This window comes from Fodinibius salsisoli, from assembly GCF_026229185.1.
GTDB classification, from domain to species: Bacteria; Bacteroidota; Rhodothermia; order Balneolales; family Balneolaceae; genus Fodinibius; species Fodinibius salsisoli.
Genome location: NZ_JAGGJA010000006.1, coordinates 57,672 through 115,342 on the forward strand (window position 1 = coordinate 57,672; position 57,671 = coordinate 115,342).

General features: G+C 44.6%; 57 protein-coding genes (1 of these 57 only partly in view). 17 read left to right on the forward strand and 40 right to left on the reverse strand.

What is annotated here, in order from left to right; genetic code table 11:
- The first annotated feature begins 32 nt into the window (after window positions 1-32).
- Both J6I44_RS10010 and J6I44_RS10015 read left to right on the forward strand, forming a co-directional pair.
- The gene (locus J6I44_RS10010) at window positions 33-356 is read left to right on the forward strand and encodes an antibiotic biosynthesis monooxygenase family protein (RefSeq protein ID WP_265765955.1); all 324 of its coding nucleotides are present in this window, start codon (window positions 33-35) and stop codon (window positions 354-356) included.
- A gap of 9 nt (window positions 357-365) precedes the next feature.
- Window positions 366-785 carry an EVE domain-containing protein gene (locus tag J6I44_RS10015; protein ID WP_265765956.1) on the forward strand — a complete coding sequence of 140 codons (420 nt, stop codon included), beginning with the start codon at window positions 366-368 and terminating at the stop codon, window positions 783-785.
- A gap of 102 nt (window positions 786-887) precedes the next feature.
- Here J6I44_RS10015 and J6I44_RS10020 read toward each other — a convergent pair whose 3' ends face one another.
- The gene (locus J6I44_RS10020; protein WP_265765957.1) at window positions 888-2,249 is read right to left on the reverse strand and encodes a hypothetical protein; all 1,362 of its coding nucleotides are present in this window, start codon (window positions 2,247-2,249) and stop codon (window positions 888-890) included.
- Window positions 2,250-2,590: 341 nt separating this feature from the next.
- On the opposite strand from J6I44_RS10020, the gene purK reads away from it, so the two are divergent.
- The 3 genes from purK to J6I44_RS10035 all read left to right on the forward strand — a co-directional run bounded on the left by purK (window position 2,591) and on the right by J6I44_RS10035 (window position 4,792).
- Complete coding sequence (purK, locus tag J6I44_RS10025) at window positions 2,591-3,757, forward strand: 5-(carboxyamino)imidazole ribonucleotide synthase (protein WP_265765958.1); 1,167 nt, start codon at window positions 2,591-2,593, stop codon at window positions 3,755-3,757.
- A 78-nt stretch (window positions 3,758-3,835) separates the two neighbouring features.
- The gene (gene purE, locus J6I44_RS10030) at window positions 3,836-4,330 is read left to right on the forward strand and encodes a 5-(carboxyamino)imidazole ribonucleotide mutase (RefSeq protein ID WP_286670516.1); all 495 of its coding nucleotides are present in this window, start codon (window positions 3,836-3,838) and stop codon (window positions 4,328-4,330) included.
- 30 nt (window positions 4,331-4,360) lie between these two features.
- Window positions 4,361-4,792 carry a hypothetical protein gene (locus tag J6I44_RS10035; RefSeq protein ID WP_265765959.1) on the forward strand — a complete coding sequence of 144 codons (432 nt, stop codon included), beginning with the start codon at window positions 4,361-4,363 and terminating at the stop codon, window positions 4,790-4,792.
- Here the strand turns inward: J6I44_RS10035 and J6I44_RS10040 are convergent, their stop codons facing one another.
- The 27 genes from J6I44_RS10040 to J6I44_RS10170 form a co-directional block, all read right to left on the reverse strand.
- Entirely contained in the window at window positions 4,793-5,782 is a 990-nt protein-coding gene (locus J6I44_RS10040; protein WP_265765960.1) for a hypothetical protein, read from the reverse strand. It abuts the gene before it with no gap.
- 86 nt (window positions 5,783-5,868) lie between these two features.
- A complete protein-coding gene (locus J6I44_RS10045) occupies window positions 5,869-6,327 on the reverse strand; it encodes a hypothetical protein (protein WP_265765961.1) in 459 nt (152 codons plus the stop codon).
- A gap of 92 nt (window positions 6,328-6,419) precedes the next feature.
- Window positions 6,420-7,712 (reverse strand): adenosylmethionine--8-amino-7-oxononanoate transaminase, encoded by a 1,293-nt coding sequence (bioA, locus tag J6I44_RS10050; protein ID WP_350356691.1) that lies wholly within the window; start codon window positions 7,710-7,712, stop codon window positions 6,420-6,422.
- Between the two features lie 12 nt (window positions 7,713-7,724).
- Entirely contained in the window at window positions 7,725-8,348 is a 624-nt protein-coding gene (bioD, locus tag J6I44_RS10055; RefSeq protein ID WP_265765963.1) for a dethiobiotin synthase, read from the reverse strand.
- Window positions 8,349-8,400: 52 nt separating this feature from the next.
- Window positions 8,401-9,207, reverse strand: coding sequence for a methyltransferase domain-containing protein (locus J6I44_RS10060; protein ID WP_265765964.1), 807 nt, complete (start codon window positions 9,205-9,207; stop codon window positions 8,401-8,403).
- A gap of 12 nt (window positions 9,208-9,219) precedes the next feature.
- Window positions 9,220-9,918, reverse strand: coding sequence for an alpha/beta fold hydrolase (locus J6I44_RS10065; RefSeq protein WP_265765965.1), 699 nt, complete (start codon window positions 9,916-9,918; stop codon window positions 9,220-9,222).
- Window positions 9,911-11,086 (reverse strand): aminotransferase class I/II-fold pyridoxal phosphate-dependent enzyme, encoded by a 1,176-nt coding sequence (locus tag J6I44_RS10070; RefSeq protein ID WP_265765966.1) that lies wholly within the window; start codon window positions 11,084-11,086, stop codon window positions 9,911-9,913. The genes J6I44_RS10065 and J6I44_RS10070 overlap by 8 nt, the downstream gene beginning before the upstream one ends.
- The gene (locus J6I44_RS10075; RefSeq protein ID WP_265765968.1) at window positions 11,087-12,211 is read right to left on the reverse strand and encodes a DUF4837 family protein; all 1,125 of its coding nucleotides are present in this window, start codon (window positions 12,209-12,211) and stop codon (window positions 11,087-11,089) included.
- A gap of 119 nt (window positions 12,212-12,330) precedes the next feature.
- Entirely contained in the window at window positions 12,331-13,143 is an 813-nt protein-coding gene (trpA, locus tag J6I44_RS10080) for a tryptophan synthase subunit alpha (RefSeq protein ID WP_265765969.1), read from the reverse strand.
- A 34-nt stretch (window positions 13,144-13,177) separates the two neighbouring features.
- Window positions 13,178-14,362 (reverse strand): tryptophan synthase subunit beta, encoded by a 1,185-nt coding sequence (gene trpB / locus J6I44_RS10085; RefSeq protein ID WP_265765970.1) that lies wholly within the window; start codon window positions 14,360-14,362, stop codon window positions 13,178-13,180.
- A 75-nt stretch (window positions 14,363-14,437) separates the two neighbouring features.
- Window positions 14,438-15,112: a phosphoribosylanthranilate isomerase gene (locus tag J6I44_RS10090; RefSeq protein WP_265765971.1), complete on the reverse strand. Its 675-nt coding sequence runs from the start codon at window positions 15,110-15,112 to the stop codon at window positions 14,438-14,440.
- Between the two features lie 6 nt (window positions 15,113-15,118).
- The gene (trpC, locus tag J6I44_RS10095) at window positions 15,119-15,928 is read right to left on the reverse strand and encodes an indole-3-glycerol phosphate synthase TrpC (protein ID WP_265765972.1); all 810 of its coding nucleotides are present in this window, start codon (window positions 15,926-15,928) and stop codon (window positions 15,119-15,121) included.
- Window positions 15,929-15,932: 4 nt separating this feature from the next.
- A complete protein-coding gene (gene trpD, locus J6I44_RS10100) occupies window positions 15,933-16,967 on the reverse strand; it encodes an anthranilate phosphoribosyltransferase (RefSeq protein ID WP_265765973.1) in 1,035 nt (344 codons plus the stop codon).
- Between the two features lie 43 nt (window positions 16,968-17,010).
- Window positions 17,011-17,598 (reverse strand): anthranilate synthase component II, encoded by a 588-nt coding sequence (locus J6I44_RS10105; protein WP_265765974.1) that lies wholly within the window; start codon window positions 17,596-17,598, stop codon window positions 17,011-17,013.
- Window positions 17,599-17,611: 13 nt separating this feature from the next.
- Window positions 17,612-18,604: a tryptophan--tRNA ligase gene (trpS, locus tag J6I44_RS10110; RefSeq protein ID WP_265765975.1), complete on the reverse strand. Its 993-nt coding sequence runs from the start codon at window positions 18,602-18,604 to the stop codon at window positions 17,612-17,614.
- 247 nt (window positions 18,605-18,851) lie between these two features.
- Entirely contained in the window at window positions 18,852-20,315 is a 1,464-nt protein-coding gene (gene trpE, locus J6I44_RS10115) for an anthranilate synthase component I (RefSeq protein WP_265765976.1), read from the reverse strand.
- A gap of 276 nt (window positions 20,316-20,591) precedes the next feature.
- Window positions 20,592-21,422 carry a CDP-diacylglycerol--serine O-phosphatidyltransferase gene (pssA, locus tag J6I44_RS10120; protein WP_265765977.1) on the reverse strand — a complete coding sequence of 277 codons (831 nt, stop codon included), beginning with the start codon at window positions 21,420-21,422 and terminating at the stop codon, window positions 20,592-20,594.
- Between the two features lies 1 nt (window position 21,423).
- A complete protein-coding gene (locus J6I44_RS10125; protein WP_265765978.1) occupies window positions 21,424-22,074 on the reverse strand; it encodes a phosphatidylserine decarboxylase family protein in 651 nt (216 codons plus the stop codon).
- An 11-nt stretch (window positions 22,075-22,085) separates the two neighbouring features.
- Window positions 22,086-23,426, reverse strand: a complete 1,341-nt coding sequence (rseP, locus tag J6I44_RS10130) for an RIP metalloprotease RseP (RefSeq protein ID WP_265765979.1) — start codon at window positions 23,424-23,426, stop codon at window positions 22,086-22,088.
- Between the two features lie 18 nt (window positions 23,427-23,444).
- A complete protein-coding gene (locus tag J6I44_RS10135; protein ID WP_265765980.1) occupies window positions 23,445-24,593 on the reverse strand; it encodes a 1-deoxy-D-xylulose-5-phosphate reductoisomerase in 1,149 nt (382 codons plus the stop codon).
- A 102-nt stretch (window positions 24,594-24,695) separates the two neighbouring features.
- Entirely contained in the window at window positions 24,696-25,595 is a 900-nt protein-coding gene (locus tag J6I44_RS10140; protein WP_265765981.1) for a histone deacetylase family protein, read from the reverse strand.
- Window positions 25,596-25,618: 23 nt separating this feature from the next.
- The gene (pgeF, locus tag J6I44_RS10145; RefSeq protein ID WP_265765982.1) at window positions 25,619-26,383 is read right to left on the reverse strand and encodes a peptidoglycan editing factor PgeF; all 765 of its coding nucleotides are present in this window, start codon (window positions 26,381-26,383) and stop codon (window positions 25,619-25,621) included.
- Window positions 26,364-27,224, reverse strand: coding sequence for a shikimate dehydrogenase (gene aroE / locus J6I44_RS10150; RefSeq protein WP_265765983.1), 861 nt, complete (start codon window positions 27,222-27,224; stop codon window positions 26,364-26,366). Before aroE ends, pgeF begins: the two co-directional genes overlap by 20 nt.
- Window positions 27,225-27,300: 76 nt before the next feature.
- Window positions 27,301-27,804, reverse strand: coding sequence for an SRPBCC family protein (locus J6I44_RS10155; protein ID WP_265765984.1), 504 nt, complete (start codon window positions 27,802-27,804; stop codon window positions 27,301-27,303).
- A gap of 488 nt (window positions 27,805-28,292) precedes the next feature.
- Entirely contained in the window at window positions 28,293-29,522 is a 1,230-nt protein-coding gene (locus J6I44_RS10160) for an exo-alpha-sialidase (protein ID WP_265765985.1), read from the reverse strand.
- Window positions 29,523-29,881: 359 nt separating this feature from the next.
- Complete coding sequence (tmk, locus tag J6I44_RS10165; protein WP_265765986.1) at window positions 29,882-30,493, reverse strand: dTMP kinase; 612 nt, start codon at window positions 30,491-30,493, stop codon at window positions 29,882-29,884.
- 246 nt (window positions 30,494-30,739) lie between these two features.
- Entirely contained in the window at window positions 30,740-31,459 is a 720-nt protein-coding gene (locus J6I44_RS10170) for a PspC domain-containing protein (RefSeq protein WP_265765987.1), read from the reverse strand.
- A gap of 219 nt (window positions 31,460-31,678) precedes the next feature.
- Here J6I44_RS10170 and can point away from each other — a divergent pair, with 219 nt between their 5' ends.
- From can to J6I44_RS10185, 3 genes are read left to right on the forward strand one after another with little or no spacing between them, the layout of a single operon-like run.
- Window positions 31,679-32,299, forward strand: a complete 621-nt coding sequence (can, locus tag J6I44_RS10175) for a carbonate dehydratase (protein ID WP_265765988.1) — start codon at window positions 31,679-31,681, stop codon at window positions 32,297-32,299.
- A 7-nt stretch (window positions 32,300-32,306) separates the two neighbouring features.
- The gene (locus J6I44_RS10180; protein ID WP_265765989.1) at window positions 32,307-32,774 is read left to right on the forward strand and encodes a TspO/MBR family protein; all 468 of its coding nucleotides are present in this window, start codon (window positions 32,307-32,309) and stop codon (window positions 32,772-32,774) included.
- Window positions 32,775-32,786: 12 nt separating this feature from the next.
- Entirely contained in the window at window positions 32,787-33,959 is a 1,173-nt protein-coding gene (locus J6I44_RS10185) for a lycopene cyclase family protein (protein ID WP_265765990.1), read from the forward strand.
- A gap of 1 nt (window position 33,960) precedes the next feature.
- On the opposite strand, the gene J6I44_RS10190 is transcribed toward J6I44_RS10185, so the two are convergent.
- Together J6I44_RS10190 and J6I44_RS10195 are read right to left on the reverse strand one after the other, a co-directional pair.
- Window positions 33,961-35,016, reverse strand: coding sequence for an AI-2E family transporter (locus tag J6I44_RS10190; protein ID WP_265765991.1), 1,056 nt, complete (start codon window positions 35,014-35,016; stop codon window positions 33,961-33,963).
- A 105-nt stretch (window positions 35,017-35,121) separates the two neighbouring features.
- Complete coding sequence (locus tag J6I44_RS10195) at window positions 35,122-35,829, reverse strand: PIG-L family deacetylase (protein ID WP_265765992.1); 708 nt, start codon at window positions 35,827-35,829, stop codon at window positions 35,122-35,124.
- Between the two features lie 270 nt (window positions 35,830-36,099).
- Here J6I44_RS10195 and J6I44_RS10200 point away from each other — a divergent pair, with 270 nt between their 5' ends.
- The 4 genes from J6I44_RS10200 (at window position 36,100) to J6I44_RS10215 (ending at window position 40,743) form a co-directional block, all read left to right on the forward strand.
- Window positions 36,100-36,627 carry an ankyrin repeat domain-containing protein gene (locus J6I44_RS10200; RefSeq protein ID WP_265765993.1) on the forward strand — a complete coding sequence of 176 codons (528 nt, stop codon included), beginning with the start codon at window positions 36,100-36,102 and terminating at the stop codon, window positions 36,625-36,627.
- 47 nt (window positions 36,628-36,674) lie between these two features.
- Window positions 36,675-38,927 carry a tetratricopeptide repeat protein gene (locus J6I44_RS10205; RefSeq protein WP_265765995.1) on the forward strand — a complete coding sequence of 751 codons (2,253 nt, stop codon included), beginning with the start codon at window positions 36,675-36,677 and terminating at the stop codon, window positions 38,925-38,927.
- A gap of 199 nt (window positions 38,928-39,126) precedes the next feature.
- The gene (locus J6I44_RS20855; RefSeq protein ID WP_265765996.1) at window positions 39,127-39,633 is read left to right on the forward strand and encodes a DUF2059 domain-containing protein; all 507 of its coding nucleotides are present in this window, start codon (window positions 39,127-39,129) and stop codon (window positions 39,631-39,633) included.
- Between the two features lie 276 nt (window positions 39,634-39,909).
- Entirely contained in the window at window positions 39,910-40,743 is an 834-nt protein-coding gene (locus J6I44_RS10215; protein WP_265765997.1) for an ABC transporter ATP-binding protein, read from the forward strand.
- An 88-nt stretch (window positions 40,744-40,831) separates the two neighbouring features.
- Here the strand turns inward: J6I44_RS10215 and J6I44_RS10220 are convergent, their stop codons facing one another.
- From J6I44_RS10220 to J6I44_RS10240, 5 genes are all read right to left on the reverse strand, one after another.
- Window positions 40,832-41,569 carry an ABC transporter ATP-binding protein gene (locus tag J6I44_RS10220; RefSeq protein ID WP_265765998.1) on the reverse strand — a complete coding sequence of 246 codons (738 nt, stop codon included), beginning with the start codon at window positions 41,567-41,569 and terminating at the stop codon, window positions 40,832-40,834.
- Between the two features lie 50 nt (window positions 41,570-41,619).
- Complete coding sequence (locus J6I44_RS10225) at window positions 41,620-42,972, reverse strand: TolC family protein (RefSeq protein WP_265765999.1); 1,353 nt, start codon at window positions 42,970-42,972, stop codon at window positions 41,620-41,622.
- A 315-nt stretch (window positions 42,973-43,287) separates the two neighbouring features.
- Entirely contained in the window at window positions 43,288-43,686 is a 399-nt protein-coding gene (locus J6I44_RS10230) for a hypothetical protein (protein ID WP_265766000.1), read from the reverse strand.
- Between the two features lie 8 nt (window positions 43,687-43,694).
- Window positions 43,695-44,135: a phage holin family protein gene (locus J6I44_RS10235; RefSeq protein WP_265766001.1), complete on the reverse strand. Its 441-nt coding sequence runs from the start codon at window positions 44,133-44,135 to the stop codon at window positions 43,695-43,697.
- 5 nt (window positions 44,136-44,140) lie between these two features.
- The gene (locus J6I44_RS10240; protein ID WP_265766002.1) at window positions 44,141-44,353 is read right to left on the reverse strand and encodes a hypothetical protein; all 213 of its coding nucleotides are present in this window, start codon (window positions 44,351-44,353) and stop codon (window positions 44,141-44,143) included.
- Between the two features lie 404 nt (window positions 44,354-44,757).
- Here J6I44_RS10240 and bshB1 point away from each other — a divergent pair, with 404 nt between their 5' ends.
- Window positions 44,758-45,501 (forward strand): bacillithiol biosynthesis deacetylase BshB1, encoded by a 744-nt coding sequence (gene bshB1, locus J6I44_RS10245; RefSeq protein ID WP_265766003.1) that lies wholly within the window; start codon window positions 44,758-44,760, stop codon window positions 45,499-45,501.
- Window positions 45,502-45,575: 74 nt separating this feature from the next.
- Here bshB1 and J6I44_RS10250 read toward each other — a convergent pair whose 3' ends face one another.
- The 4 genes from J6I44_RS10250 to atpD all read right to left on the reverse strand — a co-directional run bounded on the left by J6I44_RS10250 (window position 45,576) and on the right by atpD (window position 51,047).
- Window positions 45,576-46,400 (reverse strand): inositol monophosphatase family protein, encoded by an 825-nt coding sequence (locus J6I44_RS10250; RefSeq protein WP_265766004.1) that lies wholly within the window; start codon window positions 46,398-46,400, stop codon window positions 45,576-45,578.
- A gap of 399 nt (window positions 46,401-46,799) precedes the next feature.
- Window positions 46,800-48,842: a DNA primase gene (gene dnaG, locus J6I44_RS10255; RefSeq protein WP_265766005.1), complete on the reverse strand. Its 2,043-nt coding sequence runs from the start codon at window positions 48,840-48,842 to the stop codon at window positions 46,800-46,802.
- A 273-nt stretch (window positions 48,843-49,115) separates the two neighbouring features.
- The gene (gene atpC / locus J6I44_RS10260; protein ID WP_265766006.1) at window positions 49,116-49,535 is read right to left on the reverse strand and encodes an ATP synthase F1 subunit epsilon; all 420 of its coding nucleotides are present in this window, start codon (window positions 49,533-49,535) and stop codon (window positions 49,116-49,118) included.
- Between the two features lie 9 nt (window positions 49,536-49,544).
- Window positions 49,545-51,047, reverse strand: a complete 1,503-nt coding sequence (gene atpD / locus J6I44_RS10265; RefSeq protein WP_265766007.1) for a F0F1 ATP synthase subunit beta — start codon at window positions 51,045-51,047, stop codon at window positions 49,545-49,547.
- Window positions 51,048-51,504: 457 nt separating this feature from the next.
- Here atpD and J6I44_RS10270 point away from each other — a divergent pair, with 457 nt between their 5' ends.
- From J6I44_RS10270 to rsmB, 3 genes are all read left to right on the forward strand, one after another.
- The gene (locus tag J6I44_RS10270; RefSeq protein WP_265766008.1) at window positions 51,505-52,353 is read left to right on the forward strand and encodes an SAM-dependent methyltransferase; all 849 of its coding nucleotides are present in this window, start codon (window positions 51,505-51,507) and stop codon (window positions 52,351-52,353) included.
- Window positions 52,354-52,395: 42 nt separating this feature from the next.
- Entirely contained in the window at window positions 52,396-53,730 is a 1,335-nt protein-coding gene (locus tag J6I44_RS10275) for an APC family permease (RefSeq protein WP_265766009.1), read from the forward strand.
- 205 nt (window positions 53,731-53,935) lie between these two features.
- Window positions 53,936-55,255 (forward strand): 16S rRNA (cytosine(967)-C(5))-methyltransferase RsmB, encoded by a 1,320-nt coding sequence (gene rsmB / locus J6I44_RS10280; RefSeq protein WP_265766010.1) that lies wholly within the window; start codon window positions 53,936-53,938, stop codon window positions 55,253-55,255.
- Between the two features lie 549 nt (window positions 55,256-55,804).
- Here the strand turns inward: rsmB and J6I44_RS10285 are convergent.
- On the reverse strand, window positions 55,805-56,767 hold the full coding sequence (locus tag J6I44_RS10285; protein ID WP_286670517.1) for an integron integrase: 963 nt from the start codon (window positions 56,765-56,767) through the stop codon (window positions 55,805-55,807).
- Between the two features lie 605 nt (window positions 56,768-57,372).
- On the opposite strand from J6I44_RS10285, the gene J6I44_RS10290 reads away from it, so the two are divergent.
- Window positions 57,373-57,671, forward strand: the 5' end (the start) of a protein-coding gene (locus J6I44_RS10290) for a TolB family protein (RefSeq protein ID WP_265766011.1). Its footprint extends 754 nt past the window's final position; only the first 299 of its 1,053 coding nucleotides appear in the window; it begins with the start codon at window positions 57,373-57,375; its stop codon lies beyond the right edge, outside the window.

The following is a 57,671-nucleotide window of genomic DNA, read 5'->3' on the forward strand; positions in this document are numbered from 1 at the left end:
TGATAAATTAACTTAAAATTTATTCAATCTCCATGACTACAATTAACCGAAATGAAGATATCTTCACCTTAATTAATGTTTTTCAGGTCGACCCGACTAACCAGCAAGAACTTGTTGATCTGCTCATTGAAGCTACCGACGAGACCATGAGTAATCTGCCTGGTTTTATCTCAGCAAACATTCATCAAAGTTTGGATGGGGAACGGGTGGTCAATTATGCCCAATGGGAAAGCAAAGAGCATTTTGAACAAATGTTGTCTGACTCTGATGCTATTCCTCATATGAAAGAGGCAGAACAACTTGTAAATAGCTTTGAACCCATTCAAACGAAAGTCGTTGATTCTATATCAATTTAATTACTCACTATGAAATATTGGATCATTGTCGCTTCTAAAGACCATGTGCAAGCCGCACAAGAAGGGGGATTTTGTCAGGCCTGCCATGGAAGGAAGTGGCCATTAGCAAAAATGAATACTGGTGATGGAATTCTCTTTTATTCTTCCAAACAGAAGTTTAGGTCCAGTATCTCTTGTCAAAAGTTTACAGCAATTGGTTTCGTTAAGGAGAAGGTAATATATCAACGAAATATAAACGCTAATTTTAAACCTTTTCGGAGGGACGTAGATTTTTGGAATTGTAAAGAAGCAAAAATACATTCCCTCCTTGAGGAATTGCATTTCATAGATAATGTTGATAAATGGGGATATAAGTTAATGAGCGGATTTCTGGAAATAGACGAACATGATTTTGTACTCATCAAAAGTAAAATGCTAACTAAACATTGAATCTGGCCAGCTTAAGCGTTCATTAAGTAGAACCCCATGGAATGCCCCCTTCGGACCGCGATGGCAAGCCCGGTTTTGCAAGGCTCCTCGGCTGTTCTTTTTTCAAAAATTTAAAGGAGTTTCATATCCAATCTGTAAGGCCGAATAGTCCATGGTTCTATTGCCCCAATTGATATTATTTGTAAACCGCAATACCACCTTGCTTTCTTTAGATTCATTGGACGGAAAATAAAATATACTGCCTCTAAATGAAGTTAAATTATACCAATCGCTATTTACGAAATGTTTATTTTCATTCAGTTTTCTTCTAACAAAACGGCTTGTTAGCTCCACGCCAAAATTATTGAGCCGCTTGCTACTAATAGCAACCTCACCATAGATAGAATGGAATATTCCGGTTGTTTTGGTATCATTTATGACGACATTACTTGAGTTGTACCGGTATCCTGTATTTATTTCAAACGAATTAGAGGGGCGCCAATCCCAACGCAATAACTTCAGGGCTATACCTGTTGAAAAATTACTACGTCTGAAAAGCTTAGTCTGGTTCACCGTATCCGTAGCGGCCAATGCGAGAGTATCAAATTTGCTATCAAGCCGATTAAACTGAAAGTAAGGCTCTATAGCATAAAACATGTACATAAATTGATCCGGAATATTAAGCCGATGTAAATAAAATTGGCTACTTGCCTCAAATTGCAATAACTCGTTCGGTTCATTGCCCAACAGGGCCAATAAATCAGAATAGACCTGCAGGTTAATAAATGAGTTGACCCCATTATCCGCATAGAGTCTCTTCTGACTCATTGCTGAGTCTTGCTTCAATGTTAACACTTGATTATTGGGGAAATAGTTAAACCGGCGTTCGGCATCAAATGAAACTGCATTCTTCAACAAGATAAAACTTCCATCCTGTGGATTTATAAGCTTGTCATCAAATCTGTTTTCTATAGTAAGCAGTGGTATGGGAGCATCTTTGTTATAATATGTACTACCATCTTCGGCATAAACTTTTATAAATTCGATGAATCCTTCATTTATTTGGACTTTTACACTATCCAAATAAACAACATTAGCTGTATCCGACTCTTCATTAACCTTCAAGGTTTCACTACTCGATATCCGTAAGGAATCACTTTTCAGCGTATCATTGAATGATCCAACTCTTTTTGCCAGTTCCTCTATATTACGGTCCAGCTTTTTGACCGTAGAATGTTTATCAAACACAAAAGCAAGCTCCTTCATCCTGATCCTTCCAATTTCCGTTTTACCGCTTTCTTCATTCAGTAATTTACGTAGGCGAACAAGGGTCTCATTGTCTTCCTGATTTTCCTTGTCCTGCGGAATTTTTTCCTTCTCAACAGCAAATTCAGTTGTATCAGGTTTTGATTCTTGCTGTGTATTTTGTCCCAAAGACAAACTAATAAAACAAAAAATAAATGCGATAAGATATAGTAATTTCATAGGTTATAACCATTTATATTTTTTATACAGACAGCCCTAATCCCTGGTACTTTACATACTTTATTTGTCTTAGTATTTAGAATAAATTAAATCTCCTCAGCCAATTTTAAATAAAATATCAATTATAAAATAAAATTTATTCAAGATAATTAACTGAAAAGAAAGAAATAACCCGTTGCCACTTCTCCCTATCAACAGGATGCCTCCCAAAAATTCATTAACAATCTTACTATTTGGTTCTTTTTAAATGTTGCTGTATAAAAACACATAGCAATTATGCGATTTTGGAAACTTCTTTCCGTATTATTGGCCTCACAATTGATAATTAAGATATCAGAACCGTGGCTCAAAAAAACAACCCTCTATCTGCTAACTATAAACTTGGTTTTTTAGGAGCTGGTCAGCTGGCTCGTATGTCGGGCTTGCAAGCTTTTCGATACGGTATACAAATAGGTGTCTTTTCGGATCGCGAAGAAAATGAACCTGTCCAATTTATGACGCCCTTTTCACAGACGGGCTCATTCGAATCTGCTGAAGACCTTACCTCTTTTGCTGAAACATGCGATGTACTAACGCTGGAAAATGAATTTATTGATTCTGAGGTTCTGGCCAAGGCGCAGGAAAACAGCGGTACACCGATCTTTCCATCACCCAAAAGTTTCTCGCTGATCGAAAACAAGCTGATCGAAAAACAGACCTTTGAATCGGCCGGGATAGAAGTTACGCCCTATGGACTGATTGAAGATGAAGCCGACATTAAAGCGTTTGGTGATGACCATGGCTGGCCTTATCTACTTAAGTCCTCTAAGGGTGGATATGACGGCTTTGGTAATGAAACCGTCGCCGATTTGGAGGAAGCTAAAGAAGCCTTTGATAAACTGGGCGGCAATAAAGGGCACGATATTATTGCCGAAGCTTTTGTGGATTTTACCCATGAGCTGGCCGTTCAGGTGGCTCGTAATGAGACTGGGCACGTGGTCTACCCCTGCTGCGAGACCGTGCAGGAAAATCATATTTGTGTAGCGCTTAAAACACCAGCACCGGTAGCCGAATCCATAAGAAAAGAGGCGCAAGAAATAGCCGTAAAAGCAACTGAAACGATTGATGGCAAAGGTATTTTTGCCTTTGAATTTTTCCTCACTCCGGATGGAAGCCTGCTGCTGAATGAGTCGGCTCCGCGACCACATAATTCAGGACACTATACCATTGAAGGCTGTGTAACGTCTCAGTTCGAAAATCATGTGCGGGCCGTGCTCGGGCTACCGCTGGGCTCACCGGAACTTCGCAAACCGGCCGTAGCTCTAATTAACCTCCTGGGCACCGATGAGCGTGATGCTCAAGTGGATGAGGCCTTGAATGCTTTGCGTGCTTCTGACGGCCACCTCCATGTGTATGGCAAACTGGATAGCCGACCGGGACGAAAAATGGCTCACTATACACTACTGGGTGAGGATATGGAGCAAACCTATGGAAAAGCGCAAGAACTAACCCGCGAGGTTCAGATTTAGCTCTCAAGAATTCTGAATTCTGAATCCAGAATTCTATATTCCGGTTAACCATCATTAATTTTGAGTCTTAATTTTATTATGAGTAATAATCATTCCCCCAAAGTTGGTGTCATCATGGGCAGTGACAGTGACTGGCCCACCATGAGAAAAGCCTGCGAAATCCTGGAGAAATTCAATATCCCATACGAAAAAAAAGTAGTTTCAGCTCACCGGACACCGGCTATGATGGCCGAATATGGTGAAGAAGCCCGGCAAAGAGGAATTCAAGTCATTATTGCAGGAGCGGGCGGGGCAGCCCACCTGCCAGGTATGACCGCAGCCTATACTACCCTGCCGGTTATTGGGGTGCCCGTAAAGACCAGTACCCTCAGTGGATTGGATAGCCTCTATTCTATTGTACAAATGCCCACCGGTGTTCCTGTGGCAACCGTTGCCATTGGTAAAGCGGGTAATGCGGGCTTATTGGCTGCGCGAATTCTCAGTACCACTGATCAAAAATTAGCTGATAAGCTCACTGATTATCATAACGAGATGGCAGAAGCTTCTAAAAAGAAAACCGAGAATTTGACATAGGTTATGCCCTTTTCCGAGCAGGATTTTATAATGAGACAGATTCAATATCTGACTCAACTGCTACAGCAAATTATCTTCAAAAAGAAGAACAATCAGCATAAAGAAGCCCAACAGCAGCTGCAGAATGCCTTTCAAAGGCTTACAAAAGAACATCCTAAACAGTTTAATGAACTGACACTTCAGGAAACGCTGCAGCTATTTATGAAGGATGGGAAGTTTGCTTCCGAGCTGGCACTGGCCGTAGCGGATCTTCTGGTGGAAGAGGGCGAACTATTAGAAAAACAATCGTTTAGCAAATCACAAAAAAGCTATTCACAAGCTCTTTTGCTGTATAAGAAAGCCAAACAGGATCAGTCTGCAGCTGTACCGTTGGATATCCATCAAAAGATAAACCGTTTGGAAAACGTAATGTCTTCCAATCAAACGAAAGATATTAATCGTATCTTATCCCCGGATAAGTAATTACAGTTGGCATCCCCAACCTGAATGAGTTACTCGATTAGCTTGCGGACCAAAAGCCGGGGCTTTGAAAAGGACCTCTACTCCTTCCCAATTGCCGGAATCATCATCCCAGAATGGTAGCGTAGCACAATCAGTATTTTCTTGTTCAACCGATAGATCTGCTTGCCCGGCACTGTATCTTTGATATCCCGTTAATAAATGTTCAGCGGTACTTTGGATACCATCCATATCATAAATAGTGATCGTAACTACTGTTTGTAGGAAATTCGTCAACCGGTCATAGGTTTCTTCTGCAATAGTGCGGCTTATTTCTGCTATGGAATTATCCGGCTGCTCCAATTGTAAGAGGCCACCTGAATCAATATGAGAAAGGTGCAAATTCTCTGGAGAAGCAAGCAAATACTCCGTTTTTCCCTGAAGTGCCGAAACTACTTTCGGTGTTCCATTGTCACAGGTGGAGAGCACCGTCAGGTCAAATTTGCCGTTATCCTCAAGAAATAAACCCAAGCCAGCAGAAAAATGCTCGATATCAAAGTTTACTTGGGGGCGGGATTGGAAATAGCCCTTATATTTCCGGCTGGGGATTTCATGTCCATAGTACAGGAAAACGCTCTTTGAGGTGGTACTGCTCCGAAACTGATGATAGAACGCGGCTTCTTTCTCAAAGTGCCGTTGATTGTTCTCAGGGGAGTATTTCTTACTTTTTATGTGCTTCCCGTTCTTAAAATAGAGAAACCGACGATCTTTCTTGGGAAATAACCAAAGAAACCGCTCCTCCGGCTGCTGGTGAAAGATAAATACTTCCCCTTGCTTTGCCTGCCTGGCTACCGAAATAGCTTCCTCCAGCTGCTGTTGGTCAGCCTGCAAACGCTTACCCTCCTGATCGTGGTAAAGGTAATTCCCATCCCCATGAATTACATAGATAAGGCTGTAATCAACTTCCGATGCATCTGTACCCAAAGCTGATTCGGGGGACCTCGACTTATCCATCGTCTTGCATCCCCAGACGGTAAAGAAAACAATTACTGCAATTAAACAGCGCAGAATGATAGTATTCAATAATTTTGAACCGGAAGTTACAGTAGTAACAGCAAGATGATAATCAGTACAAGCAAGGTTGCACTGAGGCTAAACGTGATCGTATCGGCCTGCTCAAGATCTTGCTGCACATAATTGGCAAAATTATTCAGGTTATTATTTGCCACTCGTTTATACCCCTTTAAACCCTGAAGTTCATTCTTCTTCTCCTGTATGCTCTTCTTGAGTGCAGCCACCGCTTTTTGGTCCTTTTGAGATACAATACCCATACTCACCGCTTCATCAAGGGCCGTAATGATGTTATCAAAAGAGTCATTCATAATTTCCCTTTTTAGATCAGGATCTTCAACCTTTTCAACCTTTTGAACCATATTATTGACATACCCTTTAAAAAGATCCAATGCTTCGTCACGATCAGGCAAATCCGGGGTAGCTACAGCAGGTTGTGCAATAAATAGCAACGAAAGAAAAACGGTAGCAATTTTTAATAGCTTCATAATAGTTGCGGTAATAATTAGGGTGATGAGGTTTTGAATATCATGACAACCTTCATCAGTATTTCAATTTCCTATTCCTAACTAACAATTTTTTATATATCAATCAATTTAATAATTCCCTGGTACATCGTTTCAAGCTGTGCCCTGGTGGTGCAGTATGGGGGCATCAAATAGATGGTGTTTCCAAGGGGACGTAGCAGTAACCCTTCATCAACACATCTTTCCTTAATGCGATTAGCCACAGGATTTAAATAACCGTCCTCACCGGTATTAATAATATCAACCGCAGCTATGGTCCCCATCACTCTATGATTCTTAAGCTTAGGGTGATCGCGCAGCTTGTGCAGTTCTTCCTGGTGCCACTGCTCCATCTGGGAAAATATAGGCTCATTTTCATGCATGAGCTTGAGGGTAGCCAGTCCTGCTGCACAGCCGATTGGGTTTGCAGTATAACTGTGTCCGTGCCAAAATGTTTTCCGTGGATCGGAACTGTTGAAAGCCTCATATATTTTATCAGAGCAAACGGTGGCAGAAAGGGGTAAAAATCCCCCCGTCAGTCCTTTGGCAAGAGCGATAAGATCGGGTTCTACCTGGGCTCTTCGGCTGGCAAACCAATCCCCGGTTCGCCCAAAGCCGGTCATCACCTCGTCAAAAATAAGGAGCGTATCAAATTGGCGGTTTACCCAATGGAGCTTCTGCAAAAAGTCTTCGCGGCACATCCGCATGCCTCCTGCTCCCTGAACCAACGGTTCTATCATGATGCCTGCGTACTCCTCCGGATTGGCATCCAGAAGTTTCTCCAGTTTGGCAATGACTTGGTCCTCCCGCTCTGCCACGGTTGTATCCCCAATCCAGGTATCCGGATAGGGTACAAATTCCACATCAAACAGCAGATCTTTGAAAATCTCATTAAAAGGAGAACTTCCCCCGGCCGACATCGCTCCAAAGGTGCCCCCGTGGAACGCCCCTTCAAAACAGATAAACTTTGTTCGTTTTTGGCCTTTATTCTGCCAGTACTGGTAGGCCATTTTCATAGCAATTTCCACGGCCGTGGAGCCATCATCCGAATAAAAAATTCGGTTGAGATCTCCGGGAAGTTCATCCGTTAACTTTTCAGCCAGTTGCTCAGCAGGATCGTGGGTAAAGTTAGCAAAAATAACCTGCTCAAGTTCTTTGGCTTGATCAGCAATGGCCCCAGCTATTTCTGGATGCCCATGACCGTGAATATTAACCCACCAACTGGAAATACAATCCATAATTCGGCGGCCATCTTCAAGCTCCAACCACAGCCCCTCCCCCTTTTTGACTTTAAGAGGGGTTGGCGCTTCCTGCAAGATGGTAAAGGGATACCATATGTTAGGGTGAAACTTAGACATATTGGGCATTATTTAATTTTGTTAGAATTGTTCCCGGAACAAACGGTTCAAGCAATTTGCATTCAGCTGTTCCTGGTGTTCAATTTCAGCTAAAATATCGACCTCTCCATACGCCTTAATTGCATCATAGTTGCTTTCATTTTTGGGGCCATTCATCACCACACCCAGGATGGGGATTGAGCGACTTCGCAAGGCCTCCAGGGATAAAAAAGTGTGATTTAACGTTCCCAACTCGCTTCGAGCCACTAAAACCACGGGTATGTGCAGTTTTTCTATCAGATCAATGATCATAGTGTCATCATTTATAGGGACCATCAGTCCTCCTGCTCCCTCTACAACCAGATGTTCTTTTTTATAGGCGGGTAGGTGGAGCCCATCAAGACTAATTTGAACATCATCAATAGCCGCAGCAGCATGCGGCGACATTGGGGTTTGCAGGCGATATCGTTCTGGTAATATATCACAGTCTTCACCTGTCACTCTTTTGAGAAACTCAGAGTCGGTTTCTTCTTCGAGCCCGGCCTGTATCGGCTTCCAATAAGAGGCCTTTAAACCTTCTGTAAAAATTGCCGATACTACGGTTTTACCAATACCGGTATCCGTTCCGGTTACAAATATCTGATGGGGCCATTCTCTATTCGACATCGAAATAGATTCGTTTATTTATGACAATTTATGCTTAACAAAAGAATAAGCTCTAAAAATCTTTTTTCACGGCAAGAAAAACGACATGATAATCCACTTTTACAGGTCCTTCGGACTGGGAGTCCCAGTGATCGATAAGTAACGACAGTTCGCTCGGAGAAAGTGCTCTGCCCTCTTTCTGTGTTGAAGCTCCTATATTCTTAAGACTTCTGAAAAAGTCTAAGGCACTACTAAAGGTTTCCGTTACCGTATCTTCATAGTAATCAACCTGCGATGGCTCAACCGACATTTTTATGACTACCTCTTCCACATCTGGCAATGTATTACCGGTATAAGGCAAACCCAACTCACGGCAATATTTCTTCCAACGCGGAAAACTTTCATTGCCTGGAAAAGAGATGAGTAACAATCCCCCGGCTTTGGTTGCACGCAACCATTTACCCAAGGTTAGAGCAGGATCATCAAACCATTGGGCGGTAAATCCACTTACCGTTAATGCATAATGGGGATCCTCGTGAGGCGGGTATTCTGCATCCATCTGGGAGAATCTAAGATGTGGGGTGTCTGGAAATTTTTGGCGGCAGCATTCTATCATCTTCTGCGATAAATCCGTTACTTCGATCTCGCGGTTGGAATATAATTCAGCCAGTCCCTCGGTAACAAAACCCGTGCCGCAACCCAGCTCAATAATAGGCCCCTCAGGAATAATGGCTTTCCATGGTTCCAGTGAAGCTATAAGTCGGTCTGCTATCTGACGTTGAAGGTTGGCATTCTTATCGTAGGATGAAGAAGCCTTACCAAAATGATGCTGGATTTCCTGTTTCTTGGAGGTCGTTAGCTTACCTTGATCTTCTGTCATCAAAATATATCTTTACAACTGGTCTACTTTATTCTTTAACAACTCAATTTCAGGATAGATAAATTCCAAACATTGGGTGTGATGTGTGATAGGAATTGCATGACCAGCTTTCTTTATTTCAAAATAACGCGCATTTTGGGGAAGCTGATTAAAAAGCTCCCGCCCCTTACTCTTGGGCACAATATGATCATCAGACCCATGGATGATACATATTTTATTGACATTTTTCAGCTGCTTTGCTGCCACAAAAGATTCATCCAGCCATTCTAAGTCTTCGGACAATAACTGATGATTCAATTCACCAATTTCATCGTTCTCAACTTCTTGCGGAGCATAGCAGTCGGCATAGAAATTACTTAAAACCTTCTCCGGATAAGCCTCAAATTGCTTCCTCATCTGCTTTAAGATCGTACGAGATCGTCGTTTATATTGTGCAGCGACCGGGTGGAATTGAAGGAAACCTCCCAGGATGACCAACAAATTTGCCCTTTCAAGAAGTGTTTCATCTATCCAGTGGAGACCAAAAGAATGAGCAATTAGTACGGTTTTTCGGTCAGTGGACGGTAAGGGAATTTCCCCGTTTGAAGATCCAAAATATCCCCTGTTGTAAGATTGAAAGGTTCCAAAATTTGAAAGACCTTTTTCCCAAGACTTCCAACATCGAGGTCCAAAGCCCCATCCGTGGAAAGCAATAATGTCGCAATCAGTCATAATTCCAATCGTTCAATACAGTTAAAAAGTTCGCAATTTGTTTCTCGGTGTGTTGAGCCGTCAATGTTACCCGAATGCGGGCCTCCCCTTTGCTAACGGTAGGCGGACGTATGGCTACTGCCAGGAATCCATTTCCTTTAAAATGGTCTGCCAGTAAAATTGTTCCACGATCATCGCCAATTATCGCAGGTATAATCTGGGACTGAGATAGCCCGGTTGAATAACCTGCCTCTTCAATACCCAACTTCATTAACTGAATATTTTTCCGCAGCTTTTTGCGTGCTGTATCCAGTGTGGGAATAACGTCAAGCGCCGCTTCAATGCTGCCAATCACCGGGGGCGGGAGAGCCGTGGTATAGATAAATCCGGGACAAAAATTAATCAAGAACTGCTTCATTTTTTTACTACATAGTGCAAAGGCTCCAAAACTGCCAAACGCTTTTCCACAGGTCCCCAATACGAGATCAACACCCGGAACACCATATGCCAAACCCAAGCCTTGCGGTCCCCATACCCCCACGGCATGAGCATCATCGATAAACAAAAACGCACCATATTGATCAGTGAGTTGCCCCAAGGCTTCAACATCACTGCGATCGCCATCCATACTGTACAATGTTTCAGCAATCACGATGATACGTGAATAACTTTCATCTTGAGCCTGCTCCAGCCTGTCTTCCAAGTCATCTAAGGAATTATGCTCGAAACGACGAAAAGTGGCCCGGCTTGCAATACTGCCCTGTAATAAACTGTTGTGGCTCAGCTTATCTGCCAGAATTAGAGCATGCCGATCGGCCAGCGTACTAATAATGGTACTATTAGCCTGAAACCCACTGTTGAATACCAGGGAAGCTTCCCAACCAAAAGTGCGCGCGACTTTTTCTTCCAACTGCTGGTGGATATGATAGGTACCACTGACCAGGCGAGAAGCCGTTGATCCGGCTCCATATTTTTGGGTGTACTCCCGGGCTTTCTCAATAATTTGAGGATGCTTGGAAAGCCCCAGGTAATCGTTACTGCTAAAATTGACTAACGTTTGACTTCCATTATTTATACAGACTTCATTAACGGGTTCAATCGGCTCCAGTCCTCGAAACCGATTGGCCCGCTTGCGTTTCTTAAGTTCCTTATCTATGAAAGCGTGCTTGGAAGGGTTGTTAGTCGACACTTAGTTTTCCACCCTGGCCTGTGTTGCCCCTGCCTGCCAAGTCGAATCACTGGTAAAAGTTCGTAACATGGTCCTGAACTGGCGTACAAACCGACGTTTCTTAAACTTGGGAGCATGTTGACCAAACTCCAAGATAAATAGCCGATCGGCTTCTTCATCATAAATGGTGAAATTTACAAAAGGTCCCCCCATTGCATCTTTTGTCATCCTCCAAGTCCCAAGTGTTTCATGGGTCAAGTCGCCATCCATTTCAAAAACTTCTGTCTCCACCGGTCGACCATATTCGGTTGTCACGTAGGAACTGTCGCGTGAACCGCGAATCCACTTTTTCATAAGCGAGTCGCGCTTCGAATTAATCCAATTATCATCAAGGTAAGAGATATCCTGTACATCATCTTTCCACCAGGCCCAGAACCAGCGATTATTTTCCGGCAATACCCTTCGCATCGTTAGAAAATGGCTCTCTTCACCATTTTCGGTATAGGTAGTGTCAATGTTTTTGATCCAGTCGTGCTGAATGCGGATTTTCCAGCCGTGGTTGGTCCACAAGCTGTCAGATAATTCTACCTGCTCGCCCTGTCCATAGACTTCTTCATTCCAGCGCTGGAACTCCTTTTCAAATAAATTATCGGTCAGGGTCTTTTCTGAGTTCTGGATTTGTCTGGCCAACGCCGTATCAGTTGGAGCCGTCAGAATCATCGTCCACTGATCCTTGTACCATTTATTTTGTAATGGAAAAGCGAAGGATTCGCCATTGCGAACCTGGTTTTCCACCTCATCGCTGAGCAACGCCCGTACCCATTCGGCGGTGTTCGTGCTGTCATCAATAGGGGCCGCAATAATTATATTTTTAAATCTTTTCAGCTGCTCCAGCTCATCATTATTTTTAAAATCGCGGAATTGTAAATCAAAGAGAGGTTCAAGGGGTAAGGTTGGAAGGGTAGCAATGCCCTCTCCGTAGGTTTGGCGCAGGGCTTCAGCAGTCTCACTCTTCCACTCGGTGGAATCCATAATTACCACTGCCTCTCCAAAACCGCCCCGGGCTTTTTGACGATAATCTCCATCACATGAAACCCAGATAGTGGCTATCAGCAATAAAATACTAAGCTTGCAAAAAGTCTTCATAAAATATCTAAATCATTGTTTGGATGCTTTGCATAACTCGCCCGCCTTATCGTTCTAACCTCGTTTCCAGACTTGATTCAGGATGAAAAGTCAAGCTTTGCAAAGCCCATTGTTAATAATTAAGACTTATCATACTTCAAGGAATGAACAAAAGCAAACACTTCATCTTTCCACCCTTCGGCAGGATAATGTTCCCGAATTGTATCGATGAGCGCGCTTCCTACAATAAAGCCGTCCATATCGGCGGCGATACGCTGGGCATCATCATACGATTTAATACCAAACCCAACCATCTTGGGATTCTGCGTTATATTTTCCTTCACACGGCTGATAAACCGCTGTACTGAACGCGCCACTTCATCACCTTCACGAGCCCCGGTAACCCCCGTAACGGATACACAGTATACAAATCCCTTTGACTGGGCATCAATCTGTCGCATGCGTTCATCAGAAGTATTCGGTGCTACCAGATAAACAAGCGAGAGGCCATTGTCATCGGCATGATCGGTTATAATTTGGGATTCTTCGATGGGAATATCCGGGATAATAAGTCCATCTACCCCCGCTTCCCCTGCCTCTTTGCAGAAGCGTTCAATACCGTACCGCATCACCGGATTAATGTAGCCCATAAGTATGATGGGAATCTCGGATTGTTTACGCACTTCGCCTACCATCTCAAAAATAGCGTTCATCGTAATGCCATTTTCAATCGCCACATTACTGGAATGCTGGATCGTAGGACCGTCGGCCAGTGGATCACTGAACGGCATTCCCAGCTCAATTAGCTCTGCCCCGTTTTCCTCCAGTCCTAAAATTAAATCAACCGTCGATTCCAGATCGGGATATCCAGCCGTCAGAAAAAGGCTCATCACCTTTGAGGAATCATCGCGTTCTTCAAAAAGTGTCGCTATTCTATTTTGTGTCTTAATCATCAGTCGTAGTTTCTAAATTTAGTACAGCGTTATCCTATAAATTTTTTGAGATAGTACCCATATCCTTGTCTCCCCGCCCCGAACAGTTCAGAACAACAACTTCATCCTTCGAGGTTTTGGGCATCAGTTCATCCAGATAGTTAACCGCATGCGCGGTCTCCAGCGCCGGAATAATACCTTCGAGCTCAGAAAGCAGCTTCACCCCCTCCATGGCCTGTTTGTCCGTAATACCCACATAGGTTACACGACCAGAATCTTTCAAGTGAGCATGCTCAGGACCAATTCCGGGATAATCGAGTCCGGCGCTAATGGAATGGGCCAGCTGAATCTGACCTTCTTTATCATGCAGCAGATAGCTCAGTGAGCCGTGCAAGACCCCCGGTTCACCAATGGTAAGCGTGGCCGCTGTTTGGTCGGTATCGGCTCCCAGGCCGGCCGCTTCCAGACCGTACATTTTGACAGATTCATCGTCCACAAAGGGATAAAAAATGCCCATCGCATTTGATCCACCGCCCACGCACGCCAGGAGGTAATCCGGGTTGCGGCCTTCTGCTTCTGTCAGTTGGTTCTTAGTTTCATCCCCAATAATTCTGTGAAAGTTTCGTACCATCTTGGGGTATGGGTGCGGCCCCACCACCGAACCGATGATGTAAAAGGTATCTTCAACATTGGTTACCCAATCGCGAATCGCTTCGTTCGTGGCATCTTTGAGGGTTTGAGAACCGCTCTCTACGGAACGGACTTCCGCCCCCAGCAAGCGCATCCGCTCGACGTTGAGCTTCTGCCGCTCCATATCTTCGGCGCCCATATACACAATACATTCAACACCAAATTTTGCACAAGCTGTAGCTGTTGCTACCCCATGTTGACCGGCCCCTGTCTCCGCAATAATACGATCTTTGCCCATCCGACGAGCCAGCAGAATCTGCCCAATGGCATTATTTATTTTATGGGCTCCGGTATGACAGAGATCTTCGCGTTTGAGATATATTTTGGCCCGCCCATAATGCTCGGTTAACCGATTGGCAAAAGTCAACTTTGTTGGTCGGCCTACATAGTTGTGTAACAGGTCGAGATATTCGTCCCGAAATGATTCATCCTGCCATGCTTCATCATAGGCTTCTTCCAGTTCCTCAAGTACGGGCATCAATATTTCGGGAACAAATTTTCCTCCAAACCTCCCAAAGTAACCACTTTTTGTTGGTAAATCGTAGTTCATATTATCCTTCAAATGTTTTAAGTAAACTTACTAAGTAATTGGTATGTAATATTATAAATAAATCATTTAGATAATTTACAACTCTCCTATCTCCTGTTTATCCCAGATGTCTCGCATCGTTTCCATAAAGGCTTCAACCTTATCAAAATCTTTAACACCGGGCGCGCTTTCGAGTCCGCTGGCTACATCTACAGCGTAGGGGTGTACTTCTTTACAAGCCTGCTGAATATTATCAGGATTTAGCCCACCGGATAAGAAATACGGAACATGGTTGGTTATATCATCCAACAGCGACCAGTCAAAAACCTGTCCTGTGCCTCCCCATTTGCCATCAACTTTGGTATCGAAAAGCAGGTAATCAACCACATCCAGGTAGGGTTCAATACGATCGGTAAGTTCATCCGCATCTGTATCTTTTGTTATGTGGATGACCTTGATAATGGGCTTCTCCACGAGCTCGCAATAACTGGGATTTTCATTGCCGTGCAGCTGCACATAATCGATGCCTGTCTGTCGGCTAATCATGTTGACGTCGTCCAATGGCTGATCAACAAACACGCCCACGCATTCCGGACCCTCCACCCAGTTGATGATTGCTCCAGCCTTGGCAGGGGTTATGTGACGGGGACTATCTTCATAAAAAATGAATCCCACATAATGGGCCAAAGCCCCAGATACAAACCGAGCGTCTTCAAGGCTTGTCAGTCCACAAATTTTAACTTTTGTTCGTTCTTCCGGATCTGCAAACATAGTTGTCTATTCTGTCTCCGTAATTAACTTTTGTAATTGCTTTTTCATATTGCTCACTGCTTTCCCTGGATTAGGCTGACGCATAAAATATTCGCCAATAAGAGCCGCATCTATTTTTTCATCAAAAAGAAACTTCAGATTCTCGGCACTACTCAATCCACTTTCGGATACAAGTACGGTTCCCTCGGGGGCCTGCTGCAACAACTCAACGCCCCGGTGCAGGTCAACTTCAAAATTACGCAAATCACGATTATTCACGCCTAAGATATCAACTAACTCAAAGGTAACATTCTTTAAATCATTCTCCGAATAACACTCCACCAAAGCTTGCACACCAAACTCGCGGGCCGCATGCAATAACTCATCAAGTTGCTGCCCTTCGGTGACGGTAGCGATCAATAGCACAGCATCTGCCCCATAAGCCTTAGCTTCTTTTACTTGGTATGGATCAATTATAAAATCCTTGCGCAACAATGGGATAGAAACTTCTCGTGAAGCTTCTTCTAGATATTCAAGCTTCCCCTTAAAGGCTGGTTCATCCGTTAGTACGGAGATGGCCGAAGCTCCTCCCTCCTGGTATTGACCGGCTATTTCTCGAGGATTAAAATCCTTTCTTATAAGCCCTTTGGATGGCGAAGCTTTTTTGATTTCCGCTATGATAGCCACATCAGGAGATGAGGACAACGCTTTTTTAAAATCGCGTGCCTCCTGCTCATAGCATTCAAAGGATTCAAAATCCTTAAAGCTGATTTTCTTCTTTCGCTTGCCAAGATCCCGGGCCGTCTGTTCTACGATTTCATCAAGTATGGTTGGCATCCGACTACTCCTCCAGGGCGGCTTCGTTTGTCGCTTCTACGTATTGCTCAAGGGCTTTCTGCGCAGCTCCTGAATCCAGGCTCTCTTCTGCCAGCTCTTTGGCCTCCGTCAGATGATCTACTTTCCCTGCGGCATGAATACCAAATGTAGCGTTAAGCAAAATAATGTTTCGTTGAGCCTCTTTTGCTTTCCCTGCCATTATGGATCGAATAATCTCAGCATTTGTTTCAGCATCGCCTCCTTGCAGGTCCTCCATCTCAACCCAATCAAACCCAAGGGAGCGGGGATCAAACGTAGTGGCCTTCTTAACCAACTTTCTATTAAGTTCAAAAATTTCCGTCTGCGCATTCAGGCTTACTTCATCCAGCCCGTCATGAGCATTCAGCGTATAGGCAAAGTCAGTATCCAAATTCGCTAAAATACGAGCGATTTTCCACGCTATATCTTTACTGTAGGCCCCAATCATCTGCCGCTGTACACCCGCAGGGTTTAGCAAAGGCCCCAAAATATTGAAAAAGGTCCGAATGCCCAGCGTGCGACGTGCTTTCATCACATGCTTCATAGCCGGATGAAAATTAGGGGCAAACATAAAGACCAGCCCAATTTCTTCAAAAACCTGCTCTACCTGTTCTTTATGGAGATCAACAACACCACCTAAAACTTCTAAGACGTCTGCACTACCACTTTTACTGGAGACGCTGCGATTCCCATGCTTCAACACCGGCACTCCCGCCCCGGCAACAACAAACATAGAAGCCGTTGAAATGTTGAATGTACCCGATGAATCACCACCGGTTCCACACAGGTCGATAGCACCGTTCACCTCAACTTCCGGCTTGATGGATGCTTCTCTCATCACTTTGACAAATGCTGTGAGCTCTTCAATGGTTTCTCCCTTCATACGCATACCGGTTAAAAATCCGGCCACACGTTCATCCTCTACCTTGCCAGAGATAATCAGCTGCAATGCTCTCTCGGCTTCTTCCGAAGATAGATCGCCATGGTAAATCAGCTTATCTAAAATTTCACTAAAACCCATAATCTTTTATATACTATGAAGTTAATTGTTTTATCTAAATTTATTATACCCTTTGCTTTGGATGTACTTTCTGTTCAAGCCAGTTTTTAATGATGTTTACTCCTTCGACCGTGAGTATACTTTCCGGATGAAACTGTATCCCTTCGATAGGGTATTTATGATGCCTGACTCCCATGATAATCCCGTCATCACTCCGTGCTGTTACTGCCAGCTCATCAGGTATGCTATCGGGATCCAGAATTAAAGAATGGTAACGTGTAGCCGTAAAATGATTAGGAATGCCTCTAAAAACAGACTGATTGTCGTGCTCAATAGTAGATGTTTTTCCATGCATCAACTTGGGGGCATGAATTATCTTACCGCCAAACACTTCGCCAATAGCCTGATGCCCCAGGCAAACGCCTAAAATTGGGATCTCAGTGCCCAACTCTTTTACGACGGGCTCAGTAATGCCGGCATCAGCTGGACGCCCCGGACCAGGCGAAATCAGGATCTTATCCGGATTTAACTGCCGAACTCCCTCCACCGTTAGCGCATCGTTGCGCACCACCCGATAGTCGTCGGTATGCCGCGCCACGATGTCAACCAGGTTATAAGTAAAAGAATCGTAGTTGTCGATGATCAATATCATAATACTGCCTTCATTAATTACTGGAATAGGTATAGCTTTTCATGAGTCCTGTAACCTCACGGATAGGCTCCATGACCTCCTCGGCACGTTCCCGGGCTTTTTGGCCGCCTTCTTTTAAGATATCTCTGACGGTATCCAGATCATTAGCCAATTCTTTCCGATTAGCGCGTGCTTCAGCGAAATACTCTTCAATCATACCCAAAAGCTCATTTTTTGCATGTCCGTAGCCATATCCACCGGCCCGGTACTTCTCGGCAATCTCTTGCTTTTTGCTTTCATCAGCAAATAGCTTAATAAGCGCAAACACATTACAACTCTCCGGATCTTTGGGCTCGTCAAGTGGTGTGGAATCAGTTTCTATCGACATCACCTTTTTCTTTAACGTCTTGCCCTCATCAAAAATATCGATGGTATTTCCATAAGATTTGCTCATTTTCTGACCATCAACGCCGGGCACCACCGCTACTGATTCAACAATATGCTCTTCGGGAAGCTTTAGATATTCATCCCCGTAATTGTGGTTGAACTTACCGGCCAGGTCGCGACAAATTTCAATATTCTGTTTCTGGTCCTGCCCTACCGGCACCAGGTCCGAATGATAAATCAGGATATCGGCGGCCTGCAGAATGGGATAAGTAAACAATCCAATATTCGGCTTGGCGCCCTGGGCTACCTTATCTTTATAGGCCACCCCTTTTTCCATCAAGCTCACCGGAGAAAAGGTGCCTAAAATCCATGCTAATTCCGTAACCTGCGGTACGTCGCTCTGTGCAAAAAAAGTGCACTTTTGGGGATCAAGCCCCAAGGCAAGGTAATCAAGGGCGATATCAATAGTATTATTCCGGATTTCTTCCCCCTCATTTATGGAGGTCAACGAATGGTAATTGGCAATAAAATAAAAGGCATCTCCTTGCTCCTGCATCTGGATATGCTGACGGAGTGCCCCAAAATAGTTGCCAAGGTGTAATTTTCCAGATGACTGTATGCCCGATAAAATGGTTTTCATGAGTACAAAATTAACTCTTGGTTAATGTTTCAGTATGTATAAACGCGTTTAGTGGTCGATAACAACTTTCTTGTCATCCTGAACTTGTTTCAGGATCTCCTAAAGCTGAGAAACGTTGATATAAGTTGGAAGCAGATCAATGTACACTACCACCACGAGATCCCGGATCGGAGTCCGGGATGACAAGAGAGTTATATGTTATTTATTGCCACTGAATTCAATTGGCAAATGCAATGATAGTTAATTTCTAATCCCTTATTGACAACGCCACACTGAGCGCCTCCACCAGCGCGCCGGCTTTATTCTTGGTCTCAATATATTCTTTCTGGGGATCACTGTCTGCCACAATTCCAGCTCCTGCTTGTATGTAAACTTTCGAGTCTGTTACCAGCATGGTTCGAATCACAATGCAGGTGTCCATGTTACCGGAAAAGTCAAAATAGCCCACAGCGCCCGCATAAGGACCACGCTTTGTGGGTTCCAGTTCGTCAATAATTTCCATAGCCCTAATTTTGGGTGCGCCACTGACTGTTCCGGCCGGAAAGCACTGCATAAGCGCATCCACCGAAACTTTATCGTCAGCCAGCTTCCCCTTCACATCAGAGACGATGTGCATGACGTGGGAGTAACGTTCTATTACCTGCTCTCGGACCGGTTTAACCGTGCCCGGCTGACAAACCCTGGACAGATCGTTCCGCCCCAGGTCCACGAGCATCACGTGTTCTGCAATCTCTTTAGGATCGTTCATTAGGTCTTCCTCAAATGCCCGGTCTTCTTCATCGGTCTGCCCACGGGGGCGAGTACCGGCAATGGGCAGCAGCTGGGCGGTTTCATCCTGCACGCGAACCAACACCTCCGGTGAGGAGCCTACGAGGGCAAAATCTTCGAAATCCAAAAAGAACAAGTATGGCGAAGGGTTAACCATCCGAAGTGCGCGATAAAGCATGAAGCGATCGCCCTCAAAGTCAGTTTCAAAACGCTGTGAAAGCACCACTTGGAAGATATCTCCCTCATAGACATATTCCTTAGCCTTTTCCACCATCTTCTCAAACTGCGACATTCCCACGTTGCTGTGAAGTTTATCCGGATCAATCGAGAATGACTTAGAAGTTGGTACCGGCTTATGGATCAGTTTCTCAAGCTCATCAAGGCGTTTTTGAGCCTGATTATACCGCTCATAAATATCGGAGGAGTCCTCCACAAATACGGTCTTGATAATGATAACCTGCTGCTTAACATGATCGAAGGCAAAGACCTCATCATAAAAAGCCCAAATAGCTTCAGGAACATCAATATCCTGCTCAGTGGTTTGGGGCAGATCTTCAATTTCCCGAACCGTATCGTAGGATGAAAAGCCAACAGCTCCACCGGTTAATCGAGGCAAATTAGGAAGATCGGGCTCGCTGTGTTGGGTCGTCAGGTCTTTAAGCGCTTCAAAATATGACTGATCTAGGGTGTCAATTTGTTCATCCTGCTGTAATGTTACTGCAGATCCATCATATTTTAATACCTGATACGGATCACGCCCCAAAAAGGAATAGCGGGCCAACTGCTCCCCCCCTTCAACCGATTCTAACAAAAAGGGATATTGCCCCTGTTGGCGAAGCTTTAGAAAGAGGGAAACCGGTGTTAAAACATCGGCCATCAATGGCCGATATACCGGAATTGCCGTATAATTTTTTGCTAATTTTTTAAACTCTTTGATATCCATATTGGTGCTCCTTTAATCAAAACCCGTTGAAAAATAAAAAAACCCACTCCAGTTTCCTGCAGTGGGTTCGTATAAAATTCTTTGTCGTAAATCTAACTCACAATCGTGCCACTGCCTGTATGTAGTTCAACACAGGCCACCACCAATTACTGTTTTTATGAGCTGATTTTTTCATGAGGCAAGAAGATAACAGCCGTTTTTCCTAAAAGCAAAAAAATAAATACTTCCACTTATTCTGTTCAAAATACTTACCCTACCTTAGTACCTCAGGATGTGTTAAAAAGGATCTTCTCCGGGTATATCGGGCCCATTACTAAATGCTTCCCGGTAAAATAGGATACCACCGATGATGATCCCCTTCAGCACAAAAGCTGAAAAGACAATCATTAATCCAACTTCCTGGAAAAAAAGGATAAGGATACCATAAAAAATAAAGAGGGCTAATTTCCCCTTATGCTTTTTGACGGATTTTTTATCAAAACTGGGTATTTTATCAAATGGAATAGTACTTACCATCAGGAATGAGAGGAGCACAATCACTGGAATCAATACCGTATTGAGTCCATATTTGAGATCCAGAAACATTTCCAGCCGATTGTAGAACGTAAGGTAAAAAGCAGATATCATAATGGCCTGCGCCGGAATAGGTAAGCCCTTAAAATAATCCTTGCGGCTTTCCTGGGTATCCACATTATAGCGAGCCAACCTTACAGCGCCGCAAAGCGGAGGCAATGCACTGAGAATGATGCCCACAAGTGGCATCTCTGCCAGGCCAAAGGTATAAAGTAAAAATCCAGGGGCTACCCCAAACGATACTACATCACTAATAGAGTCAAGCTCAATACCAAACTGGCTGGTTGCATTTGAAAGGCGCGCCATAAAACCATCCAGGGCATCAAAAAGCCCCGCAAAAACGATGAGCCAAGCCCCAAAGAAAAGTCGACCTTCCGATATGCTGATAATAGCCAAGAAACCACAAAAAAGATTCATCAACGTAAAAAAGCTGGGTACCACGATCCTTGGAATCGGTTTACGTGGCCGCCTTTTTTTCTTCCGTTCTTTCCTGCGACTTCGGAATTTCTTCCATTTCTGTATTGGGTATTTCATCTTAGGAGTTAATCGTAGCTAAAATTGTTTCGCCGGCTACCGCCTTATCACCTTCTTTTACATTAATGGCTATATCAGCCGGGACAAGTATATCCATTCTGGAACCGAATTTCATCATTCCAAAGCGTTTGCCTGCCTTAAGCTGGTCGCCTTTTTCAATATGATACACAATTCGACGGGCCAGAAATCCGGTAATTTGCCGAAAAAACACTTTGGTGCCCGTGACATGTTTAATTCCGAAGTCAGCGCGTTCGTTCAATTCGGAGGCTCTATGATCCCATGCCATAAGATACACTCCGGGATGGTATTCCAGAAATTCCAATTCCCCGCTAATTGGCAAACGATTAACGTGTACATCTAAAGGTGACAAAAAAATACTAATCTGTGTTGCAGGCCCCTGTATGTAGTAAGTCTCTTCAACTTCTTTAACCTGCACAACGTTTCCATCGGCGGGAGAAAGTACCAGGTTATCACCAGGCGTAATATTGCGATCGGGATCGCGGAAGAAATAAAGGATAAATGCTACCAACAGAATCATGCCTGCATAAATGATGTATGCCGTCCAGTGATCCATGTAGGAAGCCCCTACACTAACGATGACTGCAAATAGCGTCGTTACGAATATTGTGGTGTACCCCTCACGTGCAAACATAAATCTGATATTTAGCCGAATTGTCTGAGAATATCATTAAAAGTGGCAAAAATAATAATGCCAAGAAGGATCAAAAATCCGATCTGCTGCAGCCACATCCGTACTTTGGGAGACGGCTCCCGACGGGTGACCCCCTCATAGATTAAAAACATCAGGTGTCCGCCATCTAAAGCCGGAATGGGCAGAATGTTCATAATGGCCAGCGTAACGCTTAAAAAAGCCGTTATATTCCAGAAACCCAGCCAGCCGCTGCGGTCCGTAGCTTCTTTGGTTACATTGGCAATAGCAACCGGTCCACCGAGGCTTTCGCTCACGGCAAGTTCACCGGTAAACATTTTCTTAAATCCTTTTACAATACCCACCAAGGTAGAATTCGTGCGTTCTACCCCTTTATCGACCGATTCAAAGAGGCCATATCTGAAACTCTCAACCTCGAAAAGGCTATCTGTATTATTTGGGGCATATATACCGAGCTTATTGTCAGCGTCTGGCATTACGGTATAAGAAAGCATTTCTCCATTTCTGTTAACACCCAGAGTGAGCGAGTCTTCAGCACTGTTTATCATTTCAACAAGCTGCAACCAGTAACCCACTTCTTGGTTGTTTACTGATGTAATTTGATCTCCCGCTTTCAAGCCTGCTTTTTCGGCCGGACTTTCAGAAACTACGCTTCTTACTTTACTCGGCAAGAGGTTTTCCAAACCAATGAGTCCCTCTTTGCCAATATCGTTAATCATGCTATCAGCAATAGCGATCTGGGCTTGCTGTCCATTACGCAGAACGGTGTAACTTAAATCGGAAGCCATCACATTCTCCGGGGCAAACAGGTCATTAAAATACGGAACCTCTTCACCATTCACGCCCACCAGTTTATCACCAGTTTGGAAGCCCACCTGATCGGCCAAAGAGCCTTCAGCCACATAAATACCATTTATGCTATCCAGTTTTATCTTATTCTCTCCCATACTGTAGGTTATACCGGCATAAATAGCTACGGCTAAAATCATATTGAAGATGACTCCCGCTGTAATGACGACAATCCGCTGCCACACTGGTTTAGAGCGGAACTCCCACGGCTTGGGTTCTTCATCCAGATGATCGGTATCCATGCTTTCATCAATCATACCGGTAATCTTTACGTAGCCGCCCAATGGCGTAGCACCGATACAATAATCCGTTTCGCCCTTCTGGAAACCAAAGATTCGGGGCGGGAACCCTAATGAAAATCGTTCAACCCGCATACCGAAAAGCTTGGCTGCTAAAAAGTGACCCAGCTCATGGACAAATACCAGTATAAGCAGGGCCGCTGCAAAAATTGCGAGTGTTGATAATAAACCTAAAATCCATTCCATGAAATATATCTGTACTGTTTAAATAGTTCGTGCCAGATCCCTGGCTTGTTTATCAATGTTCTTGAGAGTATCTAACGAAAGAGTTGCCGAATTGTTTAGTTCTTCCAAACAAGAACTAATAATTTTGGGAATCGTAATATACGAAATTTCGCTATCTAAAAATCGACTTACGGCTACTTCGTTGGCCGCATTCAAGATAGCTGGTGCCAGTCCGCTGGTTCGGGCAGCCTCAAGAGCTAATCCCAGACAGGGAAATCGGTCGTAGTCGACCGGTTCAAAGGTCAAATCAAAAGCTTGTTGCCAATCCAGCCGTGGCACCTCCAGCGGTTCCCGATCAGGATAGGTAAGTGCATATAAAATAGGCACCTTCATCGTAGGTGGTCCCAATTGCGCTTTGCTGGAGCCATCATTAAATGTTACTACCGAGTGAATGATACTTTGCGGATGAACGACTGCTTCAATGCGTTCCAACGGGATATCGAATAGCCAATGGGCTTCAATAATTTCAAGGCCTTTGTTCATCATCGTTGCCGAATCGATGGTAATTTTCGCTCCCATCGACCAATTGGGATGATCCAATGCATCTTCTACCGTTATTTTTTGCATCTGTTCTTTAGTCCAGGTGCGAAAAGGGCCACCGCTGGCCGTAATCACCAGCTTTTCTACATTTTCCACCTCTTCCCCCACCAGGCACTGCAACATTGCGCTGTGTTCAGAATCTACCGGAATTAGTTGGTCCTGACGATCTCCGATAATATCTTTGATCAATCCACCACCCACTACCAATGATTCCTTGTTAGCCAACGCCACTCTTTTCCCTGACCTCAAAGCTTCTATCGTTGGCGCAAAGCCGCTGAAACCGACTAAGCTATTGAGAATCACATCAGCTTCATCCAGAGAAGCCAGATCCAAGAGATCACTTCTCTTGCAAAGTAACGTGGTCTCAGAATGAGTTATGGCCTTTTCAAGGTTTTTTAGATGCTTTTTCTGCGCTGCAAAAGCGTAGGCTGGGCGAAACTCATTGACCTGTTCAGCCAGCTTTTGCCAACTGCTGTTGCAACTGAGCGCCAATACTCTAAATTGATCGGGATGCTGGCGAAATATTTCTAATGCCTGCATACCGATCGATCCGGTAGAACCAAGTATGACGATGTTTTTAGGACTCAAAAATCTTGTATTTCAGTTCAAAAGAGTTCCGAAGATAGACAAAAACCTATACAAGTCAGAATTGAATTCTGCCCTGTGTCGGACGTTTATCAAAACGTTACATTAATTCAGTAATTGTTGTGCTGTCTCAAACATTAGTGCGTGTGCCAACACGGTCTTCTTTAAGGTTGGCGCATACCCACCGGAAAGCAGAAGAACCAGCGGCACATCGTGGCTTATTACTTTTCGGATGACGATTTCATCACGATTCTGCAAGCCGTTAAGCGTAAGAGCAAGTCGGCCAAAGTGATCACTTTCCAATGGATCTATTCCTCCTAAATAAAACACTAAATCCGGCTCAAATTCTTCAAAAATATTATCCAGGGCGTCTCCGAGCGTATTTAGATACGTTTCGTCTTTGGTGCCATCCGGCAGACCAATATCCAGAGAAGAAGGCGGCTTATTAAAGGGATAATTCTTGGCTCCATGCAGTGAAAACGTAAACACATCCGGATTTTCTTTAAAAATTTCGGCCGTCCCGTTCCCCTGGTGTACGTCGCAGTCTATAACCATAATTTTTTGGGCCCACATCGATTGCCGCAATACCTGGATGGCTACCGCCACATCGTTATAAACGCAAAAACCTTCTCCAAAATCGGGCATAGCGTGATGGGTGCCACCCGCCAGGTTCCCTGCAATACCATCCTGCAAAGCCATCAAGGCGGCATTGATGGTGCCCTGTACGGCCAGCCGTGACCGGAGTGCTAACCGCCTGGACCATGGAAGCCCCAACCGGCGCTTTTCTTTATCATTGAGCGTGCCCTCTTCAATACCATTCGTATATCGATTGGTATGCACCGTGCAAAGACTGGTGATATCAACGGGTGAGGGCGCAACGATATCACTTTCATGGATGATATCCTGTTCAATTAGATACCGATGAAGTCCGGTAAACTTTTTCATCGGGAAAATATGGTCATCCGGAATCGGTGCATAATAGCCCGGTGCAAAGGAAACTCTCACAGTATCTAATCTTCAGGTTATCATTATCTTGAAATCTGGATGATGCCCATCATCCGGCCGCTTCTCTCGCCCTCGCGACGATAAGAGTAAAATTTTTGGGCATTCTCGATGGTGCACGCCGGATGAATCTCAATACTTTCCTCATTTAATCCCTCATCCACCAGTTGTGTATGGAGAAAGCCCTTCAGATTGACATGGGGCTTGGTATAACTATCCCAATCCACATACTTATCCGGAAACTGTTCGGCCACTTCCGGGCCAACTTCAAAATTTTGTAGTGAAATACATGGGCTGATAAACGCTCGCAACTGTTCCCTTTTAGCTCCTTGCTGAAGCATTAACGCAATGCCTCTCGGCACAATATCTGATACCGTTCCCCGCCACCCTGCGTGAAATGCTCCAATCACATAATTAATAGGATCCCAAATCAAGACCGCCGCACAGTCTGCTACCTGTATAGCAAGTGTAAGACCGGGTAGCGTGGTAACAAGACCATCGGTAGATGAATAGGTTCCCCCTTCGCTAACTACCTGTACCCTGTTGCTATGTACCTGATCGGCATAGGCCACCCATTCCGAATCGAGGTTCAATTCAGACAACAGCAGTGACCGATTTTGGGTCACTGCCGCCTCCGAATCAAGAGTGTTAAAGCCCAAATTCAAACCGTTAATTCTACTTTCTGGAAAATAGTGGTGCTCATTTTTAAACGTGAACCAGATGTTAATAGATTCATCCTGATCCAACATTGAGGGCTGTATAAGCGAAAGTTTAGTGCTGGAACTGCTCATGTAACAGGTTGCGAATTTTTTCAATGGGAAAAGATCGGCCGGTCCAATGTTCAAAGGAGCGGCTGCCTTGCTGTATTAACATTTCTAATCCCCCGATCGTTGTTGCTCCTGCTTCTTCGGCCAACTGCAAAAACTTTGTCTGCAAGGGATTATAGACGATGTCATAACAGACGCTATCCGATACATAATGCGCTTCCTGTTCATCGACCGGCGAAGTATCTACCTTGGGATCCATTCCTAACGGTGTAGCATTTACAAAGAGGCTGGTTTCGGAAGCATATGAGGGCCATGCATCATACGAAATGACAGAAACGTGATCGTGAGCAGAAAAAGCATCCGAACGGGATGGATTCCTTGAAACGAGATAAACCTCTTGCATCCCGATTTCGCTGAGAGCCGCCACCAAAGCCCGGGAAGCCCCACCTGTTCCAAAAATGATTGCTCTGCCGCCTTCAAGGGACCCAATATAAGACTGCAGAGGGTCCAAAAAGCCACCTACGTCCGTATTGAATCCTTTTACCCGGTAACCTTCTTTTACAATAGTATTAACAGCCCCAATGGCCTGTGCCGTGGGATCCACGGTATCAAGATAGTCGGCTATGAGCTGCTTGTAGGGGATAGTAATATTGGCCCCTAAAAAAGCATCGTAATTTAAATAGGAAGCCAGCTGGCTTAGCTCATTTGACTGTAACTGAATAGCGTAGTAACGGGCATCAATATTATAAAACTCAAGCGCAGTATTATGCATCTGGGGAGACAGACTGTGCTCAACAGGGTTCCCAAACAACACATAATGTGGGTTTTGAGCCTTATTACTCTTCAAGAAAGAAGATAAGGTCATGATAAATCAAAAATATGTTGACAAAAAAAATGCGCACTTCAAAAAGTGCGCATTTAAATTATAAAGAAGTTAGTGGCTATGCAGCGGCCTCCTCTTCTTCGGCCTCAGCTTCAATTGCGGCTTCCATTTCAGCAAGCGTCGCATCTACTTTTTCTTTAAAAGTATTAGATTCGGCTTCTTCCTTAAAGCGCTGCAGGTCTTTTTTCATTTGTGCTGGTAGCCCCTGAATGAACTTAGCCAATTCTTCATCCGGCTCCCCATAGAACGTTCGATAATCAAGGCTGAAATCGACACGTGTACGTTCACCGTTATCAAGGGGAGTAAAGCGGATCGTTCCGGTTTGATTTAGATTACCATTAATTGTAATCCATGCAAACCGTGTGTTGCGCAAGTTGTCAATGATATTTGTGGTCCAATGGAATTCTTCGCCTCCCATTAGAGTTGCGAACTCAAAAGTTTGAGAATTTACTTTATTAACTCGATCGATTCGTTCAAAGAAGTGAGGAAAGTAGGTTGGATCACTTAAATATTCATATACTTTGGCTAAGGGCAGGTCAACATCAATTCTTTCGTGCGCCATAATTGTATGTACTTCGAGATTGGTTAAAGTTACTAATTGAAACGATGAAAAAGAAGATTTTTCCAGTTCGAAAGTAGGATTCACCCACAATGCGATAAAATTACACATTTTTTGCCTAATCAGCAATTAATTTCGCGTTAAATATCGGGGCGATTTTTTAATAAATTTAGCACATCAAAGAAGTATCAATAAAAATCCTGCCATCACTGCTTTTCCTGCTAAAAATTTAATAGGGGTAACCCTTTAAGCCGTGCATCTTTACAGCTGGTGACATCCCAAAATAGATAAATCGTACGGCTGGTTGCAGAATTATAAAACCTCGCGCTGAATTAGTGATACAGAAAAAAAGACATTGGGGTACCACATTTTTATAGGATGGGAAGCCATAGATACCATTGTTCCGTTTGGATCAAAAATACCAGCTCTGGGAAATCCGGTTCCGACGCCTATTCCGATATAAAATTACTTACTCATCTTTAGCAAAGGCTTTATTTATACCTATCCGGATCAACTATAGTGGCGGCGATATAGCGATAGGGTTCCGCATCCTCTTGCAGGGCATTATTCCAGTAGTATATCACGACTAATTTGCCGTCCGAACGCTGAATCATCCGGGGATAGCCTACATCTTTGGTTGCCCCGTCTCCGCTTCGAAGGGTTATTTCATTGCTCCAGGTTTTTCCTTCATCTTCACTTATCTTCAGGTGAACTCTTGATCCATAGTCACTACGATAAATGTAGGCTAAGGCAAATCGACCATCATCCATTTTTACCAGCGCCGGAGGAGAGCCTCCATTACCCGTATCAAAGACGGGATTGGTTTCTTCCTGCCATGAGTTCCCATTATCCGTTGATCGAAACGCTTTTAAGAAATCGCGGCGTGGCTCTGGTTCCCGGCTTCGCATTACTGTAAACAATTCCGTCGAAGATAACCGAACGGTAGAAGGCATAATGTCAAAACCTTCTGGTTCTTCCCCAATCCATGAAACACGCTCCCAGGTCAGCCCTCCATCCGTGGTCCTGATATGTGCCACCCGGCCCTCCCGGCCATTCTCTTTGGCAGCATTAACAAAAGTACTCAGTTCTTGCGGCCCATCTACTAAATAGTCTGTACGGGTCCCAATGCCATGGGTATCAAGATCCGGAAAATTATATGGTCCATGCCATTGATGACCTCTGTTATTCGAATAATAATATATTGAAGGACCATTATGATAGTTATCTCTCATCCACGTGATGATGAAACCCGGGTTCGTGAAGTCTTCCATCGGTTCTTTAAGATCGACAGGCTCTTCTGACTCTTCATCAGACAAATTATTATCATAAGCCCAACCTGTTTGGCCAATATCATATGCATCTACAATATCCCATGTGAGTCCTCCATCCAAACTGCGGGCATATTTATTGCGAGTTGTTTTCTTATCGTAAGTATGAAAACCTTCTGTTTCTTTATGGGCAGCTTCGACAAATCCGACAAGTATTTCATCTCCCCAGCTCCATATTCCATTATTAGCCGGCCATCCGGCAAACCGTCCCTCCTCATAATAAACTTTTAAATGTTTGATCCCCGTATCTTTTCCTGTTGGAACGGTAAGATCCGGATTGTTATAGCTGAGACGTGTTAGTGTATCAAGTTTTTTTTCTGATTTTTTCTCCTGCGTACGATCAGTCGTATCCACTTGTAAAATGAAAGGTTCTATACCTTTTCCCAATTCCACATGCTTGACAGATTCTGCCTTTACAATCCCTGAAGGTATTAGCAGAAGTGTTATCAAATAGATGTGTATATGCGATAAATATGGTTGCATGTTAATTGATTCAGTCATTATTCTTTTTAGTGATAATTAATTTTTCAATATATCGCTGTTGGTCATCCAAATCCTGGATTTTCTTTACTTTCAAATGGTCAACTTTGAGGGAAGCTTACAGCTCCCAGTAGAATAATCGTTCCACGTAGCGGGCGCTCCATTCCACAGCCCCCTGCTCACTTCGAAGGCCATTTACGGTTTTTCCATGAGGCGGCTTACATCTATTGCCTATTGTACACTTTCTGATAGGTACATCTTAGTTATAGATCTTATCGCTGAGAGAAGTGGGTCTGTACCTGCTTCCAAATTTTCTTCTTTACTTCCTCTTCGGATTCCATAGCATCAATGGTAAAGAAGCGTTCGTGAGAAGCGGCCATCTCATCAAAACCGGTTATCACTTTCTGAAAGAAGTCATCCCCTGCCTGTTCCATACGGTCTTTCTGTTTTTTAGCAATCCGTTTTTTGGCCTCCCCTAACGGTACCTTCATATAAATTGTCAGGTCCGGCGTTCGTTTGTGGCTGGCAATACGATTTAGATAAGCAATTTCTTCCAAGGGAACTGACTGTCGGCCATAGCCCTGGTAAGCCGTGGTAGAATCAAAGAAGCGATCCAATATGACCACCGCACCGCCTTCCAATGCAGGCAAGAGCTTTTCAGCGACCAGCTGCGAGCGTGCCGCGGAAAAAAGCAACAACTCCGTTACGGAATCCACCTTGTAGTCCGGGTTCAATAAAATGTCCCGAACTCGCTCCGAAACCTCGGGCCCACCCGGATCCCGAAAGACCTCAACCCGTGCCCCCTCTCGTTCAAGTGCTTCCTTCAAATGGCCCATTTGTGTTGACTTGCCACTTCCATCGATTCCTTCAAATGTTATAAACACGTAAGTATAATTAGCTCAGATTTTCAATTTTGAGCTTTAAATATAATAATCATCTTTGGCCCAACGAACTGGAATATTGATTAACCTATTTAGGAATCAACGTTGCATACCTTGTCTATTGATATGCCACAAGGACTTTCTTAGATCAAAATAGCTTATCCGAGGAGGGATCTCACACGTTGATATATGCCGTGCCCACCTCCAAGGGGTATTACTCCCGATGCTTTTACTACTGATAATCCCTAATTAAAAATCATACCGATACTTCTTTTGATCTTCCGTAGGTTCTTTGTCGAGAGCGAAAGCCAATGCAATATACAATAGTAGCGAGGTTCCGGAACCAGCAAAAAATGTTACCACAAACAGTAGGCGGACTACTGTTGTGCTGATTCCAAAATATTTAGCTAAACCGCTGCAAACCCCGGAGATCTTTTTATCACTTCGGGATTTATACAGCTTCTTCTCTTCGCGATAGCCATAGCGATCAAACTGGTATTTACTGCCCTTGTGTCGTTGTTTACGCTCTTTGTTGCCAAGATCATTGTTTAATGTAAAATCTCCCTTTTCTGTATCAACATCATCTGCTTCAAAATCATACCGATACGATTTTTGCCGCTGCTCTTCTTGTCTTTTCTGTCGCTTTTGGGCCTGTTTTTCCTTTTTCCGATCGCCTACAAAAAAGCCAAAACCGACGAGGGTCACCAATACTCCACCAACGAATGGCAATATGGTCACAAGATTTGTTAAATCCGGACCAATACTTAACCCGATGGTCTGCACCATAGCAAGCATTCCCACAAAAAACATTGCAATCCCTGCAATAGTGGCGAAGTTCCAGATATTTGGACTTTCCTTCTTTTCATCTTCCAAAAATTCATCCAATGTATTCTGAAGTTCATGCTCTTCAAAATCCATCAGCGAATCGAACGATTGAGTACTACTATGTGATCTTGTCTTAGCTGCCATAATATTGTTTTCTTGTTTTAAGACCTTATACGATGATAAGTCTCCTTTGTTACAAGATAGAGAATAAACCTTTAAGTGTTACCCAGTCTAAAAAGAATGCTTGCCCTTGCAACTGAACATTCTAATGTGTAGGCTAAGGTGGAATTTTTCAAATTTTATTACTTGGTTCTTACTACAGAAATTTAACACTAATAAACTACAATAAATAAAGAATACATCGTGGCAAACATAGAAGAGCTATTACAAAAAAATGCAACGTGGTCATCGCGCATAAAAGAAGAAGACCCCGACTTTTTTAAGCAGTTGGCAGAAGGACAGAACCCCGATATCCTCTGGATTGGTTGTTCCGACAGCCGGGTGCCCGCCAATCAAATTGTAGATTTACCGCCCGGAGAGCTATTCGTTCACCGTAACATCGCCAATGTTGTTGTGCATACAGATCTTAACTGCTTATCCGTTGTACAGTATGCCGTTGAGGTATTGGAGGTTGATCATATCGTCGTTTGTGGCCATTATGGCTGCGGTGGTGTTAAAGCCGCTATGGATGACCAGGATCATGGGCTGATTGATAATTGGCTGCGTCACATTAAGGATGTGAACCGGTTGAATGCTGAACGTCTGGAAGGACTTTCTCACGATGAAAAAATCAACCTGCTCTGTGAACTGAACGTTAAAGAACAGGTAATCAATGTTAGCAGTACCACTATTGTTCAAAACGCCTGGAAACAGGGAGCCGATCTCTCCGTTCACGGACTTATTTACGGCCTCGAAGATGGTCAGCTCAAAAATTTAGATATGAGTGTCCGTTCAGTAGCTGAACTGGAAGAAAAATATTCTTAATTATTGGATGACTACTTCCAAAAAAATAATCGTACTTATCGGCTGGATTACGCTTTGTAGTCTGGCCGGTATTTTTGGTGCTCAATTCGAGCCCGGGCAATGGTACGAGCTGTTGCAAAAGCCGGCCTGGACACCCCCCGACTGGGTTTTCCCGGTGGTTTGGCCTATTCTTTATCTTCTTATGGGTATATCTGCCTGGTTTATATGGAAAAAGCCCTCCACATCACTCTTCCAAAAAGAATTTCGCTGGTTCTACCTGCAGCTTTTACTCAATGCTCTTTGGTCCTGGTTGTTCTTTGGATTGCATCTTATTGGTTTGGCCTTAGCAGAGATTATGCTCCTTTGGGGAGCTACCTTCACTGTTATAGTACTATTTTATAAAAAAGATCGGATCGCAGGTATTTTGCTCATTCCTTATCTCATTTGGGTGAGCTACGCATCGGCCCTGACATTTGCTATCTGGCAGTTAAATTAACATATACTGCTTATGGACCCTGAATACGATTATATTATAGCAGGTGGTGGCGCTTCTGGGCTCTCATTGGCCTGGCAGTTGCTTAACTCCCCGTTAAAAGATCGTAAGGTTTTAATCGTCGATGCCGACCTCACACCGAAGAATGACAAGACTTGGTGTTTCTGGCATCCGGGCATCCCCCCCTTCTCTGATATCATCCATAAAAAATGGTCCTCCATTGAAATTGGAATCTCCAATGACCACTTCTCTCAGCAGGTTGAACAATACCCTTACTACGGCTTACGAAGCATCGACCTAAAGCAAAAAGTTTTGAAGGCCATAAGAGATCATGCCCATTTCGACCTGTTAGAAAGTTCGGTCGTAAAATTCACCTCCCTGCCCTCTGAACAATCAGCCCTATTGCATACTGAGGATGCTACCTTTAAAGCTTCTTATATTTTCCAGAGCTGCTTTGCCCCCACGGAAATTCATAAATCCGATATTTGCTATCCGCTCAAACAACATTTCCTGGGCTGGGAACTGACGATCGATACCCCTCTCTTCGACGATAGCACTTGTACCCTCATGGATTTTGATGAATCCTTTACCGATGGGGTGGCTTTCATGTATATCCTACCATGGCGTGCTACCTCCGGTCTTTTTGAATATACCGTCTTCTCGGATCAGCTGCTCTCTAAAGAATTTTATGAAGAAAAAATAAGGCTTTACCTGCACAATCGATATAACCTCAGACCTATTGATTATGAAGTAACACGTCGCGAATACGGTGTTATTCCCATGCAAGATCAGCCTGTTATTTCCTGGTATAAACCCCGGATTTTAAACATTGGCACACAGGGTGGACTCACCAAGCCATCCACCGGTTACACTTTTACCCGTATTCAAAACCAAGCCAAAGCTATTGTGGATCAACTGATCGCTAACGGATCTCCTGAACCTCCCTCCCCCTCTAACTTACGCTTCAAGGCTTATGACCTGTGGCTTTTGCATATTTTATACAACCATCCAGCGGAGGCACGCCAGATTTTCCATGATCTTTTCAAAGGAAATTCCATGGACCAGGTATTCAAATTTCTAAATGAAGACACCACCTTAATGGAAGACTTAAAAATCATGGGGTCTCTTCCCTATCGTCCCTTTCTTAAAGCTCTATGGGCTACCCGCAAACGCCTCCAGGAAATATAAGTTATTCATAATATTTCTGGGAGTCTCCCAACAGGTAACCAAACGGTTTTAGCTGATCTACCTGGTCAAACAGGTGTTTTAAGATTCCCACGAAAGGCACAAATAAGATCATGCCGGAAATGCCCCAGAGCTCCCCTCCGATAAGTAAGGCCACCAGGGCAATCATGGGATTGATACTTACCCGCGAGCCGATAATATTAGGCGTAATAAAATTACCTTCTAAAAATTGGACTGTGGCAAAGACCGCAATAACTGCTAATGGATCAAAAAGAGAATCCATAAACAGCAGTGCAAAAATTATGGCCGGCAGGCTGCCTATGATAATGCCGATATAGGGGATTACGGCAAGTAAAGCTGCAAAAATCGCAAAAAATAGCACATGCGGGATACCAACGATCCACAGGCCGATAGCATTGAGCAGTGCCAGCAAGAAAATCACGGTCATCATGCCAACAATATAATTCTGGGTAACACTCTGTATGCCGCTGATGATGGCATTTACAAACTCATCATCTTCATTCCATAGCTTGTGAAAAAAGGTGCGATACATGTTTTTGTAATACATCATAAAAAACACAAAAATGGGTAATAAACCCATAGTCGCAAACATACTGGTTGTGGCTCCTAATGCGGTACTTAAGTACTCGCCACTTCTATTTACAACGGTAGATAGTCCCTGCTCCAGGAATTGAAGCTGACGTTCCGGAGAAATATTAAAAGTGTTCTCGAAAAAAGTCAGGATGTCGTTACTGACCGTTTGTATCTGCTGGTTGGCTTCGGGCAGACGATCAGCAAACTGGACTAACTGAATGGAGAGCAATGAAATAATTCCCCCCAATACGGCGAATAGCAGTACCATACTGATGATGATAGCCAATATGCGGTTAATCTTAACCTTCTCCAGCCATCGGCTTACCGGTTCAAGCAGCATAGCGATGAGTGCTGAAAAGGCTAAAGGCATAAGAATAAATTTGCCGTATGATAGTAGTATAAAAAGCAGTACCAGGCCAAATAAAATAATCGTCCCTTTCAACCAAACAGGATAGGTTTTAGTCATATTTCTAATAGTTATCTATAGATTGCTATTTGTAAGGCGTTGCCTTTTTATATAAACCTGAGACCATTGTAACTCATTATTGTAGGCTTTTTACAAAGCCTGTGCTTAGTCCAGTTGATCCGTAATATCGCCTAACGGCGGATCAAATTCTTCCTGGAAAATTTCAAAAGGCACACGTTTGCCAACTTCATCTTTTACGTTGCTGTCTTCAATAACCTGCTGGTAGGTTTCGTAACAATCCAGCGCATCAAGGAACTTTTGGTAATCTTCATCATTGGCTTCTACCCAGCAATCAATCTCCCCTTCGGCCGAAGATGAAAGCTTGAACTTTCCCTGGCCTTCCTCCTCATTAAAATGAGTGAAAAAGGCCAGGCGCCTGGGATATTGCTTACCCGCTCGTTTTAAATCACAGTACAGGCGTTTCACTACGGCGTGACTAACCAGGTGATCTTCAAATCCGCTGATGCCATGTACCGCGTAGGTGACCAGCACATCCGGCTTTAGGCTTTCTACATGATCCCGGATTACCCCTTCAATACGCTGTGGATCCAATTCCTTAAGACCGCTGTCGGGCAGATCCAATACTTCCATACCACTTAATCCCAGCACTTCTTCCACACACTGCATTTCTTTAAAGCGTATAGCACCCATCTCTTTTTTGGTTATGCCCAAGCGGAACCGCTGCTTGGTGGCCTCCCCTTTGGTCAGGGTAAGCAAATAGACTTCATGGCCTTTGCGAAGCTGGGCCGCCATAGCTGGTGCCGGACCAAATGATTCATCATCGGGATGGGGGAAAACATAGAGTATTTTCATAGTTAATTTAGGGACTGGTTAAGATTCTGTAAAAGAAATATTTTCTATCGATAGAATATCATAATATCAGTTGCGCAACAGAGGTAATTTCCTTAAGTAAGGATAATGAAAATTATAATGCTATTTAAAAGGTTTTAACTGATTCGCGTGCACAAAATTCAATCACATTTTTTTACGGAACTATTGCATAAAAGATACCTTTTTTTATCACTGAGTGTTGTTCTAATAGCCTCCTTATCGCTAGCTGCATGCAATGGATCAGACCAAACAATGTCCAAAGATTCAGCGCCCTCTCAGGAACAACAAGCAACAGCATCGGTAACGGCTCAAAACGTACGCGATGCGGCATTCAATGGTAATATTGAGCAGGTTCGCAAGGCCATACAACAAGAGATCGATATTAATGAAGCAGATCAGGCCGGACGAACAGCTCTTATGCTGGCATCCTTCAATGGTCACACCCAAATTGTCCAATTGCTTTTGAAGAACGGGGCAACAATTGATGACCGCAATACTGATGGACGAACAGCCCTTATCTTTGCAGCCAGCGGCCCTTTTGCGGATACGGTGAAGCTTCTGTTGGAGAACGAAGCAGATCCTAATGCTACCGACTCCGTTGATGGTTGGTCTGCCCTGATGTTTGCCGCTGCAGAAGGACACCAAGAGGTGGTTCAGGCGCTGCTTGAAGCGAATGCTGATCCTGCGCTCCAAGATAAAGAAGGCGATACCGCTATCGATTTCGCTCAAAATAATAATCATCCTGAAGTTGCAAACCTCCTCAAAAAAGAAGCTAATTAGCCAAAGCATATAATCCCCTGAAACACGGTTAGCACTACTCAGATATAATGAATCGCTCCTATCTCCTCATTCTTATTATCGGACTTTCTCTGGGAATAGGCATCGCCTACAGTTGTACGTACTCTGGCGAAGATTCCGGTTCTCAATCATCAGCAAAGTCTTCTCCGAATCAATTTGTGGGCGATGAAGCCTGTGCTTCTTGCCATGCCGACCAGACCACTTCCTGGAAAGAATCACACCATGACTATGCCATGAAGAAGGCTACGGAAGTGTCGGTGCGGGGTAATTTTAATAATACTACTTTTACCCATAATGGAGATCAGTATCGCTTTTTCCAGGCAGATTCGCTTTTCATGGTCGAAGCCCCCGGCCCGGATGGCAATATTAACGAATACCATGTTACACACACCTTTGGATGGACCCCCCTTCAGCAATATCTGATCGATTTTGGACAAGGTAAACTCCAGGCGTTAAATATTGCCTGGGATACCCAGAAGGAAGAATGGTTTGCCTTAAATCCGGAGCAGGATACCCAGCATGGCGACTGGCTGCACTGGACCGGCGGAGCCATGAACTGGAATACAATGTGTGCCGATTGCCACTCCACAAACTTGCAAAAGAATTACATCGCAGAGGCTGATTCCTTCCACACCACCTGGTCGAACATCAACGTAAGCTGTGAGGCTTGCCACGGTCCGGGAAAGCAACATGTTGACTTTGTGCAATCGGAAGAGGTGAAAGATGCAACCATTGAGCGAATCCGGGAAGACCTTCGCTTAACCCAAAATACCCCCCAGGTTGAGCAAATCAACCAGTGTGCCCAATGCCACGCCCTGCGCGAAGAAGTTACCGGCGATTACCAACACAGCGGCAATTTTTTAGATCACTATAATCCAACGCTTCCCCATCCGGATCAGTACTTTGCCGATGGACAAATTCGGAGTGAAGATTATGTTTATGGGTCTTTTTTACAGAGTAAAATGTTCAACGAAGGCGGGGTGAAATGTAATGATTGTCACGATCCGCACAGCCTGGAACTCAAGGCCAATGTGACTGATAACAGCCTCTGTATGCAGTGCCATGAGCCTCGCTATAACACCATAGAACATCACAAACATCAGGTTAATACCGAGGCCTCCCAGTGTATCAACTGTCATATGCCCGGCCGCTATTATATGGAAGTAGATTTTCGACGTGATCACAGCTTCCGCGTCCCCCGACCTGATTTAAGCGCCCAATTTGAAACGCCCAATGCCTGTAACAACTGTCATGAAGACGAATCTGCCCAGTGGGCCGCAGACGCTGTAGAAGAATGGTACGGCCCCAACCGTCCGGATCATTTTTCTGAAACGCTGGTCCGGGCTGATTCCGTGGGCGCTGATGCTATTCCCCAGCTCAAAAAGCTTATTGGGGATACTGCTCGTCCGGATATTGCCCGGGCAACAGCGGTGTGGTACCTGGGACAATTCCCCGACCAGCAGAGTATGGATATTCTCGAGCAAACACTAAACGACGAAAATCCCTTGGTTCGCAATAGCTCCGCCCGGACGCTGGCATCCTTGCCCCCCGAGATGAAGCTACCCATTTTACAAGATGCGCTGGATGACTCAGTACGTGCCGTCCGTGTTGCCGCCGCCGAAGGCTTAGCTGAATTTTCTGCTGCTGACATCACCTTCAACTTAAAAAGTCATTTTAATGATGCCCTCGCTGAATACAAACAATACCTAAATGCCAGTCAATACTTTCCTCAGGGACAGATGAACCGTGGGCAATACTTTGAGAAACAAAATCAACCTCAAAAAGCCATTGATGCCTATCAAAAGGCGCTGCAGAGGGATCCTTATTTTAATGCCGCCCGGATAAACCTGGCCTATATCTATAATGGTCAGGGTAACAATACGGAGGCCAAACAATTATTAGAAACCGTCATTAAGCAGGAGCCTCAATACGGGCCTGCCCACTATTCGCTGGCGCTCTTACTGGCAGAAGGAAAACAGCTACAACGGGCGCTCTCCCACTTTGAGAAAGCCGCTACCCTGATGCCTGCGAATACAAGAGTTCGCTACAACTGGGCCATCAGCCTGCAACAGCTTAATCGTCCGGAAGAAGCCGAAGAAATCTATCTTGAAGCCATCAATATTGCCCCGGATAACCCCGAATACCGTTACGGCATTTGTACGCTGTATATCCAGCAAAAACAATATCAAAAAGCCTTACCACACGCCCAGAAACTCGTGGAACTGCAACCTCAAAACAGCCGGTTCCGACAGCTCCTTGAGATGGTTAAGCAACAGAATTAGAAATTTACTTCCTGTATAAAGGATGGACATGTAGGACGGGTTGTCAACCCCTCCAGCTGACCTACATGGATTGATTTTACTTCGCTGTATCAAGCAGCTTTCAGATATTTGCCTATTTATTGAATAACTCATTTTAATTGACTAAAGTGCTCATCAATTCAATTTAAATCTTGACTATTAGCAAATGAGAACAATGTTGGTGAATTCTAAGAAAAATTACATTCCAAATATTTTAATTCTGCTGGCGCTCAGTTTCACATTAATTCACTGTTCCAGTACAAAAGAGGCAACATCTGAAAACTATATTGGACTTGACTCTACCCTTACCAAAAAAGAAGCGGTGGATGAACTCATGGTTTTGATGAACATGAAAGAGCAGGTTAACAAGAATATGGAAATCACGGCTGATATGTTAGCAAAATCAAATCCTATGCTCGCCACTTATAAAGAAGAATTGCAAAATTTTTATAAAAAATATTTGAGTTGGAAAAAGATTGGAGATGATATTAAAAAGGTATATTTCGATAATTATACACAGAAGGAACTCAATATGCTTGTAGGCTTCTATCGTACGGATTCAGGCCAAAATATCGCGAAGAAAATGCCAGAAATATTTCGCCAAAGTGCAGAAGTTGGACGTAAAGAAGCCATGAAACATCAGGGTGAGCTGCAACAAATGATTATGAAAAAAACACAAAGCCAATAATTCAGGCTATCCGTCGGACGGCAAACCGGCCGCCAGACAGTTTTGTGAGAGCCTCTATTTTCATTCCTGACTGTATCAAGCGTCCACGCTTGATACAATATTAGCGTGGACACTTATCTTAGCAGGGTTATTGGCTATTTTGCGGCCAAGGCACCAATTATTTAGTACAGCTCTGCCATGGCAAGACAACGATCTACATCCTCAATTGCAATAGAAGACGAAATTTTGTAATTGTTAGGGTTTAAAAATTAAGGCTAACCTATTTTATCCAAAACTATGAAACATCGGGATGAACAAGTCCCTATCTTAGAGTTCAATAATGTCATCGCCTATCGGAATGATACCAAGGTCATGGATCAGTTTTCAATGCGGATTGATCAGCTGCAACATACGGCTATTCTGGGTCCTAATGGCGCTGGAAAATCCACGTTTATCCAGCTGCTGACCCACCAGCTTCATCCGTTAGCAACGGATGATGACACCCCGCCCATCCGGGTTTTTGGGAAAGATCACTGGGTGGTTTCCGAACTTCGCAAACGGATTGGCATTGTCTCTCCCGAGATGGAATATGAAATATTGCATAATCTAAAGCACGGCCGTACCAATGGCCGGGGTGTGGTCATCACGGGTTTCTTCTCCAGCATGCAGTTATTTGCCCACCATAGCATTACCGATGAGATGAAACGCAAAGCCGACCGTACCCTGGAAATGATGGATGCCGGATACCTCGCCGATCGGATGTTCAATCGTATGTCAACCGGAGAAGCCCGCCGGGTTCTTATTGCCCGGGCCCTGGTGACAGACCCCGATGTTCTGGTCCTGGATGAACCCACGACTGCCCTGGACCCGGTAGCACGTGAAAAATGCCTCCAATGGATTCGCAATATAGCCCAACAAGGAACCTCTGTTATTATTGTGACGCATCATATTGAAGAGATAATTCCTGAAATCAACAATATTGTACTTTTACGGGATGGGAAAACCATTGCCAGCGGACCGAAGGACAAAGTACTGACTTCAAAGAAATTGAGTACTGTTTATGGCCACCCACTTAGGTTGAAAGAAAATAACAATGGCCATTATATTGAGCTTAACCAGGATGCTTCCTGACTTACATCAATACGAAGCAATTGCATTATACTTAGAGAATAGACGGCTTATTCCAGCCTTACAGTGGTTAATAGATACGAAAGGAAATCTATGCTGACTTTGCCGGCAACCTTACCTCAACATCCTCCAACACAGGATTTTCCACTCTCGTATCACTTTCGATATTTCCATCCCGAAGGCGAATAATTCGGCGGGCATGATCAGCAATCTCATCTTCGTGGGTGACCAGCAGAATAGTATTACCCATGCGGTAAAGCTCCTCAAACAGCATCATGATCTCTTCACCGGTTTTGGTATCCAGGTTACCGGTTGGCTCGTCGGCCAGTAATATCGACGGATTGTTGACCAAAGCCCGGGCGATAGCCACACGTTGACGTTGTCCCCCGGAAAGTTCATTGGGCCTATGATCAATCCGATCGCCAAGCCCTACCCTTCCCAGGGTTTTTGCAGCCCGGCTATGCCGCTCCGACGTCTTTACACCGGCATAAATAAGCGGAAGCTCTACATTTGAAATACAATCTGTACGAGGCAGCAGGTTAAAGGTCTGAAAGACAAAACCTATTTCCCGGTTCCGTACTTCCGCAAGCTCATCGTCTTTGAGTTCACTTACATCCTGGCTGTTCAACCGGTACATTCCTTCAGAGGGCGTATCCAGGCAGCCAATAAGGTTCATCATCGTTGACTTTCCAGATCCCGAAGGACCCATGATGGCAATATATTCATTCTCTTGCACATCAAAAGAAACCCCATCAAGTGCACGCACTTCCTGGGTTCCCATCTGATAGATTTTCGTGAGGTCCTCGACCTTTATGACCGGTTCTTTCATAATATTTTTTATCTGATGTAAGAAAGCGATTTCACAATCTATTTAAACTTTTAGTTAAGCGAAACCGTTTGATCCATCTTTCCGATATAATAATCTAACAGCTTTTTTTGGAAAATGACGCGAAACAGGGCTTGTACCCTGCTGGCCTGGGCCTCAACGTACTGGGCGTTGGCATCACTTAATTCGATCAACGTTCCGGCTCCTACTTCGTACCGTTGCTTTTGTGTTACATATGATCGTTCAGCCGCGCGAAGAGCCTTTTCTGATGATTCAAGCTGCTGCGTATACGACTTATAATCATTATAGGCCTGGTTAACCTCCTGGATAACCTGCAGCTCCGTCTCTTCTAAATTAAGCTTCGCATTTTTGTAATTAATCTGCTGGGACTGTACACTGGTTCGTGTATTCAGATTTCCAAAAATGGGGATACTCAGCGACAGCCCTATTGAACGCTGGATATTCTGGTCAAAGAACTGATCTTGAAAATCAACGGGAATTCCATCTGAGTACCTACTTCCAACAGAACCGCTTAAACTCAACGAGGGATAAAGACTTCCGCGGGTAGCGCTCAACTGGTGCCTAAGAGACTGTATGTTAAATCGCTCGCTCTGCAAGTCGGACCGGTTCTCCAAGGCGGTGGACACTAACTGGTCAAGCTCATAGCCCGCCATATTGGTACGAATCGTTGTGGAATCAATCTCGGGTGTCTCGAACTGGTAATCCTCAAGAGGGTCGATCTGCAGAGTTTGGATTAACTGGAGCCGACTGGATTGCAGAGCGTTCTCCGAATTTACTACAGCAAGCTCATTATTAGCAACGGTAGCCTCCTGGTTGTAGAGGTCAACCGTAGGCCGAGAGCCTACCTCTACCTGTGCCTGAACCTGCTCCAACGTTTTTTGGGAGGCAGCCAGGTTTTCACGATCTATTTCCAGGAACTGTTTATTAAGAATAAACTGTAAATAGTTGCTTGCTGTATTAAAGATAATATTTTCACGTACACGCTCTTGGTTCTGCTCACTGGATCTTTCATCATATTGACTGCTCCTCAGAGAGTGCAAGTTTTCAAGTCCGCTAAAAATAGGGAGGTCAGCATTTAAGTTGCCAAAAAGGGAGTTGGTTGTTTCTGTAACAATTTCACCGATATCCTGGTTAAAGTTACGGCCAATATTTTTGCTGCCAGATACATTAGCTCTTAAAGAAGGCAAATAGTCGGCTTTTTCGCTTAAGACCTGTTTCTTTGCCAATTCAACATTATTACCGGCTACTTTAAGCTGGCTGCTGTTCTCTAATGCTATGTTGATGGCATCCTGTAACGAAATATTCCGATCATCAGGTACTGTTTGGGCTTGGGCAGCAATGGAAAGGCTTAACCCGACAATGATTATTAATATCCCTTTTCGCATGTTAATAAATAACTTAGTTGATTCTTTAATTGCGTGTAAGTACACGAACTATTATAAAAATAGTTACACTTCCTAACGTATTTTTTATGTAAAAAGATAAAAATCATTTTCTGGCTATACGCTTGTATCACGCTTAGGATTAAAATCCATTCAGCCAGTCATCACCGAGAGCTTTGCTTAAGAGGCAATAGGTCTGGGCTATAGATCAGGAGACCATTCTTTGAGAAAGCATCTGTATACGGTAAAGAATGGAGGATGGGTATACTATTTTACCCCGGGCGTTCAAGAAAAGTCTCCCCTGCATATATTTTTATCTCACTCATCCACGACTCCATTCGTGCTTTCAAATTGTTGGCCGGCTTTTTCATCAAATTTTTTCTCCATAAAGTCCGTCACAAAAGAAAGGGCCTTTTTGGTAGCCATTCGTTTCAGCTCATAGAGAACCGTATTGGTAAATTTATGGTCCGAAGAAGAAGTCCCCGAGGTTGATGTAGCACGCCTATCGTCTTCATGGCCTAACAAAAAGCCCAAAAGCACCGCTCCCCCTACAACCGGAAGTGGGTGCTTGCGGATAAAGGCTTTGGGATCCAGCTTATCACTTACTTCCGTTCGTACCTGGTCTATAGAGTCATCCAGTTCATCCTGGATATTATGAAGTTCTGCTTCCAGCTCTTTTTTCTTCTGTTCAAGCTTATCAACTTTATCTTGTGCCATAATAATATTTATACTTCGTTATTAAATGGTTGCTCGAATTCGGGGGCTTTTAATTTTTTCTCTGTAGAAGTCCGCTCCTGCTCTTCAACGGCTTCTATCACTTCTGCTTCGAAACGCTCTTGTAGCTCATGGAGCAAGCTCTGCGGCTTTAACGACATAAACAGCCCGCCCAAGATTAATAGCGGAATAGAAACAAGCACATATCCGAGGCTTTCACTGCCCAGTAGGTTACCCAGATAAATAGCCAGAGCAAAAAGCAAAAAGCAGATCCCTCCTACCAGTAAAAGAGCGCCCGCCGACCGCTGGACGGAAATAGCCATCCACCTCGAAAAATGTTCACCGGCATTGAGCATCACCAGCTCCAGGCGTTTTTCGACATACCTCTTGAGATCAGTCGTGATGCTGCGAAGCTTCTGTCCCACTTGGTCTGTAACCTTATCTGATTTCATCTTAATTATTTATCGGAACTTAATATCTTGCCGATTACATATCCCGCAAATAATCCCACTGCAACGCTTTTGATGGGATGCTCACGAATGATACCTTCGGCCCGACCTTTTAATTCTTCTACCTGTTGAGGAAGTTCATCGTTTTCTACCATCTCTCGCCCTCGCTCCAGGGCATCATCCAAACGCCTGTTGACGTTATCAAGTATCTCTTCATTCATAACTGTTGCATTTAATTGGGAATTACAACCTTTCTTTAAACCTAATTATAAGGAAATTATTGCTAAAGTTATGCAAGAATTAGCCCACTCAATCGTACCACGGGCTTTTAATACCTCCCCATTGTGCAGCCATATTGAGTGACTCACTTTAGCCTATAGCTTCAGTTTTGGATATAGGCGTCATACGGTTGCTTTTAACAAAGTTCATTGGCATACCATTATCCCAAAAGTGGTCTTCTCATCCGAATGCTGGGGTTTACCTCAGATGAGTGTAAAGGCACTTGATCTATTCAGCAGAATTTGTTCTACGAAAACCAATAGACAAACGTTGCATCTCAAGGAATTTGATGCAATCTTAAGGCCACTTCTTCAGCATTAAGATTTATTGAATCAAATTTATACCTATGCAGCTCGATATTTTAGCTTTGGCCGCCCACCCAGATGATACTGAACTTTGTTGTGGGGGCACGCTTTCCGCACTGGTCAATCAAGGAAAAAAAGTTGGGGTTGTGGATTTCACCCAGGGCGAAATGGGAACCCGCGGCACGCCCAAACAACGGCTTAAAGAGGCTTCAGCTGCAGCCGATGTTATTGGCCTGGAAGTACGCAAAAACCTGGGACTGCCGGATACCGATATCCGGAACAGCCGCGAAAATCAGCTTAAAATTATTCAGCAGGTTCGAAAGTATCAGCCGCATGTTTGCCTCGTTGGCGCCCCTTCCGATCGGCATCCCGACCACGGGCAAGCAACCCAGCTGGCCCTGGATGCCATTTTTTACAGCGGACTTACAAAAATGGAGACTACCGATGAGCAAGGGAATGTTCAAGAGCGCTGGCGGCCTTCCCACGTCTTGCATTATATGCAGGATCGTCCTTTTGAGCCGGATGTGATTTTTGACATCAGCGATACGTTTGAGACCAAGAAAGAAGCGATCTTAGCTTTTGAGAGCCAGTTCAATGTTGCGGATCCGGATGATGAGCCCGAATCCTACATTTCAAGCACGAAGTTCTTCAAAGGTATTGAAGCCCGTGCCCGCCACTATGGACACTTAATCGGAGCTACTTATGGCGAGGCTTTTAAATATCACAATGGTCCTATGCCGATGAAGTCTTTTGGGACATTTTTTGAGACGGATCCCTTCAGATAACAGACGTGAGACGATAAATGGGAAACGGGAGAAGTGAAGCTGAAAAAAGCCTAAGGTTTCGACTATCTTACTACTCAAGACTGACGGCTTAAAACTAACTCGCTCTCCGTAAACTGCTCCCGGATGTTATCCAATAAAAAAGAGTGTACTGTTGGATTTCCGGCAATAATTCGCTTGCCGAAGAGCCAGTCCTGCTCTCCTTTCCAATCGGTTATAAGTCCGCCAGCCTCTTTTACGATAAGAGCAGCGGCTCCCACATCCCAGGGATTGAGCGAATATTCGTAGAAGCCATCGAGGCGCCCGGCCGCTACGCAACATAAATCGTAGGCTGCGGCGCCGGCTCTGCGTATGCCTTGTGTGTTATGGATCAGCATGCGAAAAAAAGCGAGGTAGTTATCTACCAGGCTCATGTCATTATACGGGAAGCCCGTTCCGATTAGCGAAGCCGACGGATCTTCAAGCTTGGATACCGAAATGGGTTTTCCATCCAGGTAAGCCCCCTCGCCGGCCAGGGCCGTAAAATATTCATCCCGTGATACTTCCAGCACCAACCCCATTTTAGGCTGACGGTTTTCCCACAAGCCAATAGATACGCAGTAGACCGGAAATCCATGAGCGAAGTTAGTCGTCCCGTCAATAGGATCGATTAACCAGGTACGTCCTTCGGGCAAAACCAGTTCTTCAGAAGACTCCTCAGCCAGGATATGGTCATCCGGAAAAGCCCTTTTGAGCACCAAGATAATCTTTTTTTCCGATTGAAGATCCGCATCGGTCACCAGATCGTTCTTGCCCTTAAAGTTAACCGAAAAGCTGTTGGATGATTGAAAATCACGAATTATTTCAGCTGCTTCACCAGCTGCCTTTCTTGCGGTATTCAGTTCCGAGGTATATTTCGACATGCTAAATGTTTAAGTATTTCTGATAAAATTATCTTCAGCTCATGAATAAATTACTGTGCCTGTACTCGAGCTTACTTTCATAAAAAGAGTACCTGTTTAGCAGTTGGATTCAGTAGCCATTAAAAAGACATATAGCCTTCTTCCCATCCTCAGAAAAATTCGGGAAGCCGGGATCTCATGGTGGTAACCAACGTTGACCTACTGCCAGCTCGGCAACGTTCTCTAACTTTGAGAAATCCTGAAACGAGTTCAGGATGACAAGAAACCTATTTTCAACCTCCTAACTGGCGCAAGCGTCCGCTTATGCCATAAACCTAACTTTTGGTCCGAGCGGCGCCCGAACCAGTGATTTTATACACGCTGAGTGTTTTCCATTCAAAACTTAATACTCACTACTTCTTACTTATTATTATCCTTCATTTTATATTCAAACACCTTATCCGACACGCTCTTGGCCGCTTCGGTATCCGGATCGGGAAACAACTCATCAACAGGCGATTGCTGTAGCAACGTCCGCCGGCGCCCGGCTTCTTTCATGAGCTTCATCACTTTCTTACGCTCCTCTTCACCTTCTGCCGTATTATACTGGCTGTATAAATCCTCTTGTAATCGTTCTATAAAGTGTGCTTTTAACGCCTTGAGTGCCCCTTTGGCCGTTCTGTAGGGATTTTTATCCTTTTTGTACTGGACCCCTATCTTTTCGTGATGCCGCTCGCTCACCGAATGCTTTTCGAGCACAATTTCGCCCACCAGCTCCGGATAGGGATGCTCCCGGTTCGCATAAACCTCCACGCTCACTTCCTCTTCCGCTTTGTATTGTTCAATAATATCTTCATAAAAAGCACGGATCTCCTCATCCTCAAAATGTTTTTCTGAACAGTATGAGCCGATATAGTCGATCATTTCACGACCATACATCAGCATTAGCCGGATGAGCTCTTTTTCATAATTGGGACGCTTTTGAGGGGGGGCCGGTCTCTTCTTTTCGGGCCGATCTTCAACCTGCTCGCTAAACCCTACCGTATGGGTATGGGGAGGTGGGGTAGCCTGCCCTCCTTCTTGCTGCTGTTGGCGCTGTTCGCGTTCCCTGCGCCGTTGCTCCCGCTTCTTGGCACGCATGCGCTCTTCTTTGAGTTCTTTGCGAATTTTTCCTAACTCATCGAACAGTGCTCGGTCCCCCACCTTGGCCTTGCTGTTCAAATGTTGTACAAAGGTCTCCCGGGATACCGGATCCGGCATGTGGGCAATACTTTCCAGGATTTCATTAATCACTTTCTTCTTCTCGGTGGGCGCTTCCCATCGACCTTCGTCTTTGGCCTTATGAATTTGGTAGGTCAGGAAATCTTCCGAGGCTTCCTGTTTTAACTCCAGGAACGAATCTTTGCCAAACTGGCGGACAAATGAATCCGGATCTTCTCCTTCGGGCAGCTCCAGCAGCTTCACATCCATGCCTTCGCGAAGCGCAATATTAATGCCTCGTTTCATAGCCCGCTGACCGGCTGAGTCGGAATCATAGATCATCGTAATGGTGTCTCCATAACGATGCAGCAGGTTCATCTGCTGGGGGGTTAGCGAGGTACCACTGGAGGCCACAATATTATTGACGCCGTTCTGCTGCAGTGAAATGACATCGGTATACCCTTCCACCAGTATCACTTCGTCGGTCTTGCGGATCTCGTTTTTCGCAAAATTGATACCATACAGGACCTTACTTTTATTATAAACCTTGGTCTGCGGCGAGTTGATGTATTTTGCCGTCTTTTGTTTGCCGAGCACCCGTCCGGCATAAGCAATCACTTTGCCCGATGGATTGAAAATGGGAAACATCAGCCGTCCTCGAAAGGCATCATAAAATCCGTCCCCGCGGTTACTGGGCTTAATCAGTCCGGCTTCCAGCAGATACTCTTCATTGAGTCCGGAATCCAAGGCAGCACGATAGAGTTTCTCTCCACCGGCAGGGGCATAGCCGAGTCCATATTTTTTAATGATCGTACGGTCATAGCCTCGTTTCTGCAGGTAATCACGTGCTTTCTGGGCTTCATCAGTTTCCATCAGGTGACGAAAGAAAAAGACGCCAGCATATTTTAAGGCATGGTAAATACCTTCCCGCAGATGATGATCTTCATCAAATTCCTGTTCATCTTCTTCGGGAAGCGATACCCCGTACCGATCGCCCAGCGAGCGCAGCGCTTCCACAAAGCCAACGCCCTCCATCTCCATCATAAAGTTGAAGACATCTCCTGAGGCTCCGCATCCAAAACATTTGTAGATGCCCAGGTCCGGCGTTACATGAAAAGAAGCCGTACGCTCGTCATGAAAGGGACAGAGCCCCTTCCAGCTGCGACCGGAACGCTTCAATTTGACGTAGTCTTCGACCACTTCGACGATATCCGCCGCGCCGCGTACTTCTTCTTTTTTTTCATCAGGAATCATTGCTGACATAGGGTAGAAAGGATAACGGTTATTCCCTTTTTTTTCACCTTATTTTTTAAAATTCAGGGAATCAATGACTCCACATCAGAGGCGTGGAAAATTATCTGTTTATTTAGAAAAAAGAGGTCAATAAAGATGGTGATTGACTTCGCCTTCCTAATAATTCTTCGTGGCTATAAGCCGTTGAATTGCCCTGGTGGGTGTTAGAACCAAAACAAAAATAAAAAGCGGCTCCCATTGCTGGAAGCCGCCCTATATTCCTTAGTAGCTTAGCGCTTACCGTTACTGCGTGGAAACGCTGATATCTGCAGCTAATTTAATACGATTTTCAGCCCGCTTAAGTGATTTCTGAGCACGTTCCTTGTCGATATCCTCTTCATCAGAGTCTAACCGTTTGCGTGCCCGTTCCTTTGCTTTCTCAGCTCGCTCAACATCGATTTCTTCAATCGGTTCAGCAGCCTCGGCCAGCAAATTCAGGCTATTATCTACGACCTCTACAAAACCACCGGTGATAGCATAATGTTGCTCCTCTCCGGTAGCTTTACGGACCACTATCTCTCCTATCTCAAGCGTCGACATGATGTTGGCGTGTAACGTCTTAACCTCAAAGCTACCCTCCGTACCCGGCAGCTTAACGCCCGTTACTTCCTCATCAAATAATGACCCTTCGGGAGTAAGAATTTGTGCTTTAAAACTGGTCATAGTTTATCGTTATTCTGCTGCTTCAGCTTCCTGTTCTTCAACCAAGAGTTTCTCGCCCTTCTCTTCAGCTTCCTCAATGGTTCCAACCATGTAGAAAGCGTTCTCGGGCAAGTGGTCGAGTTCACCTTCCAGAATCTTCTTAAATCCTTTTACGGTATCCTCAACATTGATGTATTTACCCGGCTGACCCGTAAACTGTTCAGCTACAAAGAACGGCTGACTGAGGAAACGCTGGATACGTCGGGCACGGGCGACCGTGGTCTTGTCTTCATCCGAAAGCTCATCCATACCCAGAATAGCAATAATATCCTGCAAATCTTTATATTTTTGAAGAATCTCAATGACTCCCCGGGCAGTATCATAATGTTCTTTCCCTACCACATGCGGATCCAAAATTCGCGATGACGAATCCAGCGGATCTACAGCAGGATAAATACCGATCTGTGTGAGCGCACGACTCAGGGTCGTTGTAGAATCCAAGTGGGCAAAGGTTGTGGCCGGTGCAGGGTCGGTCAAGTCATCAGCAGGTACATAAACAGCCTGCACTGATGTAATAGAACCGCCTTTTGTTGAAGTAATACGCTCCTGGAGGTCACCCATCTCAGTAGCCAGTGTCGGCTGATAACCTACCGCAGAAGGCATACGTCCCAACAGCGCAGATACCTCAGAACCCGCCTGGGTAAATCGGAAAATATTGTCAATGAAAAGCAGGATATCGCGCGAAACTTCTTCGCGGAAGTATTCAGCCACCGTAAGGCCGGAAAGCGCTACACGTGCACGGGCTCCGGGGGGCTCGTTCATCTGTCCAAATACGAAGGTCGCCTTTGACTCTTTCAGGGCTTCTTTATCTACTTTTTCAAGCTCCCATTTACCATTTTCGAAAGCTTCCTTAAATTCTTTGCCATAATTAATAATATCGGCTTCGAGCATTTCACGCAGAAGGTCATTCCCTTCCCGCGTACGCTCACCAACACCGGCAAATACGGATAATCCACCGTGTCCTTTGGCAATATTGTTAATCAATTCCTGGATAAGAACCGTTTTACCTACACCGGCACCACCGAATAAGCCGGTCTTACCCCCTTTGGCATAGGGACAAAGCAAGTCAATAACTTTAATGCCGGTCTCAAGCATCTCGGTAGAAGTTGCCAGATCTTCAAAGTTGGGAGCGGGGCGGTGAATAGGATATTTCCGGTCGCCTTTGGGTGCTTCAATACCATCAATGGGCTCGCCGACTACATTAAATACACGCCCACGGATGTCTTCGCCAACGGGCATGGATATGGGAGCACCGGTATCAAGAACCTCGGTTTGTCTCACCAAACCGTCCGTTGAGTCCATCGCAATCGTACGTACGCGATTTTCGCCCAAATGCTGAGCAACTTCCAGGTAAAGTTTCGATTTGTCTTTACGTTCAATTGAAAGGGCATTTAGTACGGGCGGAATGTTTCCTTGATCAAAGTCAACATCCACAACCGGACCAATAACCTGTGCAACGGTTCCTTTATTCATTATCTACGTGGATTATAATGAGTTAAATATTGATATTTTTGTCGAAGTGTTCCATTACTCTGGAAGCGGCGAAAGTTAGGCTTTTTCCGAAGAAAAGGCAAAAGTTATAATGCAATAATCCCAATTGAACCGATTCTAATCCTCAGGGTTAAAATTCGAGTCGAAACACCTTGTTTCCGCTCCAAGTTTAACCTATTATTACATTTGGAGGGAACAAAAAGATTAAAATAAAGGTTACAAAAGTAGTTTTGCAACAAACAGGGATTACCATCGCACTCCACCTTGTATCCGTAGTCATTTAGACGCCACGATTTAAAGGTGTAGGTTTAACTTGTGATATCGGATTATAATTATGGTTACGAATTCATACAGCCACATCATATTTGCCACTTCAAGTGTGTAGATAACAATAGCTCGACCATTCATCCTAATACTTTTAATTAAACTGGTAGCCGTCATGTCGACATATTCTCATCGCTCAACCAAGCTGAGCATCCTCAGTGTATTTATTTTTGCCCTTCTGTTTATAACCACCGCTCCCCTGCAGTCCCAGGATCTGGATGTACCGTATGTTCCCACCCCCAATGAAGTGGTAGAGAAAATGCTGGACTTAGCGGATGTTCAATCCAGCGACTATGTCATTGATTTGGGTTCCGGCGATGGTCGCATTGTCATTGCTGCTGCCAAACGCGGGGCTTCCGGTCACGGTATCGACCTGGATCCCGAGCGCATTGCCGAGGCCCGCGAAAATGCGCAATCCGAAGGACTTGATGACCGTATCATGTTTATGGAAGAAAACCTTTTTGATACGGATTTCACCAAAGCCTCCGTCATAACGATGTACCTGCTCCCTTCAGTTAACGAGAAGTTACGGCCCGAGCTGCTGGATAAGATGGAACCCGGCACGCGTATCGTATCGCACAGCTTTAGCATGGGCGACTGGAAAGCCGATAAAAAAGCCGAAGTCAGTCCTCCTAATTCCAGCCGAACTCATGACATCTATTTCTGGATTATCCCCGCAAAAGTAGCAGGTGAATGGAGCTGGTCGAGCAATGGCACCGACTTCGACATGAATATTAATCAACAATTCCAGGAAATTTCGGTTAGGATCTACGACGGAAACGGGAGCTCGTACAACATCCAGAAACAAGAATTAACGGGCGACCGCATAACGCTGCGGGCGGTGAATGGAGATCAAAGCTACATTTTAAGCGGACAGGTTACCGATGGATCCATCGAAGGCATCATACAGCACCATAACGGTGATGATAAATCTATTATCCCATGGTCAGCATCGCTTAATTAACCTTTATAGCTTTAGCCATAATTTTCCATTGACCGATAGTATATGAAGGATGCCGGTGGTGATCGACCTGCACAGATTTTCACGAACCTGAGCGCCATAGCCGTAATCATCGGTATTGTTGTGGGGATAGGTATTTTTCGACTTCCCTCAATGGTGGCCCAAAATGTCTCTTCGGAAATCCACTACCTGGCCTTCTGGCTGGCCGGGGGATTGATTTCCATTATTGGTGCGCTATGCTATGCGGAACTGGCTTCTTCCAAACCCGATGCCGGCGGTGAATACCATTTTTTGACCGAAGCTTACGGATCCACTGTCGGCTTTCTATTTTCATGGGGACGGCTGGCCATTATTCAAACAGGATCCATTGCTCTTGCCGCCTTCATCTTAGGAGATTATGCTTCGGTCATCTATGATTTAGGGCCTTATAGCTCCTCCATCTATGCCGCTCTCACCATCATCACGCTCACAACTCTTAATATTTGGGGCACGCATCCCTCCAAAAACACCCAGAGCTTTTTAACCTCTCTTATCGTACTTATTCTTTTGCTGGCCGGGGTGGCCGGACTGATGAATGGTACTTCTACTGATCTCGAACCCCCTTCTGACATTGGCAGCAGCTCAGCCGGGGCAGCCATGATTTTCGTACTCCTGACCTACGGCGGCTGGAATGAGGGCGTTTACCTTTCAGCAGAACTCAAAGATGTTCGAAAAAATATAACCAAGGTACTGATATCGGCTCTCTGCTGTATTACCGTCCTTTATTTGATGATTAATGTGGCCTACATACAGGTCCTGGGGCTGGAGACCATCCGGAATTCTGATGTAATCGGAGTTGCACTAAGCAACCAGCTGATAGGCTCCGGTGGTTCTTTTGTGATGGCCATCATCGTCATTATTTCAGCCCTCTCAACGGCCAATGCTACCATTATCACCGGTGCACGAACCAACTACGCCCTCGGCCGGGATTTTCAACGGCTCGGCTTCCTGGGCCGCTGGAATAAAGAATACAACGCTCCTATTAACTCACTGCTGGTACAGGGGATCATTGCCCTGGCGCTGGTGGTGCTGGGCAGCGTTACCCAAGAGGCCGTCTCGACGATGGTAGATTATACCGCACCGGTCTTCTGGCTTTTTATACTGCTTACCACGGGCTCACTCTTTGTCTTCCGCTATAAAGAGAAGGAAAGCACATCAACAGAGCCATCATTTCGGGTACCGCTGTATCCCGCAACGCCTATTCTCTTCATGCTTGTCTGCTGCTACCTGTTGTATTCCAGCATCGCATTTACCGGGAGCGGCGCCCTGCTGGGCGTAGGTATTTTATTACTGGGCTTACCCATTTACCTTTTCGCACGGCCCCGCGCATCCCGCAGATAGCATATCCCAAAAAATCCCCCAGATTCCTCATTCTGTATTAGCAACTCCCCTCCTAAAACTGTATTTTTTGCAACCTTGGTCGGCCGACTTTTTCCTTAATCATTGCAATTTATATACCGATGCTATTCATCGGCAGCAAGTGAAGCGCAGGTCGCGACTGATGGTGTATTACCTGTAAAGTTTAACCTAAAAATTGGATATCGCCTTGGATACTGAAGCATCTGCTCGTTCTGTCAGCGTAGAAATATTAATCGATTTTGATGAAAATAATGTCTTAGATTATTCAGTTGCCAATCAACTTGATTCGCGCGGCCGCGCTGAAGTACGTGAATATGTGCAAAACATTTTAAGGCGTCGCTCCTATCTCGATTTCCTGATCGATGAGTTTTCCAACGTTAAGATCGCTGAGATGAAGTCGAGCCTGAAGAACATTCTTCGGCTGGGCATCTATGACATGATCTTCATGGACAGTACGCCCGACTATGCGGCTATCAACGAGTCGGTGGAAATTGCCAAAATTAAGCTGGGCTCTCGCACGGGCGATCTGACCAACGCTATTATGCGCAACCTGCAGCGCGATATCGATAACTTACCCAAACCTTCTTTTGAAGATCGCACCAGGCTCGTTGCCACCACCTTTTCTCATCCGGAATGGCTGGTGAAGCGCTGGACCGAACGTTTTGGCGAGCGCGAGGCCTTTCAACTGATGCAGGCCAACAACAAACGGCCCGCTTATTTTATACGGGCCAATAACCTGCGCACCAAGACCAAGAATTTTAAGCTCCGGATGACCAAGCATGATATTGCCTTTACCGAAAGCGACTGGCTGCCGGGCTATTTTGAAGTGGACAGCGTAGCTCCATTCATCACCAAAGGCTGGCTGCAAAAAGGGTTCTGCCAGATCCAGGATATCGCCGCAGGCTTTGCTCCTTTTCTTCTGGATCCCCAATCGGGCGAAGATGTTTACGATTTATGTGCGGCCCCGGGAACCAAGAGCGTGGTGATGTCGGACCTTATGAATGCCGAAGGCAGCATTTTGGCCGTCGACATTTCTTCGGAACGCCTCGATAAGCTGGCAGAAAGCGCCCTCTCCTACCATGCAGAAAATATTCGTGTCCGCCGGGCCGATGTGACCGAGCTGGAACTGGATGAAGCCGATGCCGTACTGCTGGATGCCCCCTGCACCGGCACGGGCGTGTTAAGCAAACGGGCCGACCTGCGATGGCGCCGAGATCAAGAAGGCCTTGACAATGCTGTTGAACAGCAAGCCAAATTGTTAGACTCTGCGGCCAAAATGGTTAAAGTAGGCGGACGTTTGGTCTATAGCACCTGCTCTCTGGAAGAAGAAGAAAATATGGAGCAGGTCATGAACTTCCTCGACCGCAATGAAAACTTTGAGATACAACCAGTAGAAGGCTACGTGCCCGATGAAGTCATCGCTCACGGTGGACTGGCGTACCAGACTTTCCCCCACAAGCACGGCTGCGACGGACACTTTGGCGTACTGCTCAAGCGAGTGAATTAACAGCTGGTAGGTTACTACTGGTTAATCGTTAATGGGTTATTTGTTATTGGGTTGCGAGTTATGGATTGAAACTCCCCGATTCCCAATAACGAATAACCTTTTTCAGTATACTGATCTTTTCCGATTTCTCTCCTACTCATCCTTGCCTAATGAAGGCTTCTCTTATCAGTTCTCGAACCTTTTCTCTCCATTTTTTTCAGCTTTCCGGGATGATTTTGTGCGCCAATGGGTCCCCGGTCAAGCCTATACCAACGCTACACCACCTCCCCTGCCAGTAGGAGTTGGTGCCCGGCAGAATAGTTGTTGGCACCCGATAGGATTAGTAAATATTTGCTGGAAAATCAACTTTAGGATCAAAACCTTCTTTACCGCCCAGGCTGCATTCCCAACGAGCATTAATCAAAAGATATCAATCGGACTTTTACCCCGTTAGAAATTATGGTGGTTAAAATAATCTTTAAGGCTATTTCTTACGTATCGCTTTCCCATTCCTGACTTTAACTATTTCTCTCTTGCTATGGCATCATCCAAGATAAACGTAAACGATACTTAAAACTTATCAATAGGACTCTTCACCCCTTTGCCGCCCTTATTCAAAACATGCGTGTATATCATGGTTGTTTTTACATTCTTATGCCCCAGCAGCTCCTGTACGGTACGGATGTCATATCCATCATCCAAAAGATGCGTGGCGAATGAGTGACGAAAGGTATGGCATGTAGCATGTTTTTGTATGTTTGCCTGACGGACGGCCTTGCGAACCTTTTTTTGTACAGACGATGCAGATATATGATAGCGCTGATACATCCCTGATCGTGGATCTTTCCGGCGCTTTCGAGAGGGAAACAGGTATTGCCATTTTTGCTCTTTATTGGCACTGGGGTATTTTTTATCCAAGGCTTTGGGAAGTATTACCCCGCCCCACCCTCTGGCCAGATCTTTGTCATGAAGCTTTTTAACTTTTCTCACATGCTCTTTCAATACATCTATTAACCGATCAGGAAGGATTGTTATGCGATCTTTAAGTCCCTTGGAATTACGCACACATACTTGCCGGTACTCAAAATCCAAATCCTGTACTCTTAACCGTAGTGCCTCTGATATTCTAAGCCCTGAGCCATAAAGTAACTGAACAACCAGCTGTTTTACGCCCTGTAAAAACTGTAATATACGCTCTACCTCCGCCGGTGTTAAGACAACGGGCAAATGATCAGACTCCCTGGCCCGTTTCAGGTTTGTGAGTTTGGGCGCCTGTTTATCAAGCACATTTTTAACGAAGAAGATAATGGCGCACAACGCTTGGTTCTGCGTTGATCCGGCTACCTTTCTTTCGGTTGCCAAATAATTCAGATAAGCCGTGATGCTTTTCTTACTAATCGTGCCCCCATTCTCCTTTTTGATATAGACTAAAAACCGCTTAACCCATTGAATGTATGATTTTTCAGTGCGATAACTATAGTTTCGGCGCCTTATTTCTGTTCTCATATCACTCAAAGCTCTCGATTGATTCATAATACCATAATCCTTTATTCCTATATGTTCTACAGGTAAGAGTCTTTTCTCGCCAAATCCTTACAGATTTATTTAAGAATATTATCCGGATACATTATCAGGAATCCCTATTCCGGATAATATCCGCTGAATGTGCTCTCATGATAAATAACTGGACAAACCCCGATATTATATGGAAGTTGTGCTGAAGCGGGATTCCGCTCAATTATATGTTAGTTTGCCCGCCGGCCTTCACGGTTTGTCAAAAAATACAGTTGCGGCTTAAAAACATCCGTTATTAAGCCGCTTCTCGGTCGCTTTTACAACAACTTTCGTCTGGTTCAGAATGTATCTGCTTTTCCGAAAATCCTAGTTCACATTTTGTCTTGGCCGGTCGGGGCTAATTCAATTCTGCGTCCGAGTTTCTTCCGTCGTTTTTATCACAATTTTGCTGGCTCCACATTTTTTGCCCCAAACTAACCCGCGCATTAACGCGGACGCCGCTCGCCCATTGTTTCCGGTTTTTGCTTTTGCGGTTCAAATTTTATCATTTATAAACCGTCAATAATCCCGGCGCAGGTTATGCGCCGTCCGTTATACTTAATTAATTTTTCATCAAAAACCACATGCGACGTTTATTTCTTTTAATCCTTTTTTCTTTTTTTCACTTTGCTATTCAGGCTCAAGAGGCCGAGCAAGTTTTTTTAAAAAATGGCGAAATTCTTTTTGAAGCTTCTCCTGATTTAAAACAGAAGAATGCTACTCAAAGTGATATGCAGGAGATAATGCTTCTTGACCTTTCCAAGGGAAAAATACAACGATTAACATCGGATCGGAGTAAAGATAGTAACCCATCTTTTTTCAGAAACGGATCAATAATATTCGACTCAAAGCGACCTTGCGAAGGTGGATTAGCAGAAAATTG

What these genes read in the sequence shown, in the direction of transcription:
- J6I44_RS10010 (WP_265765955.1), top strand. Translation starts at nt 33, where the DNA reads ATGACTACAATTAACCGAAATGAAGATATCTTCACCTTAATTAATGTT.
- J6I44_RS10015 (WP_265765956.1), top strand. Translation starts at nt 366, where the DNA reads ATGAAATATTGGATCATTGTCGCTTCTAAAGACCATGTGCAAGCCGCA.
- J6I44_RS10020 (WP_265765957.1), bottom strand. Translation starts at nt 2,249, where the DNA reads ATGAAATTACTATATCTTATCGCATTTATTTTTTGTTTTATTAGTTTG.
- purE (WP_286670516.1), top strand. Translation starts at nt 3,836, where the DNA reads ATGAGTAATAATCATTCCCCCAAAGTTGGTGTCATCATGGGCAGTGAC.
- J6I44_RS10035 (WP_265765959.1), top strand. Translation starts at nt 4,361, where the DNA reads ATGAGACAGATTCAATATCTGACTCAACTGCTACAGCAAATTATCTTC.
- J6I44_RS10040 (WP_265765960.1), bottom strand. Translation starts at nt 5,782, where the DNA reads ATGGATAAGTCGAGGTCCCCCGAATCAGCTTTGGGTACAGATGCATCG.
- J6I44_RS10045 (WP_265765961.1), bottom strand. Translation starts at nt 6,327, where the DNA reads ATGAAGCTATTAAAAATTGCTACCGTTTTTCTTTCGTTGCTATTTATT.
- bioA (WP_350356691.1), bottom strand. Translation starts at nt 7,712, where the DNA reads ATGCCCAATATGTCTAAGTTTCACCCTAACATATGGTATCCCTTTACC.
- bioD (WP_265765963.1), bottom strand. Translation starts at nt 8,348, where the DNA reads ATGTCGAATAGAGAATGGCCCCATCAGATATTTGTAACCGGAACGGAT.
- J6I44_RS10060 (WP_265765964.1), bottom strand. Translation starts at nt 9,207, where the DNA reads ATGACAGAAGATCAAGGTAAGCTAACGACCTCCAAGAAACAGGAAATC.
- J6I44_RS10065 (WP_265765965.1), bottom strand. Translation starts at nt 9,918, where the DNA reads ATGACTGATTGCGACATTATTGCTTTCCACGGATGGGGCTTTGGACCT.
- J6I44_RS10075 (WP_265765968.1), bottom strand. Translation starts at nt 12,211, where the DNA reads ATGAAGACTTTTTGCAAGCTTAGTATTTTATTGCTGATAGCCACTATC.
- trpA (WP_265765969.1), bottom strand. Translation starts at nt 13,143, where the DNA reads ATGATTAAGACACAAAATAGAATAGCGACACTTTTTGAAGAACGCGAT.
- trpB (WP_265765970.1), bottom strand. Translation starts at nt 14,362, where the DNA reads ATGAACTACGATTTACCAACAAAAAGTGGTTACTTTGGGAGGTTTGGA.
- J6I44_RS10090 (WP_265765971.1), bottom strand. Translation starts at nt 15,112, where the DNA reads ATGTTTGCAGATCCGGAAGAACGAACAAAAGTTAAAATTTGTGGACTG.
- trpC (WP_265765972.1), bottom strand. Translation starts at nt 15,928, where the DNA reads ATGCCAACCATACTTGATGAAATCGTAGAACAGACGGCCCGGGATCTT.
- trpD (WP_265765973.1), bottom strand. Translation starts at nt 16,967, where the DNA reads ATGGGTTTTAGTGAAATTTTAGATAAGCTGATTTACCATGGCGATCTA.
- J6I44_RS10105 (WP_265765974.1), bottom strand. Translation starts at nt 17,598, where the DNA reads ATGATATTGATCATCGACAACTACGATTCTTTTACTTATAACCTGGTT.
- trpS (WP_265765975.1), bottom strand. Translation starts at nt 18,604, where the DNA reads ATGAAAACCATTTTATCGGGCATACAGTCATCTGGAAAATTACACCTT.
- trpE (WP_265765976.1), bottom strand. Translation starts at nt 20,315, where the DNA reads ATGGATATCAAAGAGTTTAAAAAATTAGCAAAAAATTATACGGCAATT.
- pssA (WP_265765977.1), bottom strand. Translation starts at nt 21,422, where the DNA reads ATGAAATACCCAATACAGAAATGGAAGAAATTCCGAAGTCGCAGGAAA.
- J6I44_RS10125 (WP_265765978.1), bottom strand. Translation starts at nt 22,074, where the DNA reads ATGTTTGCACGTGAGGGGTACACCACAATATTCGTAACGACGCTATTT.
- rseP (WP_265765979.1), bottom strand. Translation starts at nt 23,426, where the DNA reads ATGGAATGGATTTTAGGTTTATTATCAACACTCGCAATTTTTGCAGCG.
- pgeF (WP_265765982.1), bottom strand. Translation starts at nt 26,383, where the DNA reads ATGAGCAGTTCCAGCACTAAACTTTCGCTTATACAGCCCTCAATGTTG.
- aroE (WP_265765983.1), bottom strand. Translation starts at nt 27,224, where the DNA reads ATGACCTTATCTTCTTTCTTGAAGAGTAATAAGGCTCAAAACCCACAT.
- J6I44_RS10155 (WP_265765984.1), bottom strand. Translation starts at nt 27,804, where the DNA reads ATGGCGCACGAAAGAATTGATGTTGACCTGCCCTTAGCCAAAGTATAT.
- J6I44_RS10170 (WP_265765987.1), bottom strand. Translation starts at nt 31,459, where the DNA reads ATGGCAGCTAAGACAAGATCACATAGTAGTACTCAATCGTTCGATTCG.
- J6I44_RS10180 (WP_265765989.1), top strand. Translation starts at nt 32,307, where the DNA reads ATGACTACTTCCAAAAAAATAATCGTACTTATCGGCTGGATTACGCTT.
- J6I44_RS10185 (WP_265765990.1), top strand. Translation starts at nt 32,787, where the DNA reads ATGGACCCTGAATACGATTATATTATAGCAGGTGGTGGCGCTTCTGGG.
- J6I44_RS10190 (WP_265765991.1), bottom strand. Translation starts at nt 35,016, where the DNA reads ATGACTAAAACCTATCCTGTTTGGTTGAAAGGGACGATTATTTTATTT.
- J6I44_RS10195 (WP_265765992.1), bottom strand. Translation starts at nt 35,829, where the DNA reads ATGAAAATACTCTATGTTTTCCCCCATCCCGATGATGAATCATTTGGT.
- J6I44_RS10200 (WP_265765993.1), top strand. Translation starts at nt 36,100, where the DNA reads ATGTCCAAAGATTCAGCGCCCTCTCAGGAACAACAAGCAACAGCATCG.
- J6I44_RS10205 (WP_265765995.1), top strand. Translation starts at nt 36,675, where the DNA reads ATGAATCGCTCCTATCTCCTCATTCTTATTATCGGACTTTCTCTGGGA.
- J6I44_RS10215 (WP_265765997.1), top strand. Translation starts at nt 39,910, where the DNA reads ATGAAACATCGGGATGAACAAGTCCCTATCTTAGAGTTCAATAATGTC.
- J6I44_RS10220 (WP_265765998.1), bottom strand. Translation starts at nt 41,569, where the DNA reads ATGAAAGAACCGGTCATAAAGGTCGAGGACCTCACGAAAATCTATCAG.
- J6I44_RS10225 (WP_265765999.1), bottom strand. Translation starts at nt 42,972, where the DNA reads ATGCGAAAAGGGATATTAATAATCATTGTCGGGTTAAGCCTTTCCATT.
- J6I44_RS10230 (WP_265766000.1), bottom strand. Translation starts at nt 43,686, where the DNA reads ATGGCACAAGATAAAGTTGATAAGCTTGAACAGAAGAAAAAAGAGCTG.
- J6I44_RS10235 (WP_265766001.1), bottom strand. Translation starts at nt 44,135, where the DNA reads ATGAAATCAGATAAGGTTACAGACCAAGTGGGACAGAAGCTTCGCAGC.
- J6I44_RS10240 (WP_265766002.1), bottom strand. Translation starts at nt 44,353, where the DNA reads ATGAATGAAGAGATACTTGATAACGTCAACAGGCGTTTGGATGATGCC.
- bshB1 (WP_265766003.1), top strand. Translation starts at nt 44,758, where the DNA reads ATGCAGCTCGATATTTTAGCTTTGGCCGCCCACCCAGATGATACTGAA.
- J6I44_RS10250 (WP_265766004.1), bottom strand. Translation starts at nt 46,400, where the DNA reads ATGTCGAAATATACCTCGGAACTGAATACCGCAAGAAAGGCAGCTGGT.
- dnaG (WP_265766005.1), bottom strand. Translation starts at nt 48,842, where the DNA reads ATGTCAGCAATGATTCCTGATGAAAAAAAAGAAGAAGTACGCGGCGCG.
- atpC (WP_265766006.1), bottom strand. Translation starts at nt 49,535, where the DNA reads ATGACCAGTTTTAAAGCACAAATTCTTACTCCCGAAGGGTCATTATTT.
- atpD (WP_265766007.1), bottom strand. Translation starts at nt 51,047, where the DNA reads ATGAATAAAGGAACCGTTGCACAGGTTATTGGTCCGGTTGTGGATGTT.
- J6I44_RS10270 (WP_265766008.1), top strand. Translation starts at nt 51,505, where the DNA reads ATGTCGACATATTCTCATCGCTCAACCAAGCTGAGCATCCTCAGTGTA.
- J6I44_RS10275 (WP_265766009.1), top strand. Translation starts at nt 52,396, where the DNA reads ATGAAGGATGCCGGTGGTGATCGACCTGCACAGATTTTCACGAACCTG.
- J6I44_RS10285 (WP_286670517.1), bottom strand. Translation starts at nt 56,767, where the DNA reads ATGAATCAATCGAGAGCTTTGAGTGATATGAGAACAGAAATAAGGCGC.